Source organism: Streptomyces sp. NPDC087270 (genome assembly GCF_044744625.1).
GTDB lineage: Bacteria > Actinomycetota > Actinomycetes > Streptomycetales > Streptomycetaceae > Actinacidiphila.
Window position 1 is genome coordinate 163413 of sequence record NZ_JBIUYR010000004.1, and the last position, 57056, is coordinate 220468.

The window sequence follows — 57056 nt, forward strand, 5'->3', positions numbered from 1 at the left end:
CGGTCGGCGCTGGTGCCCACCGGTCCGATCGCACGGGGGCCCGAGACGTAGGGGGCGGTGGTCGTCATTCCGGTTGCTCCGTCGGTTCCTGGTCGGGGGCCTTGTCGGACGGGCGGCTTTCCTGGTCAAGCGGTCCGTCGGCAGCGGCGGACGCGCGGGGCAGGAGCGTCAGTACCTTGTTGAGGCGTCCGCGGAACCACACATCCGCCTGCGCGTCGTTGACCCATCGGGCCCCGCTGCCGTCGCGCTGCTCCACGTAGCGGCCTTCGGAGGCAGCCGGGCCGGCGGCGTCGAGCAGACCGCGGCCGAGGTCGCGGATGATCTGGGACACGGTGGCCTGCCACTCGCCTCGGTACACCGCCGGGTCGGAGTGTTCGCCGAGCTTGCGCAGCCACTGGCGGTACGGGCCGTCCAGAGCCGCGTAGCCGAGGTCGTGGGCGGTGTCCGTGGGCGGGCCCGGCTCCGCGCCGACCGCGCGGGCGAGGTTGCCCGCCAGGTAGCCGAGGGCCCGCACCGCGTCGTCGGCGTCGGCGACCGCGTCGACTGCCGTGCGCCCGTACTCGGGTTGCGCGGTGTGCAGGGCGACCACGGGCAGCACGACCTCGTCGTCCACGATCTCGTCGATCACCGACTGCTGCGTGCCGTACGACGCGCCGACGATCCGGGTGCGGAGCAGGCCGAGCTTCGGGAGGTAGCCGCCGTTCGTGAGCCTGGCCAGCCACTCGACCACGCCGGACGGCAGGATGGCCGCGGCCTCCTGCCGCTGTTCGGCGCTCTCACGGGCCTGCCCCTGCGCGGGCAGCAGCGCGGCCAGACCTCGCCACGCCGCCCGGCTCGGGTCGTGCGTGCGCGGCATGTACGCCTGCGGAACGCCTTGCTTCTTCGCCTGCTGCGGGCTGTCGCGCCAGCCGGTCATCGGCTCGCGCAGGTGCTTGTTGAACGGGAGCAGTGTGTCGCCGTACGCCAGGACCACACCCGTGACGGCGCCACCCGAGTGGTGCAGGCGGACGCGGCGGCTCTGCCAGGTGTAGAGGTCGCGCGGGCCGGACGGCCGGGGATCGTCAGGGTCGGGCTCGAACGGTTCCGGGCCGACGATCGGGCGGCGCCACGCGGGACGGTCGTTCTTCTTGACCTGGAGGAAGTCGTTGTCCGCCGCGATGAGGTTGAGCAGCAGTGTCTCGCGCAGCGTGGTGCCCTCGGCGAAGATCCCACCGAGGTTGCCGGTCCAACCGACGCCTTGGGGATAGCCCTTGCCACCCTTGACCCTCGGGTCGCCGACCGCGCCGGATTTGATGCCGGACACGTCGAAGGCGTGGGCATGCACCAGCCAGCGGGCCGCCTCCGCGAACTCCATTCGATCCGGGCCGGGTTGCCGCATGCTGAAGAACGGGTCGCCGTTCGGCACATCGGCGACGATCCGGTTGAGCGGGCCCACCTCATCCTTCTCCGTGTGCAGGTCGGCCACTTGGAGGAACGGGTGGTGCGGGTGCAGCAGGTCGAAACGGTCGCGATGCCGTTCGAGATAGTCGGGCACGTCGGCGAAGGCATCCTCGCCGGCCTCCCACAACTCACCCCACTCCTCGATGTCCTCGGGCCCTTCGAGCGCGTCGTACAGGACGGCCACCAGCAGCCGCAGCAGCGCGAACTCCTGCGTGGGCACGTCGCCGACCAGACGGCGCAGCTCTCCCGCGTGGGCGAAGGCGTCCCGCAGGGACAGCTCGGCTGTCGAGCCGTCGAGACGCTGCACCGGCAGCCAGGGCCGGGCGACAAGGTCGAAGTCGGGCACGCGGTCCACCACTCTTGAGTGACGTGCGCCGGCAGGCGTCACGAGGAGCCCGTCGGACGGGCTGTAGGTGAGGTCGTAGCCTGCCAGCCGGGTCCGACAGTCCTCGTCGAGGACGAGGAACAACTCCCCGGCCAGCCAGGGGCATTCCTTCGCCTGCCACGCCGCGACCTGGAACTTCTCCAGTTCCGCGATGGTCCGGTCGATCACCCACGGCTTGGAGAAGTGCCAGGGAAGGGTGAGGGCGCTGGCGGCCGCCGCTGCTGCGGCCCGCGGCGGCGGCACGGCGTGCTCGGGCAGCTCCAGGCCGCCGCGGTTCCTGTCCAGCCACGGCACGGTCGCCAGGGTGCCGTCGCTGTGGCGTCGGATCACCAGGACCTCGACACTCTCCTCGCTGTCGCGCACCTGGGCCCTGCCGGTACCGCTGTCGTCCGCGTCTCCGACGCCCGCGTCCACCCAGCCGATGACCGGCCTCCCCGGCTTGCGGACCGGGCCGAGACGGAAGACCTCGGCGCGCTCGCGCTTGGTGGCCAGGAGTTGGCGGTACGCGCGGCGGGCTTCGTCCATCTCCGCTGCCCAACTGCTCGGGCCGAGAGGGGCGTTACCGTAAACCGCCTGCACCAGAGGGCTGATGTCGTCGGGCAGCCGCAACGGCTCCGCGTCCAGGTGTGGTTGGAGGGCCGCGAGCGTCCGCAGCAGCAGGTGCTTCCCCTCGTAGACGCCGACGGTTCCCTTCGCGGGGATCGGCGGGTCGCTCGGCGGGTCGATCGTCCACTCCGTGCCCGTCACCAGGCATCGGGCCGTTCGGAGCCGGGGAGGCCGGTCGCGTACGTGGCGATGCAGGCGGCCCATGCGCTGCAACATCAAGTCCACCGGGGCGAGGTCGGTGACGAGAAGGTCGAAGTCGATGTCGAGTGACTGCTCCACGACCTGGCTCGCGACGACGACGTGCGCTCCGGTCGGCCGATTGCCATTCGGGCCGAACCGCTCCAGCAACTCGGAGTCCTTCCGCGCCCGGTCGGCGGCCAGGAAGCGGGAGTGGGCGACAGTGACGTGGTCCTCGCCGAACCGCTCCCTCAGCCGCTCGGCCGCCTCCTGCACCCGGTCGACGGTGTTCCGTACGACCAAGGCGCAGCCGCCATCGGCGAGTTCGGCTGCCAGGCGATCGCCGAGCGCGGCAACGTCGTCTTCCCACGGCTCCAGCCGGACGTCGGTACCGCGCCCGGATGCCGCGGACGGCTGCGCGATCATGGCGCTCCCGTCCCGCGATACGGCCGTCAGCAGCGGATACGCGTCCGTGGGCGCCTCCGCCGTCGGCACGGCCTCACCCACGTACGCCTCGACGAGCGCGCGTCGCCTTCCCGCCGGGAGCGTTGCCGACAGCAGGACGACCGGGACGCGGTAGGCGGCCAGCCACTCCAGGACCCGCTCCAGGTACGTGCTCATGTAGGCGTCGTACGCGTGGACTTCGTCGATGATGACGACCTTGCCCGCGAGTGCCAGGTGCCGCAGGGCGAGGTGACGGCTCTTGAGTCCGGCGAACAGCACCTGGTCGATCGTGCCCACGGCGAACGACGCGAGCAGTCCCTTCTTCCTCCCGCGCAGCCACTGGTGGGCCTGGAGGCCGGACGGCCGTCGCCGGGTCTTCGCACTCGGCCGCGACACCTCGTCGGGGCCGTCGAGGTCGACGGCCGCGATCGTACGGCTGCCGTCGCGTGCCAGACCCGCCCACGTGTCGTTGAGGGCGGCTTTGGCGTGGGCGAGGAAGACCGAGCGCGGGCCTTCGGCCGGCAAGTGGTCCAGCCAGTCGAGCAGTCGCGCGAACATCGCGTCCCCGGTCGCTCGGGTCGGCAACGCCACCATGCAGCCACCCGCGCCCGTACGCGCGGCAAGGATCTCGGCCGCGGCCAGGGCCGCCTCCGTCTTGCCCTCGCCCATCGGCGCCTCGATGATCAGCAGGCCCGCCGGGTTCATCTCCCGGGCGACCCGTACGGCTTCTTCCTGTACGGGGCGGATCGACGCGCCGTCCGGCAGGTCGAAACGGCGGGCGAACAACTCCGCGGCGGGGGCTTCTGGTTCTTCCGGCTCCCACGGAGCCGGCAGGTCCAGTCCGCGCCAGGCTGCTGCCAGCCTCTGTTCCGTGGTGCGCCGGTCACCGCCCTCATCGACCGTCTGATAGGGAAACAGCTCCGCCGAACTGGCGATCCAATCGGCCAGGATGACCAGCGCGGTCAGCGTCACCTGTGCTATTTGCGGCAGTTTCACAGTCTTCCACGCGCTGAGCCGCTTCTTCACGTCCGCGGCCTGCGCGCACGCGTCCAGCAGCTCTAACTGCACGGCCTTCCACGCGGCTTCGCTCGCACCTCTCGTTCTGAGTAATTCCGGGTGCAGCGCCAGGTCGTGAATTCGCTGATGCCCCGGGTGCACCCCATGGTGGCCCCCGACCACGATCGCGAACTGTCCGCTGATCCGGTCGGTCCAGCCGTGCTCTTCAGCGAGCCACTCCTGCATGATCAGTTGCCCGGCCAGCCCGTGTGGCCCCAACTTCCGGTCCTCTCCGAACTGTTTCTGGTCCGGCATCGCCAGTCCGGCATCCCGCATCGCGTTCGCCAGGGACTCCACCTGACATGCGAACGCGGGTGTCGCCTTCCCGACGTCGTGGCTTGCGGCGAGCCACACGGCGAGCCGCCGCCCGTCCTCGATCCCCCCGGGCAACGCCTCGCTGACCAGCACCTTGACGTTCCGCGGCAACCACGCGTCCCACAACCGCCCCGCCACGGCCCCGCTGTCGGCCATGTGCCGCCACAACGGCAGCCATCCATCGGTGGGGCGATCGTGCTTCCCCCACGCCGCCCGCGCCGCGACCGAGAGGCCATCGAACGCCTCATCGAAGGTCGGGCCAGTGCTGTTCACGGCAGTAGTGCACAGCATGGCGCCGCCACCAAGGGCGGCAAGTCGTAATCTGCCCGATGTTGATCTCTTATGAGCGTTTGCTGGAGATGGGATCTACCCGAGGTATGGCCGTGACGAACGGCCCCGCACGGGCGGGGAGCACACGGCCGACACCGCCGGCAACGAGACCTCGAAGGGAGCAGCCCCGCATGCGCGGGGACCACGCCGCGCTCGACCTGTGGAACAGCCCGAATGCGGGAACAGCCCCGCATGCGCGGGGACCACTCGGTCGTGGCGATGTCGAGCAACTCGGCGACGGGAACAGCCCCGCATGCGCGGGGACCACCCAGTTGTAGACGCCTGGCTCGTCACCGTTCAGGGAACAGCCCCGCATGCGCGGGGACCACTCGGCGAGCGTCATCCGCGCCATCGGCGACGCGGGAACAGCCCCGCATGCGCGGGGACCACCTGCACCTGCCGAACGTGCTCACCCTGATGTGGGGAACAGCCCCGCATGCGCGGGGACCACCGGTAGCGGTAGACGGGCAGGGTCACCGGGTCGGGAACAGCCCCGCATGCGCGGGGACCACGGGTAGTCGATACCGGCCGCTCGAAGGGCGTCGGGAACAGCCCCGCATGCGCGGGGACCACGAGCCGATGACGGCTTGTTCGGCGGTGGTGTCGGGAACAGCCCCGCATGCGCGGGGACCACTACGGCCCGCTGCACAAGGTCCGCCCGGGCGGGGGAACAGCCCCGCATGCGCGGGGACCACTATCGCCTGGCCGACTTCGGCATGAACGGCGCGGGAACAGCCCCGCATGCGCGGGGACCACACGAGGCGGCCGGGTTTGGGGCCGGCACGGATGGGAACAGCCCCGCATGCGCGGGGACCACCCGGTACAGGGCCGCGCGCTTGCCCGCGCCCGGGGAACAGCCCCGCATGCGCGGGGACCACTGGTCCGGCGCGCGGGCCGGCGATGTCAGGTGGGGAACAGCCCCGCATGCGCGGGGACCACAGCCCCCGCTTCCGCGACCTGGACGACCAGCGGGGAACAGCCCCGCATGCGCGGGGACCACTGGAACCCGGGCCGCGCGCTGATGGTGTGGACGGGAACAGCCCCGCATGCGCGGGGACCACGCCGGGTCCATGTACCCGCAGGACGCCGAGCGGGGAACAGCCCCGCATGCGCGGGGACCACGACGTCGCCCCGCAGCCGCGCTACCCGTTCGAGGGAACAGCCCCGCATGCGCGGGGACCACGTGGGATTCGTCCCGAAGCTCGGTGACTCGCGGGGAACAGCCCCGCATGCGCGGGGACCACAGGTGAGGGAGCTTGTTGACGATGGTTCCGCGGGGAACAGCCCCGCATGCGCGGGGACCACTTTACGTCTTTTTCGGCCTTGCTCAACGGGCCGGGAACAGCCCCGCATGCGCGGGGACCACATTCCGTGGCCTGCGGTTTTATGGAGCGGGAGACGTGTTTTTACTTACTTCTGCAGATTTGGTCATTTCGGGCAATTCTGCTGGAGTGAGGCCGTCTTGGTGGGCCGGGTGCTGGTGGGCAGCGCCCTTGCTGAGTTAATCACGCGGCCTGTCGGGTGCATCTGCGCGTGGGTTCATGAAGTGGCTTTTGTGTGAGTGCGGTTGGGTGTTCAGGGTGTGCCCGCTGCTTAGGGTGTCGGCGTGCACGGGGGAGCTGGAGGCGCGGACGAGGTTCGCGTTGTCTGGGGGCTCGGCGTGGTCGACCTGTGGCCCGCGCGAGGGGGTATGGACGGTGGTCGGGAGTGTTTGCGCAGGTCGGGGCCATTGCGCCTCGGGCCCCGGTCGTTCTGGCTGCCCGCTGCCGGGGGTTCGCGATGCTTGACGCTATCCTCGACGCGGAAGCTCCCACCCACTCGTTCGCGAGCGGCTGGCGGGCGGGTGTGGATCTGGCCTCCATGGACAACGGCGCGGGTGACCAGTACGCGATCGTGTTCGACCCGGCGGGAGTGTTCCTCTACGGGTTCGACCACGAGTGCGACGTGACGCCGTGGCGGGAAGAGCCTCGCGCGCACTGGCCCGGTCTCCTCGACGGCTTGCCGGCCTCGCTCGCGCACTACGCGACGACTCCGGAGTTCCAGTTCGACGGCTTCTTCGACGCGACGGTCTGCGTGTGGCGTGAGGCGGGTGCGCCTGCCTGGGAGTGCGGGCCGGTCGAGTTCGCGGACGACGAGTCGGACGGGGCGGGCTGGCTGTTCGGCCTGCTCACCGAAGGCAGCCCAGAGGCGTACGTGGGCTATGCGCAGGACTACTACGGGAGGCCGGTCGACCTGGACGCCGTGCGCGCGGTGCTCTCGGGCGACCCACTGGCCCGCCGGACGGTCACCGCGCTTTCTGCCACGGCGAACTTCGAGGCCCTCACCCCGCGGGCCGGCGCGCTGGGCTACCGGGTCCAGGACGAGCCCGGCCGCGGGCTGGAGGATCATGGGCGTGGCAGATCAGTCCGAGGGCCGGTCGGCGGCTGACGTGAGGTCGGCCGTGGTGGGCCGCCTGCACGAGTGGAAAGAGGACAGCATGCCTCTCAGTGGTGAGTACCAGCCGAGCCCGGACGCGTTCGTGCGGGATCAGGTCGCCCTGTACGAGAGTTCCGGGGGCACGGAGGGCACGACCCTGGAGGGGGTGCCGGTGATCGTCCTCACCAGCCTCGGGGCCAAGAGCGGCAAGGTCCGCAAGAACGCGCTCATGCGGGTGGAGCACCAGGGGACGTACGCCGTGGTGGCCTCCCAGGGGGGCGCGCCGAGCCATCCCGCCTGGTACCACAACCTGGTCGCGCACCCGCTGGTCGAGTTGCAGGACGGCGCCGTGCGCCAGGACATGACGGCCCGCGAGGCCACCGGCGAGGAGCGGGAGCTGTGGTGGCCCCGCGCGGTCGAGGTCTGGCCGGCGTACGCCGAGTACCAGACGAAGACGGACCGGGTGATCCCCGTTTTCGTCCTGGAGCCGGCGGCCCGCGCCGACTGACGCCGCTCCGATCCCGCGCTCCCGCCCGCCCCAGGGCGGGAGCCCCGCGTCGAACCGTGAGAAGTCGAACCGTGAGAGCACGGGGTCGCTCGCGTCTGCCCGTCGTCCCTCCGCGGGGGCACCGCGCCGGTCGGACGTGCGCATGCTCAGCCCGCGCGGGAGAATGGCGGGGTAGGGATACGAACAGGGACGGCTGCGGGCCGATGAGGGTGCGGTCGCCCATCGGTGAGGGGTGCCGGGTCACGCCGCGCGGGCATGGTCTCGGACGGCGTGGCCGCGTACTCCCGGAGCCCTCGAAGCCCTCGAAGCCCCTCGTGTCCGCGTACCTGGCGTGCGACGCCCACCGCGCCGATCCCGCGCCTTGTGCGGTCGGCCCGAGCGCCGCCGGCGATGCCTGGAGGTTCGTCATGAACTCACCGAGCACTCACGCTCACGGAGCGGTACGGGTCGGGGCCGGCAGGGGGCCGGCGGGTGGCGGGTCGGCGCGCACTCCGCGGCTGCGATGGCCGGTCGGCTGGGCGGCCACGTTCTTCGTCCTGACCGGCCTGCTCGCCTGGGGCGCGGCGGAAACAGACACGGGTGACACCCAGAACGTGATCGCCGTGCTGTCGACGGCCTGCTTCGTCTTGTTCTGCATGACGCTGGTCCACGTCGTACGGGTGGTGCGGAGGCGTTGACCCGGAGATGGCCCGGGGGCGCTGACCCGGAGGCGCTGACTCCGAGGCACTGATCCGGCGGAGCCGACCTATAGGCTGACGGGCTTCGAACGGGTGCCGGTCGGCCGGAAGGCCCGCGGGGGCGGACTGCCCGGCCGGGGCCAAGGACACGGTGACCGAGCTGTACCGCATGCAGGCCCCCCCGTGCCGTCCAGTTCGCGCCGCCGCGCACCGCTGGAGGAACACCTGGAGGAGCCCCCGGAGGAGCCCCCGGGGGAACAGCCGGGGGAGCAACGGCGCCGACATCCAGCCCTGTTGAGCAACTCGTCTCCATGCGGCGCGATCAGGCGGCGCACTACATGGCGCTGAAACGGTCCCTGGCGGCGACCTGCCCGCAAACCACGGTATCCGCGCCGGGGTTCAGGCCGATGGCTCCCCAGACGCTGCGATTCCGCCTGACCGATGCGGAGTTGGGGGACGAGGCGTTCGTCGAGGAGACCACGACGTGGGACGGCGGGAGCGACACCCCGTCGGCCAGGCCGGACGACGGTACGCGGACGTACACGGTCTACGCCCGCATGGGCAGCGTCGTCGTCATCTACGGAGAGTTCCCGACGGAGCAGGCGGCCGTGGCGGGTGGGGCGAAGGCGGCGGCCCGCGCGCGGACCGGGCTCGTACGTGCCGCCACCGCTGCTCCCGCTGCCGGCACTTCCGCCGCCGGCGCGTCCCCCTCCGGCCAGGCCGGTTGAGTCCTGGGCGACGGCTGGGCGGCGCGGGAGCAGGCGGCCGGGCGGCTCGGGAGCAGGCCGGGCTGGCGACCCGGGGTACCCGGAGGGGATGGCCTGGGCGACGGTGGCTTGTTCACGCGGCATTGACACCCTGCGCGGGCCGTCACCATCATGTGCGCGGCATCCCTGATCGGGTATGTCGCGAAAACCTCCTCAGCGCGCACGATCGCGCAGGCATCTCCGCCTGAGCCGCCCCCACCGGACCGTCAGGAGAGCATTCGTGCCCAACGTCAACCGTCGAAGGTTCCTCCAACTCGCCGGCGGCACCGCTGCCGCGTCCGTGCTCGGCGGCGGCATCGCCAAGGCCGCCGCGATCCAGGCCGCCGCCGGAACCGGGACGTTGCAGGACGTCGAGCACGTCGTCGTCCTCATGCAGGAGAACCGTTCGTTCGACCACTACTTCGGCACCCTGCGGGGCGTCCGCGGCTTCGGCGACCCGCGCCCGGCCACCCTGCCGAGCGGCAGCACCGTCTTCCACCAGGCGGACTCCTCCGGGCACGAGACGCTGCCCTTCCGGCCGGACGCCGACAACCTGGGCCTGCAGTTCATCCAGGACCTCGACCACAGCTGGTACGGCACCCACCAGGCGTGGAACGGCGGCAACTACGACGACTGGATTCCCGCCAAGGGCACCACCACGATGGCGTACCTCACCCGCGAGGACATCCCCTTCCACTACGCCCTCGCCGACGCGTTCACCGTCTGCGACGCGTACCACTGCTCGATGCTCAGCTCCACGGACCCCAACCGCTACTACATGTACACCGGTTACGCGGGCAACGACGGCAGCGGCGGCGGCCCGGTGCTGGGCAACGAGGAGGCCGGCTACGGCTGGACCACCTTCCCGGAGATCCTGGAGAACGCGGGCGTGTCGTGGAAGGTCTACCAGGACACCGGCACCGGCCTGGACAGCGGCGGCGGTTGGGGCTGGACCAGCGACGCCTTCATCGGCAACTACGGCGACAACTCGCTGCTCTACTTCGACCAGTACCGCAACGCCGTGGCCGGCGACCCGCTCTACGACAAGGCCCGCACCGGCACCGATGCCAACGGCGGGGACGGCTACTTCGACCAGCTCAAGGCGGACGTGCTGGCCGGGCGGCTGCCGCAGGTCTCCTGGATCGCCGCCCCCGAGGCGTTCTGCGAGCACCCCAACTGGCCCGCGAACTACGGCGCCTGGTACGTCTCCCAGGTACTCGACGCGCTCACCGCCGACCCCGACGTGTGGAGCCGTACCGCCGTCTTCCTCACCTACGACGAGAACGACGGCTTCTTCGACCACGTGGTCCCGCCCTTCCCGCCCGCCTCCGCCGCCCGCGGCCTGTCCACCGCCGACGTCACCCAGGACCTGTACACCGGCGGCGTGTCCGGGTACGCCGCCGGGCCGTACGGACTCGGGCCGCGGGTACCGATGCTGGTCCTCTCGCCCTGGAGTACCGGCGGTTGGGTCTGCTCCCAGACCTTCGACCACACCTCGATCGTGCAGTTCATCGAGAAGCGGTTCGGCGTGCACAACCCCAACGTCTCGCCCTGGCGCCGCGCGGTCTGCGGCGACCTCACCGCCGCCTTCGACTTCACCCGCAGCGACTCCGCCGCGCCCACGCTCCCCGGCACCGGCGGCTACGCCCCGCCGAACCACGACAACCCCGGTGACTACGTCCCGACCCCGCCGTCCACCGGTACGGTGCCGGCGCAGGAGGCCGGCCTGCGCAACGCCCGCGCGCTGCCGTACGACCTGGCCGCGGACACCGAACCGGTCGACGGGCGGATGCAGTTCACCTTCGGCAACTTCGGCGCGGCGGGTGCGGCCTTCCTCGTCACCTCCGCGGTGCGCTCGGACGGCCCCTGGCCGTACACGGTCGAGGCGGGCAAGACCCTCACCGACACCTGGGCGATGCCCGGCGCCTCCTCGCCGTACGACTTCTCGGTCCACGGGCCGAACGGCTTCCTGCGCCGGATGGCCGGCACGGCGGGCTCGGTCGGCCCCGAGGTGACCGCCCGGAACGACGCCTCCGCCGGCCAGGTCACCCTGGTCTTCAGCAACCCCGGCACCGACCCGGTCACGTTCACCGCGACCGACGCGTACGCGCCCGACGACCACTACACGTACACCGTCGCGGCGGGCGGCTCGCACAGCGTCCCGGGCTGGGGCGTGGCCGCCGGCAACCACTGGTACGACGTCACGGTCACCTCCGGCGCCGACGCCGCGTACGTGCGGCGCTTCGCCGGACACGTGGAGACCGGCGCCGCGAGCACCAGCGACCCGGCCACCGTGACGGCCTGACCGCTCACCTTCTGCCCACCCGTCCGCCGGCCGGGCCCGTCCACCCTGGGTAGGGGGCGGGCGGGCCGGCGGGTGCGGGTACTCATCGGGGGTTGAGTAGCTGAGCCGATGAGGGATGATCTCCGGCCGGGCAGGCTGTTCCCATCGACCATAGGGAGCGGATGATGATGACGACGAAGGACAGCCGGAGCCGGAGCGGCGCGGTCAGGGCAGCGGGGCGGCGCGGGATACGGGCGTCGATGGTCGGGGCGGTGCTGGTGGGCGCCGCGGTCGTGGCGGTGAGTACGGCGTGCGGCGTGGACCTGCGGGATCGCGAGTGCACGTCGAACGAGTATCCGGTCCAGGCGGTCGGGCCGGAGGGCGGCGGCCAGTGCGTCACCAAGGGCAAGGAGCCGCCGGCGGGCACCGTCCGCTACCCGAAGGGGCAGGTGCCGAAGCGCGTCGGCGACAAGTGGGACCTGTACTGGCAGGACCACGGACTCGACGCGAACGGCAAGCTGATCAAGAAGTGACGCCGGGGTCCGCGCCGCGGGGGGTGGCAAGGATCGCACGGCCGCGGTCCGGGGTGATCAGCTGGGCCAGGACGGGGTCGGCGAGCAGGGATATCGGGGCGATGTGGTCCTCGCTCAGCGGGCGCCACAGGGCCAGTGCCGCCCGGAGTTCGGGCCACGCCTCCTCGCACAGGGCCTCGCGGGCCGCTCGGACCTGGGCGGGGCTGGACAGCGGGCCCGGTTCGGGGGTCGGGCCGCCGCGCGTCGCGTAGAGGGTGACGACGATCGGGCCCCTGTCCACCGGCTGCTCGTCGGGGGTGCGGAAGGCGGGGTGTGCGGCGAGGCGGTCGGCGACGGCGTGCACCGCGGCGTCGAACTCGGCCCCGCCGAAGGTGAGTCGGAAGCCCGGCTCGGCGGCTCGGGCTTCGTGGTCGCGGATGAGCGCGCGCACCGGTTCCGACGCCTGCTCCTTGAGGCGTGGCAGGGGCCGCAGGTCGTGCGGGTGGGCGAGCTGGTCGTGCCGGACCAGCAACGGCAGCAACTCCGTGGCGAACAGCGGGCCGAGCAGGAGGTCGTCGCCGCCGGGGACGTGCCACAGCAGGTTCGCGATGACGCCGCGCCAGTCGCCGAGCAGCGCCGTCATCTGCGCGCTCAGCACATCGGCGCGCTCGCTGCCGTACTCGTGCGCCTTGGCGAACAGGGCGAGCGGCTCGTCCACCGCGCCGGCCAGCGCCTGACGACGGGCCTGTTCGACCTGCGCGTCCCAGTGGTCGCGCGTGGCGCCGGGCGGCTTGCGCAGGGCGTGGAAGGACACCCACTGCCGGCGCATGAGGTCGTGGAACGAGTCGTACCGCTCAGGACCCATGCCGGACCAGGACGCGAGCCAGTACGCCGCCCACTCGCCGTCCTCGTCCACGTCGTCCGGGTCGAGCAGCATGACGGCGGCGTCGCCGTCGAGGGACAGCCGCAGCGAACGCGCGAGGACCTTCGCCTCCGCGACCTCGAACGGCTCCTCCTCGTCTTCCTCCTCGTCCTCGTCCTCTTCGTCGTCCTCGTTGTCCTCGGCGCTGTCGGCCGCGAGGTCCTCGTACACCTCGATCCAGGTGCGGTCGTCGGTGTCCCGCAGCCACGCCAGCTCCTCGGTGCCCGCCAGCCGGTAGATGAAGTCGCCGGCGTCACGCCACCCGTTGGTGACGAGCAGGAACTCCCGCAGCGAGGGCGGCAGCCGGCGTCCCAGCCGGGCCTCGGCGGCCGCCACCTCGGCCTCGCCCGCCGGCGCGAAGCCGAGCCAGGTGTCCCGGACGACCTCCTCCGCGAGCGGCAGGTGCTGCTCCGGGTCGTGCGCCGCGACCCACTCCGCGCTCCACTGCTCCAGGAACGGCCGCCACTGCGTACGCTCGCCCATCGCCCCCACCGTTCCTCACCCGTTGTCGTCTGATGCCACCTCACCACAGGGGTACGACAACGGGCGTGGCGGGTCGGCGCGGGCGGGCCGCGTTGTCGTAGGTGCGTGCTACGCATGGGGTCATGGACGTGGAGAACGCATCGCGGGAGGAATTGGACGCGCTTCGGGCGGCGTTCGAAGTCGACGACGGGGGAGCGTCGGCGCTCGGGTGGGAGGGGGTGCGGGCGTTCGAGGCGGAGTGCGGGGTGGTGCTGCCGGAGCCGTACCGGACGTTCGTCGCCGAGGTGGCGGACGGTTCGTCGCTCGGGCCACCGGAGTTCGGGCTGGTGAGCCTCGGCGGTGCGGGCGGCGACGACGGGCGGAGCGGGCAGAACGGTCGGAACGGGCAGAACGGGCGGCGGGAAAGGGAGTTGGGGCGGCCGTTTCCGCTGACGGACGCGTGGGTGTGGGAGGACGATCCGCGGCCCGTGGCGGAGATCGACCCCGTCCTTGAGCGGGTGTTCGACGACGGTTCCGTCGTGCTGGGGACGGACGGGTGCGGCATGTACTGGCACCTGGTGGTCTCGGGGCCGCAGCGGGGACACGTGTGGCTGATCACCGGTGAGGGCGCGGTGCCCTTCGGCGCGGAGTTCGGACACACCGGCGGTGACGCGGGTTTCGCGGGGTGGGTACGGCACTGGGCCGCGGACCGGCCCTGGTTCGACGAGGGTTGAGGGGGCGGGCGGGCCGCTGCCGGGCGGTGGATCGCCCCCGGACAGGGCCTAGGTTGGGGGGTGCACGCGGCCACGCGCGGTGCCGCGGTGGAGGAGGAGCCCCGGTGGTGGACGGATCGATGCCGTACGGCTGCGAGTTGGCGCGGCTGACGGTGGTGCGGCACGGGGAGAGCGCGGCGAACGAGCTGTTCGCGCGGGCCGTGGAGACCGGGGACGCGGACCTGCGGGTGGCGGAGCCCACCGACGCGCAGGTGCCGTTGTCGGCGACCGGGGTGCGGCAGGCGGAGGCGCTCGGGCGGTGGCTGGCCGGGCTGGGAGCGCGGGAGCGGCCGCAGTCGGTGATCTGCTCGCCGTACGCGCGGGCGGTGCGGACGTGGGAGGTGATGGCGTCGGTCGCGGGCGCGGCGGGGGCGTCGTACGGGCCCGCGCTCGTGGACGAGCGGCTGCGGGACCGGGAGATGGGCGTGCTGGAACTGATGACGCCGCCGGCGGTACGCGCGTACGCCCCCGCGGAGGCGGATCGGCGCGAGCGGGTGGGCGAGTGGTTCTACCGGCCGCCGGGCGGCGAGTCGTTGGCGGATGTGGCGTTGCGGGTCAGGGACTTCCTGACGGAGTTGGGGCCCGCGGCGGCCGGACGGCGGGTGCTGCTCGTGGCGCACGACGCGGTGGTGCCGGCGGTCGGCCGCGTGCTCGCGGGGATCGGTGGGGCGCGGGCCGCGACGATGCCGGCGCAGGTGCCGAACGCGTCGCTGAGCTGGTGGGTGCGCGACGGCGTGGGGATGCGGCCGGTGGTGATCGGCGGGACGCCGCACCTCGACGGCTGATCCCGGCGCGGGGTGGTGCGAGCCCGTACCGAGTGCGTCAAGTGCTGCGGAAAAGGGCGGAAGACGGGTTTATCGACAGATCGTCACGCGTGCGAGGGAAACGGATCATGGTGGGGCATTACGGGCGATCGGGTGGGCAAGTTTGCTGATGGCGACGCCGAACAAGCCGGCGGAGCGGTCGGCCGGCCGCTCCCCGAACCTCAGAGAGTCTGTCCCCTGGGAGGGAACACCATGGCAAGCATCCGTACCGTTCGTGTCCTGGCCGCCGTCGCGGCACTGCCCCTTGCGGGAGTGCTGTTCGCCGGCACCGCCGCGGCCGACAACGGTTCAATTGCGGGTGGCCACTCGAACGCGACGGTGGTGAGCAACTCCGGTGGCAACGTGGGCGGCGGCAACTTCGGGAACGTGACGACGACTCAGCAGGCCGCCACAGGAGCCGGCGCCTCGAACGTGAACAACACGGCCAACGTGGCGGGTTCGGCCTTCACGTCCGTCGACCAGAACACGGTGGGCATCCACTTCTCGCCGCTGTGGTGAGCTGCGGACCGGGTGCGCCTGCCGCACCCGTCCGCTGAGGAGGGGCCTGGTCACACGGGACGCGCGGCGGCGCGAGAGTGCCGTCGCGCGTCCCGGACCCTCGGGGAGGGCGGCGACGAGGGCGGGGTGGGGCCATGGGCGCGGCGGACGTGGGGAGCGGTGGGCGGTCACGGTGCGCGGGACGGGCACGACGCGGAGGGGTGAGGAGGAGGTTGGCGAGTGGGGTGAGCTGATGTGAGGTGACGCGAGGTGATGGGGTGGGGCGGTGAGGTGACGTACGGCGGGCGCGGAATCGGGGTCGGCGGTGAGGTGGCGCTGTGCCGGGTCGGGCGGTGGGCGATGAGAGGGGGATCGCCCACGTGGTGGCCTGCTGGTGCGCTGCGGGGGATGCCGGCCCGGGAGGGGCCGCGGGGAGGGCTCGTGGCGGCGTGGCCGAGGGCGGTGCGGCGCTCGCGGTCGAGTGGAGAGGGCGGATAAGGCGGAGGGAGTGGAGGGGCGGTGCTCGCGTGGGGGTGCGAGGGGCGACAACTTGTCCACAGCCTGTGGACAAATATCGGCCGGGGCTGGTTCTCCGGGCCACCGTCGGGTCACTGCCGGGCCCGGGCTCGCTGGTCCGCGCCGACCCGTCTCACTCCGCACGGCCCCGCATCGCCGCCCGCTCTACCCCCGTACAGGGGCGGCAGGGGCGGACGGGCGGGCGGCTTTCGTGGCCTCCCGGCGTGTCTGCGCGGTGCGGCGGCGTGATCATCGTTGACTCAACGAATGACCGAAACCAGTGCTTTTATCCGTTATTTCCTTGCGGGTGCCCTCGCGCTGACCGGGCTGCTGCTCCCGGCGGTGCCCGCGGACGCCGCCATTCCGTCCGACGCTCAGCACAACTTCAGCGGGCAGGCGTTCGACACCTGCCAGGCCCCCGACCTCGCCACCATGGACGCGTGGATCGCCCACTCCGACTACCGGGCGGCGGGGATCTACTTCGGCGGCCGGGCCAGGGCCTGCAAGTCGCAGACCCATCTGACCCCGGACTGGGTCCGGCAGACCACCAAGGCCGGATGGAGCCTGCTGCCGATCTACGTCGGCTCGCAGAGCCCGTGCGTGACGGGCTCCAACAAGAACCCTTACCGGATCGACACCAAGCAGCCCACGTCCCAGGGCACGAGCGAGGCCGCCGACGCGGTGCAGCAGGCGGACGCCCTCGGGCTGGACCCGGGCAGCGCGCTCTACCTCGACATGGAGGCGTACGACATCGGGGACGCTTCGTGCGCGACGGCCACGTTGAAGTACATCCAGGCATGGGACAAGGGCGTGGCGGCGGCCGGATACGTCTCCGGGTTCTACAGCAGCGCCGACTCCGGCATCAAGCACATGGCGAAGTCACGGCTGGCGGGCGTGTCCGACCTGCCGCAGGTGCTCTGGTACGCCCGCTGGGGGGTGACCCCGACGCTGACCGACGAGCCGTCGCTCGGGTCCGACGCGTGGACCCCGCACGCGCGTATCCACCAGTACCACGGCGCCGTCTCCGAGTCGCACGGCGGGAAGAAGCTGAGCATCGACCGCGACCTGGTGGACGCCCCGGTCGCCGTCGTCGGCTGAGCCGTAGCGGACCGCCACCCGCGTGCCGGCCGGGCGTACACGCCCGACGTACCAGCCCCGCGTCCCGGCCCGACCCCTACTCCCGCGAGCCGATCCCCTGCGGGACGGCCACCGCCGGCTCCACCCCCGGGGGGTGGGGACAGCCCCCGGCCTACGACCTGAGGGTGATTCCGTGTCGGCACCTGCGGCCGATCCGCCGACCGTGCCCCGGCTCCTACCTTTGAACCATGACCACGCCAGTGTGCACCAGCGCCAATACGACGCAGTTCACGGCCTACGTCCGGAGCAAGGGCCCGACGCTGCTGCGCACCGCGCGCTCCTTGACCCCCAACCCCTCCGACGCGGAAGACCTGCTGCAGACGGCCCTGACCAAGACCTACCTCGCCTGGGACCGGATCGACGACCACCGCGCGGTCGACGGCTACGTCCGCCGTACCCTCGTCAACACCCGCACGTCGCAGTGGCGCAAGCGCCGGGTGGACGAGTTCAGCACCGACGAACTGCCGGAGCCGGCCACCATCGGGCCCGACCTCATCGAGCAGCAGGCCCAGCGCGACGCGCTGCTGCGGGCGATAGCGCGGCTCCCGCCGCGGCAGCGCGCCATGGTGGTGCTGCGCTACTACGAGGACATGAGCGAGGTGCAGACCGCGGAGGCGCTCGGCGTCTCGGTCGGCACCGTCAAGAGCGCGGTCTCCCGCGCCCTCGGCAAGCTCCGGGACGACGCAGAGCTGGAGCTGTCCGTCGCCTGACCGCACCCGGCGACGGACCGGCGGAATCCCCGCGGGGTAGTGACATACCTAGCGGTATGGACGCAGAATCGCGGGCACACCCCTCGTAGTCGCCCGGAGGCCCGCGTGCTCAGCACTATGCAGGACGTTCCGCTGACCGTCACCCGCATCCTCGTGCACGGCACGCTGGTGCACGGCCGGTCCACGATCACCACCTGGACCGGCGGGGACCAGCCGCAGCGCCGCACGTTCCGGGAGACCGGCGTCCGTGCCGTCCAGCTCGCGGGCGCCCTGCGCGACGAACTCGGCGTCGGCCGCGGCGACCGGGTCGCGACCCTCATGTGGAACAACGCCGAGCACATGGAGGCGTACCTCGCGATCCCCTCCATGGGTGCGGTGCTGCACACCCTCAACCTGCGGCTGCCCGCCGGCCAGCTGAGCTGGATCGTCAACCACGCCGCCGACCGGGTGATCCTCGTCAACGGCACCCTGCTGCCGCTGCTCGCCCCGCTGCTGCCGGCCCTGGAGAGCGTCGAGCACCTGGTCGTCGTCGGCCCCGGCGACCGGTCGCCGCTGGACGGCGTCCGCCCGGCCGTGCACGACTACGAGGAGCTGCTCGCCGGCCGCCCGGCCAGGTACGACTGGCCGGAGCTGGACGAACGCGAGGCCGCGGCCATGTGCTACACCTCCGGGACCACCGGCGACCCCAAGGGCGTGGTCTTCTCCCACCGCTCGGTCTACCTGCACTCCCTCCAGGTCATCTCCGCCGAGTCGATGGGCCTGACCAACCGCGACACCTCGCTGCCGGTCGTGCCGATGTTCCACGTCAACGCCTGGGGCCTGCCGCACGCCGCCTTCATGTCGGGGATCAACCTGCTGATGCCGGACCGCTTCCTCCAGCCCGGCCCGCTCGCCGAGATGATCGAGAGCGAGCGGCCCACCCACGCCGCCGCCGTCCCGACCATCTGGCAGGGCCTGCTCGGCGAGCTGACCGCCAAACCGCGCGACGTCGGTTCGCTCAAGCAGGTCACCATCGGCGGCTCGGCCTGCCCGCCCGCGCTGATGAAGGCGTTCGACGAGCAGCTGGGGGTGCGGCTGGTCCAGGCGTGGGGCATGACCGAGACGTCCCCGCTGGGCACCATCGCCCACCCGCCGGGCGGCCTCACCCCGGAGGAGGAGTGGGAGTACCGCATCACGCAGGGCCGCTTCCCCGCCTCCGTCGAGGCGCGGCTGATCGGCCCGGACGGCTCGCAGATGCCGTGGGACGGGCAGTCCGCGGGCGAGCTGGAGGTGCGCGGCCCGTGGATCGCCGCCGCGTACTACGGCGGCGCCGGCGAGGAACCGCTGCGGCCGGAGGACAAGTTCAGCCCGGACGGCTGGCTGCGCACCGGCGACGTCGGGGTGATCTCCGACGACGGCTTCCTCACCCTCACCGACCGCGCGAAGGACGTCATCAAGTCCGGCGGCGAGTGGATCTCCTCGGTCGACCTGGAGAACCACCTCATGGCGCACCCCGACATCGCCGAGGCGGCCGTGGTCGCCGTCCCCGACGAACGCTGGGGCGAGCGCCCGCTCGCCACCGTCGTGCTGCGCGAGGGCGCCACCGTCGACTACACCGAGCTGCGCGACTTCCTCGCCGAACGGATCGCCCACTGGCAGGTGCCCGAGCGCTGGGCGATCGTGCCGACCGTGCCGAAGACGAGCGTCGGCAAGTTCGACAAGAAGGTGATCCGGAAGTCCTACGCGGACGGCGAGTTGGACGTCACCCGCCTCTAGCGCCGGCCGCGACGAGCGGGACCGCACCGGCCGAACGGTACGGACCCGCGCCGCGGTTGCGGTGCCGCGCCGACCAATGACGGTGCCGCGCCGCGGTTGCGGTACCGCGCCGCGATTACGGTCCCGCGCCGTCGTCACGCACCCGCGCTCACCCTTTCGCCTCCGCCCCGATCCGCGGGAACAGCGGGCGGGCCGGGGGCAGCACCCCGTCAACCGGGGTGACCTGCGCGGCGATCCGGGCCGCCGCCCCCGGCAGGAACGGCTCGACCGCCACCGCCAGGGCCACGCACCCGCGGTGCAGCGCGGCCAGGACCGCGTCGAGCCGTGCGCCCGCCGCCGGGTCACCGCCGCGCTCGGCCTTCGCCGACTCCCAGGGACGGGTGGCCTCCACCGCGCGGTTCGCCTCCTCCACGATCGACCTCACCGCCGCGCCGGCCCGACGGAAGTCGAACGCCTCCAGCGCCGCGTCGATCCGCCCGGGCGCCGCCTCGCACGCGGCGGCCAACTCCTCCGCGCCGGGGGGCTGTTCGTCCGACTCCGGCACCCGGCCGCCACGGTAGGAGTGCACCATGGTGACGATCCGGTTCACCACGTTGCCCAGACCGCCCGCGAGGTCGGCGTCCGCGCGGGCCACCAGACGTTCCCGGGTGTAGTCCGCGTCCCCGATCCGGGGCACGTCGAGCAGCAGCCACCAGCGCACCGCGTCAGTGCCGACCTCCGCCGCCAGTTCCGCCGGGTCCACCGCGGTCCCCGCCGACTTGCTGATCTTGCGGCCGTCGACGGTCAGATAATCGTGCACCAGGACGTCCGTCGGCAGCGGCAGCCCGGCCGACAGCAGCATCGCGGGCCAGTACACGGCGTGGAAGCGCAGCACGCCCTTCCCCACGAGGTGCACCCGCCGCCCGTCGCCCGAGCCCGTACCTGTTTCCGCCCCCGCGGCCGTACCCCCGGCCGCCTCCGCGCCCCACCACCGTTCGAAGTCCGTTGCCCCGCTGCCGTATCCGAGGCTCGTGACGTAGTTGCCGAGGGCGTCCCACCAGACGTAGACGACCTGGTCGGGGTCGCCGGGCACCGGGATGCCCCAGCCGCGGGCGCGGCGCTGCGAGCGGGAGACGGAGAAGTCGTGCAGCCCGGAGTCGATCAGGGCCAGCACCTCGTTGCGGCGCGCGGCGGGCTCGATCCGCAGGGTGCCGTCGGTGATCAGCGCGCGCAGCCGGTCGCCGTAGCGGGAGAGCCGGAAGAACCAGTTCTCCTCGGCGACGAGGTGCGGCCTGGTCAGGTGCTCGGGGCACAGGCCGTCCGCGGTGAGCTCGTCCGGTGTGTAGAACTGCTCGCAGCCGACGCAGTACAGCCCTTCGTAGTGCTTGCGGTACAGGTCGCCGGTCGCGGCGACCCGCTCCCACAGCCGCTCGACGCCGACCCGGTGCCGGGGGTCGCTGCTGGTGCGGATGAAGTCGTCGAAGGAGAGCGCGAGGGGCTCGCGCAGGTCGGCGAAGGCGGTCGCGTTGCGGTCCACCAGCTCCTGCACGGGGACGCCCTCGGCCTCGGCGGCGAGCACGTTCTTCAGCGAGTTGTCGTCGGTGCCGGTCAGGAAGCGGACGTCCCGGCCGGCCTGGCGGGCCCGCCGGGCCAGCACGTCGGCCTGCACCAGCTCCAGCGCGAAGCCGAGGTGCGGACGGGAATTGACGTAAGGGATCGTGGTCGTGACGTAGAAGCGCGACATCGGAACCTCCTGCGATCAGGGCGGCGGGGCTCCGACCCGCGACACGCGAACGAGGCCCCGACTCGGGGCCTCGGATGCGTCACACGTTCGCGTCAGCGGCCCCTGCGGGGCATCATCGCGAAGGCGTGTGCGGTCATGGGCCGACCCTAGCAAAGCGCCTGGAGCGGTCCGAACGAATTACCGCCCCCGGGTATTCCGCACCCGCGCTCGCCCCGTACGCAGGGTCCGGTGCCGCTGACGCCTGACGCCTGACGCCTGACGCCTGACGCCCGACGCCTGACGCCCGACGGCCTGGTGCCTTCCGTCCGGCGGCCCGCCGTCCGCGCTCGCCCCGCTACGTGCCGATCTTCCCCAGCAGGTCCACGATCCTGGACTGCACATCCGTGCTGGTCGACCGCTCCGCGAGGAACAGCACGGTCTCGCCGGACGCCAGCCGCGGCAGCTCGGCCGGGTCGATGTCCGCGGAGGTGTAGACGACCAGCGGCGTGCTGTTGAGCCGGGAGTTGCCGCGCAGCCAGTCCACGATGCCCTGGCGGCGCCGCCGGATCAGCATGAGGTCCATCACCACCAGGTTCGGGTGGATCTGGGCGGCCTTGGTCATCGCGTCGGCCTCGGAGTCGGCGTGGGTGACCTGCATCCCGCGCCGCTCCAGCGTGGCCGAGAACGCCATCGCGATCGGGTCGTGGCCCTCCACCAGCAGCACCCGCGGCGGGTGCTGCTCGCTGTCGCGCGGCGCGAGCGCCTTCAGCAGCACCGCCGGGTCGGCGCCGTACGCGGCCTCGCGGGTCGCCTGGCCGAGGCCGGCCGTCACCAGCACCGGGACCTCGGCGGCGGCCGCGGCCTGGCGCAGCGCCTGGAGCGCGGTCCGGGTGATCGGCCCGGTCAGCGGGTCCACGAACAGCGCGGCGGGCGGCTCGGCGACCTGCGCGTCGACCTCTTCGCGGGATCGTACGATCACCGGACGGTAGCCCCGGTCGGTGAGCGCCTGCCGGGTCGAGACGTCGGGCTCGGGCCACACCAGCAGGCGGCGCGGCTCGTCCAGCGGTTCCTCGTGGCGGTCGTCGGCGGCCTCGCCGGCGGGCACGTCGGTGACGTCCACCGCGCCGTTCGGCCCGTCCAGCAACTCCGGTCCCTCGGCCGCGCCTGCCGCGGGCGCCCCGATCGCGTACGACCGGCCCGGCGGCTGCGGTTGCTGCTCCTCCAGTGGCGGCACGGGCCGCAGCAGCGCGGTGTCGCGCTCGCCGCCGGCCTGGCCGCGGCCGCGCGGGTCCGGCTTGCGCACCGGGAGCTGGCCGCTGTCGGGGTCGGCCTGCGGGTGCTGGCGGGCCTGGTGCTCGCCGCCCGGGCCGGGCTGCTGGTTCGGCACCAACGGCTGCGGGCCGGGAGGCGGTTGGAGCTCCTGCGGTCCTTGCGGGTTCTGCGGCTGGGGTGCGGCGAGCCTGCGCCGGCGCCCGGAACCGCCCGCCGCGACCTGCGCGGGAAGCCCCTGCGGGTGCTGCGCCTGTACGGCCTGGGTGGGCGTCTGCTCGCGCGGGTCGGTGCCGAACGGCACGCCCTGGCCGAGGGTGCGGACGCTTATGGCCCGGCTGTGGGCCTGCTGCGACGGGTCCTGCTGCGGGCCGCCCCGGCTGCCGGGCGTGCCGTCGTGGGCACCTTGCGGGTCCTGGTGCGCGGCGCCCTGGCCACCGGCCTGCGGCCAGGAGGTGGGTCCGGGGCCGGCCGCGGGGTGGCCGGGGTGGTCGTTCGGCGCGGACGGCGGTGCGGGCGCGGGCCGTTCGGGGTCGGGCCAGGTCCGGGGGGCCGGCTGCTGCGGGGGCGCCGCCGGTTCGGGGGCGGGCGCGGGGCGCGGCTCGGCCCGCGCGGCGGGGTCGGTGCCGGGCGCGTCGGGACCCGGCTGCGGCCAGCTCTGGGCGGGCGGGCGCGGGTGACCGTTGTCCGGGGGGTCCTCCCGGTAGGGCATCCCGGGTACGGGCGGCTGCTGCGGCGCGGCTTCGAGGGCGCGGCGACCGCGGCGGCCGGTGCCGGGGGCCGGGTCCTGGCCGCCCTGCGGGTTCGCCGGGTTCAGCTGGTTGCCCGGGTTCGGGGCGCCGTCGCGGCCCGCTCCGCCGTCGGCCGGGGGCAGCGCGTTCGGGATGCGCGGCGCCGGAAGCTGCCGCAGCTCGCCGCCGCCCTCGGGGGACTGCTCCTCCACGGCCGGACGTCCCCTGCGGGCCCTGCGCCCGGTCGGCCGTACGCCCTCCGCCGGGTCGGCGCCCTCGGGTCCGCCCGGTCCGCCCGGACCGCCTGGCCCGATCTGCGGAATCTGCGGCGACGGTGACGGCGGCTGCGGCTGCGACTGCGCCTGCGGTGACCGCGCGCCGGCCTCCGGCTGCGGCTCGGCCGCGGCCTGCGGCTGGTCCTGCTGCCCGGCCTGCGGTTGCTCCTGCCCCTGCGGGTGTTCCGGACGGCCGACGGGCCGTCGCAGCGCACGCCGGCGCCCGGTCGGGGCCTCGGTCTGGTCGGCGGCCGGCGGGATCGACCACGGCGCCAGGACCGTACCGGTGTCGTCGCCGGGGTGGGGCGGCTGCGGGCCCGGCTCGGACCGATCCCCCCGCTCCGCGTCCGTCCCGCCGCCGGGTGCCGCGTGCGAACGGCGGGCAGCACGCCCGCCGGGCACCGGACCGTCGGGCCCCGCTCCCGTCGCCGCTCCCGCGGTCGTACCCGCGCCCGCGCGCGGCGCGTCGCCGTTCCCGCCGGAGTGCGCGCCCCCGCGCGAGGACGCGCCCGTACCCCTGCCGCCGGCGGCTCCGGAACCGCCTTCCGCGGCTGCCGCCCGGGCGGCGCGCACCGTGTCCGGGTCGAGGCCGAGCGGCACTTCGAGGACGTACGCGCTGCCCTGGCCCGGCACTTCGTGGGTCTGCAGCACCCCGCCGTGCCGTTCGATGACGCCGCGCGCCAGCGGCAGGTGCACCGGGTCGCCGCCGGCGCTCGGTCCGCGCACGTCGATGCGTACGACGTCGCCGCGCTGGGCCACCGCGACCACGATGGTGGAGTCCCCGGCGTACGCGATCGCGTTGCCCGCCGAGTCCACCCCCGCCACGTCGGCGACGAGGTGGGCGAGCGCCTGGGCCATCCGCCCAGGGTCCACCGACGCCTCGATCGGCGCCGCGTGCACGGCGAACTGGGCCCGGCCGGGCCCGATCAGCTCGACCGCGCCCTCGACGGCCGCGGCCACCACCTCGTCCAGGCCGATCACCGAGCGGTGCAGCTTGTCGTCGCCGCGGTCCAGCCGCTGGAAGTCCAGCACGTTGTCGATCAGGGTGGTGATCCGGGCGTATCCGGCGGAGAGGTGGTGCAGGATCTGGTTGGCCTCCGGCCACAGCTGCCCGGCCGGGTCGGCGGCGAGCCCGGTCAGCTCGGCGCGCAGTTCGGCCAGCGGTCCACGCAGCGAGGTGTCCAGCAGCGCGCGGAGCTGCCCGGTGCGGGCGGCCAGCGCGTCGTACTGGGTCCGGTCGGTGAACGTCATGACCGCGCCGACCAGTTGGTCGCCGTCGCGGACCGGCGCCGTGGTCAGGTCCACCGGCACCGCCCTGCCGTCCTTGCGCCACAGCACCTGGCCGCGTACCCGGTGCTTGCGGCCCGAGCGCAGCGTGTCGGCGAGCGGGGTCTCCTCGTACGCCAGCGGCGAGCCGTCCGGGCGGGAGTGGTGCACCAGCGGGTGCAGTTCCTTGCCGCCGAGGTCGGTCGCCCGGTGGCCGAGGATCTGCGCGGCCGACGGGTTGACCAGCACGATCTTGCCCTCGGTGTCCACGCCGACCACGCCCTCGGCCGCGGCCCGCAGGATCATCTCGGTCTGCCGCTGCTGGCGGGCGAGTTCGGCCTCGGTGTCCACGGTGCCGGACAGGTCGCGCACCACCAGCATCAGCAGTTCGTCGCCGGTGTAGTGCGGCATGCCGTCGCCGAAGTCCGCGTACGCGGTGCGGCTGTCGTCCAGGTTCGCGCTCGTCACCTGGGCCGGGAACTCCGAGCCGTCGGTGCGGCGCGCCTGCATCCGGGTCGGCTTCGTCCGGGTGTCGTCGGCCGCCGCCTCCTGCGGGCTGCGCATCGACCCGGGGATGCGCTTCGGGTCGAACGACGGCAGCAGGTCCAGCAGTCCGCGCCCGACCAGTGCCGTGCCCGGCGCCTCGAAGGTCTCCAGCGCTATCGCGTTCGCGTTGACCACCGTGCCGTTGGCGTTGACCAGCAGCAGCGCGTCCGGGAGGGCGTCCAGTATCGAGGCGAGGCGAGCAGCGCCTCTGGATGGCCTGCTGCTCACGAGACGCGTCCTCCCTGTTACCGCATGTGCTGTTACACGTGGCGCAGTACCCGGTGTGGCGCGCAGTGTCGGGCGCGGCGTCCGGACGAACTCACCTGAGTCGTACGGCGCTGTCGGCTGACGTCACGGGCGGCCCATCTTGCCGCCGCCCACCGGGCCATGTCACTAGACCGAGTGTACGGGTCGGGGTTGCTCCTGTGGCGTTGGACGGTCATGTGCCGTCACGGGGTGGGGGGTTGGGGGTTGTGTGGTGAAGGTGTGGTGTACGTCACGAAAGCGGGAACGCGGGGGTTCCGTGCCTGGCCGGCGGGGTTCCTCGCGTTCTTCGGGTTCTTCGGGTTCCGCGGGTCTTCGGGTTCCGCGTGATGTGCCGTTCAGCTTCGTACGGGGGCGGCGCCTTGGCGCGAGGCGTCGGCCACCGGGTTGGGCAGCGCCGGGACCATGCGGTTCCAGCGGGCCACCTCGCAGCCGTTCGTCCTGCGGTAGGACTCCCGCACCGCCTGTCCCTGCCAGACGCCGGTCACCCGGGCGGACTGCGGGCCGCCGTAGATCATCGAGCACATCTGGCCGGAGGGTACGGCGGGGACCGGGCCGCCGATCTCGGCGAGGTGAGCGCAGGCGGTGGTCGGGTCGGGGCCGGGTGCGGGCACCGGAGTGGGTGCGGGAGCGGGTGCCGGGGCGGGGTCGGGTGCGGGTGCCGGAGCAGGAGCGGGTGTCGGGGAGCAGCTCAGCCGGTAGCTGCGGGTGTGGCCCGCGCCGTCGTCGTACGCCACGTCCAGGCTCGTGCCGGGCTGTTCCGAGGTCCAGATGGCCGGCACCGAGTGGGGGGACACCGAGGCGATCGGGTCCGGTGGCCGGTGCGACGGCCGGTGCGGCGGGTTCCCCGAGCCGTACGCGACGCCCGTCAGCGCCGCGGTCAGTACGGCCGCGCCGGTCAGCGCCGTGGCGCCCGGGCGGGCGAGGCGGGCCCATCGGGCGGGCCGAGCCGGTCGGGCGGGCCGGAGGGGGGCGAGCGGCGAAGAGTGCATGCCCTTCTCCTACCGCCGGCCCGCTCCTCCCCCCGGCCAACCACCCCTTCGTGGGCGCGTCCAGGGACCCGCCGACCGGCCAATCCCTTTGCTCTGCCCGGTCGCGGCCTTGTACCGTACTCTCGGATTGGTCGCAGCCCTCCCGGCTGTGCCATCATTTCCCCACGCGCCCGCTCACCCGGGCACGTACCAGGAGGCGTCGCCTAGTCCGGTCTATGGCGCCGCACTGCTAATGCGGTTTGGGCTTTACCGTCCATCGAGGGTTCAAATCCCTCCGCCTCCGCCACCTCTCCCGGAGCCCCGCCGTCCCACCACGGCCGGGGCTCCTTCCTTTTCCCGCACCTCCCCCCGGGCTCCCGTCCCCCGGGCGCCCCACCTCTCCCGCGCACCTCCTCCACACCTTCCCCCCACCACCCGCACCCCCCACGGCGCCGCGTTTCCCCAGCTCACCGCCCCTCTCCCTTATCGATTTCACCTCCCGCGCCCCCTCATGTAATGTTGTTCCCGCGACGCCGACCGGCCCCGAAAAGCCGCGAAGCCCCCCGCACTCGTAGCTCAACGGATAGAGCATCTGACTACGGATCAGAAGGTTGCAGGTTCGAATCCTGCCGAGTGCACAGCAGGCCAGAGGCCCCGTGGATCACTCCACGGGGCCTCTGACGTTTGTCTCGACGGCGCGCTTCGACGGCAGCCGCCTCACCAAGCGGGCGCGGGGTTCCATGGCCGGCAACGCGGCATCTGGAGTACGTCCTCCTCGTGACGCTGCCGGGCATGCACGCGGGAAGGGCGTTCGAGTCCCCGACGTGATTCCTCCCGCTGGTGCCATCCCGACCGGGCGAAGCCGAGCAGGCGGACAACCGCTGATCCCGGCGGACGGAAGGCGCCATCCCGTGGCGCCGGATCGAGCGGACCACCCGTTGCCACGCGGGGTCGTGGCTGCGGGCGGGCGGAGTCGCCGACGCTTGTTTTCAAAAGCCTCACAACTCCTCTGCGAGCTCTGACGTTTCAGCTGTTACGGTCATGCGCCTGCCCTTCGCGCGCAGAACGTGGACATGCCGGCGGCCTTCGGCTGCGAAGTCAGCACAGGGAGACCGCGGATGGACTACTGCTACACGTGCCAACGGATACTCAACGGTGTGCTGGTGTGCCCGGGTTGCGGCGCCTACGCGACCGAGGCGGAGTCGACCGCCGCCATGGCCGGTGGACCGCGCGACGGCGCGTACCCGACCGGTCACCTCCGCCGCACCGAGCCGAGCGGTTTCCAGCCCGCGGGGTACTCCGCGGCGCCGGCCCCTCTGCCGGAATACGTGCCCACCGGCTACGCCGACCCGGCCCCGTACACCTCCACCGGGTTCAGCCCGGCCGCGGCAGCGGAGACCGAGGAGGAGCCGGCGGCGGAGTCCGTGCTCGGGCCCGCGTCGATCGCGCCGACGCTGCACCGGGGTCGCGCGGCCCGGCGCCGCCAGATGGCACGGTGGAAGAAGAGCAGGCGCCGTGCGGGCGTTGCCACCGCCTTCGCGCTGTTCAGCGGCGGCGTGACCGTGGCGTCGATGCACGCCCACGGCAAGGGCGGCGCGACCACCGCCTCGTCCGACACGGTGGCGCCGGTGAACCTGCGGACCCAGACCTCGCAGGACGGCGGGCCGTCCTCGGTGTCCCCGCAGCAGGCGGGGACCCCCGCGCACCACGCCACCGCTTCGCAGCAGCGGAACGCCGCCGGCACCCCGTCCCACCCGACCGCGCAGGCCACCCACACGGTGACCGACAACGCCGGCGCGGTGCGCATCTCGGACGGCTCCCCGACCGGGCAGACCTCCGTCCAGCACAGCCGGACCCCGCAGACGTCCACCACCACAGCTCCGACGACCGGCGACTCCGGTACAGGCACGAGCGGTTCGACGGGCACGAGCGGTTCCACGGGCACGACGACCACGGGTGGAAGCACGGGCACGACCGGAGGCGGCACCACCGCCACGTCCCCACCGACCGGCTCCACCCCTTCCACCCCGCCGACCACCACCTCACCGACGACGCCGGCCCCCCAGCAGGGCCTGTGCATCCTGATCCTCTGCATCGGTTGAGCTGATCCGAGGGTTGCAGGTTCGCACCCTGCCGAGTGCACAGCAGGTCAGAGCCCCGCCCGGGTCACCCGGAGCGGGGCTCTTTCGTTCCGTACGGCAGCGAAGTGCGGCAACGGGCCCGGTCGGAGCCGGGGGCCGGCCCGGGAAAGCGGTCGCCCGGGTGCCGGCGCCGTGGAGTGATCCAGGAAGCCCTTGGTGCTCGGGGTGGGGCTCAGACGGGCGGTGTGATGTGGGTGGTGGTGAGGTGCTGGTCGAGGAAGGCGGCTGTCAGGTGGGACTCGGCCTCGACGGCGCAGCGTTCGCGCCGGGTCAGGACATCCATCTCGCGCTCTCCTCAGGCCGCCGCGCGTTCCGTGGTGGGGCGCCGCCGCCGGTCGGGAACGGTGAGTGAGGGCGGCTGGTAGGCGACGTCGACCGGGCCGAGGTCGGTGCCCGGTGGCACGATCTCGTCGATCCGGTCCAGCACCTCGTCGTCCACGACGGTCGAGGCGCCCGCCAGCAGGTCGTCGAGCTGGTCGAGGGTGCGGGGACCGATGATGGCCGAGGTGACGTCGGGGTGGGCGGTGGCGAAGGCCAGGGCCAGGTGGGTCAGGGACAGGCCGGCGTGCTCGGCGAGGGGGATCAGCCGCTCGACGGCGTCGAGCTTGCGGGGGTCGGTCAGGTGCGCGGGCACCCAGCGCATGCGGGCACTGCCGCTCGGCGCGTGGGCTTGGCGATACCGGCCGGTGAGCAGGCCCATGGCCAGCGGGCTCCACACGAGCACGCCCATGCCGAAGTGGCGTGCGACGGGGAGGACTTCGCGTTCGATGCCCCGGTTGAGGACGGAGTAGGTCGGCTGCTCGGTGCGCAGCCGGTGCAGTCCGCGCCGCTCGGAGACCCAGTGGGCCGAAACGATGTCGCTCGCGGGCAGGTTGGAGGAGCCGAACGCGCGGACCTTGCCGGCCCTGACCAGGTCGGTGAGCGCGGACAGCGTCTCCTCGATGTCGGTGCCCGGGTCGGGGTGATGGATCTGGTACAGGTCGATGTAGTCGGTGTCCAGGCGGCGCAGCGAGCCTTCGACCGCCTTGGTGATCCAACGGCGCGAGCTGCCGCCGTTGTTGGGTCCCTCGCCCATGGGGCCGTTGAACTTGGTCGCCAGGACCACGTCCTCGCGACGGCCCTTGAGGGCGCGGCCGACGATCCGCTCGGCCTCGCTGTACCCGTAGACGTCCGCCGTGTCGACGAAGTTGATGCCGCCGTCCAGAGCCCGGTGCACGATGCGGGCGCACGCGTCGTGGTCGGGATTTCCGTTCGGGCCGAACATCATGGTGCCCAGGCAGTAGGCGCTGACCTCGATGCCGGTGCGGCCGAGCGGGCGCATGCGCATGACCGTGTCCACTTTCTGTACGTGCCGATGTACGTGCCGATGTACGTGCCGATGGGGCGACGTGGAGGGCGGCGGGTGTGGCGGTCAGCCGGTGTAGGGCGCGGTGACGTCCAGGACCCAGGTCACGCCGAAGCGGTCGGTGAGCATGCCGTACAGCGGCGCCCACGGCGCGGGCTCCAGCGGGCGCAGCACGGTCGAGCCGTCGGCCAGGCGCTGCCACAGGGCGCTGACCTCGTCGGTGTCCTCACCGCGCACGGACACGAAGAACGGGTTGGCGCCCGGCTCGTACGGCATCGCCGAAGGCACGTCGTAGGCCATGACGTGGAAGCCGTCGTCGGCGGACACCTCGCCCCACATCACCCAGTCCGCCTCGCTCTCGTCCTGGACGTTGCCGGCGTCCTTGTAGGTCACGGCGGCGGTGCGCCCGCCGAAGACGGACCGGTAGAAGTCCAGCGCTTCGCGGGCCGAGCCGCGGAAGTTCAGATGCGTGGTGGTGGTGACGGACATGGGCTGCTCCTCGCCTGGGTGGGTGCCGGGATGTGCGCACGGACAAGCCGCACGGACAAGCGCACGGATGCGCGCCGGCCGGGGCGACCGCGAAGCGGCGGCGTGAGAAGCCCTGCTCCGCGGTTCGGTATCCACCGTCGCACCAGTAGAGGACAGGTGGTGTCCGCTACTGCGGCCATCATGGAGACATGCAGAAGACGTCCTCGCGCCTCCTCACCCTGCTCTCCCTGCTCCAGGCCCGCCGGGAGTGGAGCGGCGCGGACCTGGCCGAGCGGCTGGAGGTGACCGTGCGTACGGTGCGCCGCGACGTCGACCGGCTGCGTGCGCTGGGCTATCCGGTCGCCGCGGCCAAGGGACCCGCCGGCGGATACCGCCTGGAGCCCGGGTCGCACCTGCCGCCGTTGCTCTTCGACGACGAGCAGGTCATCGCGCTGGCGGTCGCCCTTCAGACCACCGCGCACCGCGCGCTCGCGGAGGACGCCGGCCGGGCGCTCGCGACGATCCGGCACGTGCTGCCCCCGCGCCTGCGGCAACGCGTCGACGCGCTCCACGTCACCGTGGCCGGGCCGCCTGGGCCGCCTGGGTCGGCTGGACCGTCTGGACCGGAGACCTCGGCGCCGGCCGAGGACCTGGAGGTGCTCACCGTGCTGAGCGCCGCGATCCAGCGCCATGAGGAACTGCGCCTGGACTACGCCCCGCACCGCGACGCCGCACCGCAGCGGCGCCGGGTGCAGCCGCACCACATCGTGGCCTGGCGCACCCGCTGGTACCTGCTGGCCTGGGACCTCGACCGCGACGACTGGCGGATCTTCCGCACCGACCGCCTGACCCCCCGCGCGCCGACGGGCCCGCGCTTCGCCCCGCGCCAGGTGCCGGGCCACGACGTCTCCACGTTCGTCGCCGGCCGGTTCCGCGGGTCGGACGGCACCGGCGCCGCCTGGCCCTGCCAGGGCGAGGTCGTCATCGACCTCCCCGCCACGAAGGTCGCCCCGTACGCCGACGACGGCACGGTCGAACCCCTCGGCCCCGCGCGGTGCCGGCTCGTCGCCGGGTCCTGGTCCTGGACCGCCCTCGCCGCCGGCCTGGGCCGCTTCGACGCGGACCTGCACGTCGTCGGACCGCCGGCCCTGCGGCGAGCCTGCGCCACGCTCGCCCGGCGCTACGCGGGTGCCGCGGCCCCGTACGCCGAAGGCCCCGCGGACGAGCCCGCGTAAGGAGCCCGACCCGGCCCCGACCCGGCCCCGACCCGGCCCCGACCCGGCCCCGACCCGGCCCCGACCCGGCCCCGACCCGGCCCCGACCCGGCCCCGGGTCAGGCCGGATCAGCCCGGGTCAGTGGGGAATGGCGAGGATGATGTCGGCGGCGCCCTGCCGGAGGAGGTCCGCGGCGGCGCGGGCGCCGAGGGTGGCGGGGGTGTCGGTGGAGCGGGCGGTGAGGTGGGTGTGGACGGAGGTGGAGCCGTCGGCGGAGAAGACCATGCCGCGCAGGGTGAGCGCTCCGTCGGGCGCGGTGGTGCAGTGGCCGGCGATGGGGCTGTTGCAGTGGCCGCGCAGGTCGCGCAGCATGGCGCGTTCGGCGGTGATCTCGGCCGTCGTCCGCTCGTGGTCGAGGCGGGACAGCAGGCCGGCGGTGGGGCCGTCGTCGTGGCGGCACTCCAGGCCGAGGGCGCCCGAGCCGACGGCCGGGAGGATCTCCTGGACGGTGAAGACCTGGCGGCCGCGGTGGGTCAGCTCCAGCCGGGCCAGGCCGGAGGACGCGAGGATCATGGCGTCCGGCCGGCTGCCGGTCTGCTTCCTGCCGTCGAGGGTGTCGATGCGGGTGCCGACGGCGCCTCGTACCCGGACGACGTCGAGGTCCGGGCGGAGCCGGTGGAGTTGGGCCTTGCGGCGTACGGCCGAGGTCGCCACGGTGGCGCCGGCCGGGAGGTCGTCGAGGGTCCGCAGCTCGGAGCCCTCGGGGAAGAGGAGGACGTCGCGGACGTCGTCGCGCGGGAGGTGGGCGGCGAAGACCAGGCCCTCGGGCAGCGGGGTGTCGCCGGGGACGTCCTTCACGCAGTGGACGGCCAGGTCGACCTCGCCGCGCTGGAGCATGACGTCGATCTGCTTGACGAACAGGCCCTTCCCGCCGAGCTTGGACAGGTCGCCGTGCCAGCGGTCCGCCTCGGTGGTGACGGGCACCAACTCGACCTGGAGACCCGGCTGTTCCTTGCGCAGGAGGTCGGCCACGAGGTTGGCCTGGGCCAGCGCCATCGGTGAACTACGGGTGCCGATCCGCAAGGTCCGGTCGGCCGGGAAGGTGTTCATGGGGCCAGTCCTCTCGTTCCGGCTCCTACGGTAGAGGGTCGGCCGGTCGCGCCGGGGCTGCCCCCGGGCACGGTACGTCGCCGAGATCGCCGAACCTGCGGACCTCCGGCGCCAGCACGGCCATCGCCGTGGCCAGCCGGACCGGATCGAGGTCGCTCAGGGTGGTGCCGCGCCCGAGCCGCACGACGCCCCGGAAGGCGGCGGCGTCGCCGGGGTCGACCTGGGTGGCGAGGTAGGCGTCCAGCTCTTCCAGACCGGGAACCGGGGGAAGGGCGGGGACCGGACGGGCGGCGCGGCGGTGCACCGTCAAGCTGCTGGTGCGGCCCCAGAAGTGGTCGTCGCCCGACCAGTCCACCGCCACGACGTCGGCCCAGGGCACGAACTCCGGTGCGCGGAGGGGCAGGAGGCGGTGGAGCGTTATGCCCCGCTTGTCCACCCGGACGGCCTTGCGGCGACTGGAGCAGACCGCCGCGGTCCACAGCGCGAACGGGCTGAACACCAGCTCGATGTGGTCCAGGTCCGGGGGTTCCACGTGCGGGAGGAAGCCCACCCCGATCAGCAGGGCCGTGACCGCGAACCAGCTCGCTCCGGCACGTGTCCAGCCGTGCCGGACGACGTACGCCCCGGTGAAGCCCCCCATGGCCACCACGATGGCACACCTCCGCGCAGCTCGCCGCCGTCGTGCCGGTCCCGGTGCCGGTCCCGGTGCCGTGATCGGGTTGGGGGCGGGCGGCGGTCTCTGGGAGGGTGGGGGCGGCTGGTCGGCGGCTTGGGGGCGGGAGTCGGAGTTGGAACGCATTGGTGGGTACAGCGTGGTGCGGCGGCTCGGCGAGGGCGGCATGGGGGTGGTGTGGCTGGCCAGGTCGCGCGGCGGGCGGCTGGTGGCGGTGAAGGTGGCCCGGTCGGAGCTGGCGGCGGACGCGGTGTTCCGGGAGCGGTTCCGGGCGGAGGTGGCGGCGGCGCGCAGCGTCGGGGGGTTCCACACCGCGCAGGTGGTGGACGCGGACCCGGACGCGGAGGCGCCGTGGCTGGCGACCGCGTACGTACCGGGGCCGACGCTCGCGCGGCTGGTGGCGGAGCAGGGGCCGATGGACGAGGCGCGGCTGCGCGGGCTGGGGGCTGCGCTCGCCGAGGCGTTGCAAGCGATCCACCGCTGCGGGCTGGTGCACCGGGACCTGAAGCCGGCGAACATCGTGATGGCCGAGGACGGGCCGCGGGTGCTGGACTTCGGCATCGCGCGGGCGGTGGAGAACACCCGGCTGACGGTGACGGGCACGGCCTTCGGCACCCCCGGGTTCCTCGCGCCCGAGCAGGCGGAGGGGCGCGAAGTCGGGCCTGCCGCCGATGTGTTCGCGCTCGGCGCGGTACTGGTCGCGGCCGCGGGCGGCTCCGCGTTCGGCGGCGGCACCCCGGTCGCGCTGATGTACCGCTCGGTGCACCACGAGGCCGATCTCAGCGCGGTGCCCGAGCGGTTGCGGCCGATCGTGGCGGCCTGCCTGGACAAGGAGCCGGCGCGCAGGCCGGATACGGACCGGCTGCTGGACTGGCTCGACCCGGTGGACCCCTCGGACCCGGCGGACGTGGCGCCGGGCGTGGCCGTCACGGACGCACGTACGGGTACCGGTACGGGTCCGGCCCCGGTCGCCGCCGTATCCGTCCCGCCGGTTCCCCCGATGCCCGGCTACGCCCCCGCGCCTCCCGTGCCCTCCGCCTCGCTGCCGCCCTCGCCGTACGCCCCGCCCTCGCCGTACGCCCCCGCGGCCGGCTACGGCTATGCCGCACCGCCGCCGTTCCCCGCCGCCGTGCCCACGCCCCTCGCGGCTCCCGGCACCGGGTACGCCGGGCCGCCCGTGGACCAAGTCCCACCCGACGCGCCCGAGTTCCTCGCCATGGACCGTAAGAACGCGGTCGTCGCCGACGCCGACGGCATCTCCCTCGGGGTCAACGGCCGTGTCGCGGAGTTCCCTTGGCCGGCGATCCACACCGCCTGGTGCGAACGGGCCACCGGGCGCGGCCATGTGCTGCTGGTGGCGGTGGCGCTGAACGACGGAAGCATCCACTCCTGCGAGGTCGGTACCCGTGACCCGGCCGAACTCACCGCGTGGCTGGCCCACTTCACGGCGCTGATGGCGTACTACGAGCCGGAGGACTGACCCGGCTGCTGCGGCACCCCGGACGCGTCGCCCGCGGCACCCGGCGCCGCGCCGCCGCCCCCTTCGACCGTACCGACCGTCCCCGTAGGCCCAACCGCGGTGGCCGGAAGGGCAGTCGGAGCCGTCACGGCTTCGACTGCCGCGGCCCCGACTGCCGCTGCCGCCGCGCCCGCCGCCGCCACGCCCGCACCCGCCGCCGCCACCACCGTCGACACCGGTGCGGGCCCGTTCGGTCCGTTCGGTCCGGCCGGCGCCTCCGTCGCGTCCCGCCGCTGGAACGACCTGCGCAGCGCCCCCGGCAGCATCGCCGCGGCCAGCCCCGACGTCGCCATCCCGAGCAGCCCCACGACGACCGCGATCTTCGTCCACAGCGATACCTGCGGCAGCACGAACACCGCGATGTCCAGGCCGAAGGAGGCCGCGCTGACCACGGTGAGCGCGGCGGCGACCCGGTTGAGCCGGGTGTCGAGGGCCTCGGCCCGCTCCGAGGCGGCGGCCAGCAGCGAACTGCTCACGTAGCCGAGGAGTTTGTCGGCGCGCTCCTGCGTGTCGTCGAGGCCGATGGTCTGCCGCGCGGCCAGGTAGCTCGCGCGGTGCGCCTGGGAGGACTCCACACGGTAGCTGTCGAGGTGGTGGAAGTCGGCCCACAGGCCGTCGAGGAAGCGGCGGAAGGCGTGCACGCCGGTGTTGGCGGGGTGCGCGTGCGCCAGGTCGCCGAGCACCCAGCGGCCGGCGATGAGCGCCCCGGCGAGCAGGGACTGCTGCGCGACCGCGATGTCGGTCGGCTCGGTCATCGTCAGCAGCTCGGCCAGCGCGGTGTCCGGGTCGCGGTCCCAGGCGTAGGTGTACGGCAGCAGGATGCGGCAGTCCGGGCCCGAAGAGACCGCGGGCACGCGGGAGTCCGGCTGCCATGGCGGGTCCTGGCCGACGAAGTGCGCGTTGTAGCGGGCCGATCGGCGGTCGATCGGTGAACTCGGGCCGGCCACCGCCAGGTCGGGGCGCAGCGCGATGCTGCGGAGCAGGCCGCTGTTGACGGCGGCGGACAGCACGGCGGACAGGATCGGCGCGTCGGTCTCGCGCAGGACCCGGTTGATGTCGGCGTCCAGGGCGTCGAGTTCGAGCAGGTCCAACGCGCGCAGGTCCTGCTCGTGGCGCAGCGCGTAGACCACCAGGATGGTGCCGGCGGCCAGGACGCGGGCGTGGCAGGCGACGACCTCCACCCCGGGCAGCGCGACGGCCGGTCGGATCATGCCGGTCATGTCCAACTCGACGGTGATGTCGGGGTTGTAGGCGAGGGAGCGCAGGCTGCCGAGGACCGGCTGTAACTCGCCGTGGCCGGGCACGGTGAAGGCGTCGAGCGAGGTGGTCGGGGTGCGGTGGTGCAACGGGTAGGCGCGGCACTGGAGATGGAGTACCCCGGTGCTCACGCGACCGCTCCGGACGGCCCTGCCGCGCCGATCGCTCCCCGCGTGCCCGGGGTGCCCCAGGACACGGCCACGTACTCCGGGATGAGGGCGGACTCGGGCACCACCACCCGGTCCAGGTAACGACGTTGCAGATCCTCCGGGCCCTGGTCGTCCAGGGGCGCGCCCAGCAGCGCGGCCAGCTCGGCGTGCGTGTGGTGGCTCGCCTCCTCCGGGACGGACCTGCTGCGGAACCAGGCGCGCTGCTCGGCCAGCACCACGCTGCCCGAGGCCGCCGCCGGCCAGTAGCTCACCGCGGTGACGGCGGTCGTGCCGAACTCCGCGCCGAGCGTCACCACCGCACGCGCGTCGGCGGGCGGCAGGTAGAAGACGACGCCCTCGACGACGTACGCGACCGGCCGACCGGCCGCGACCGCCCGCACCTGCTCCGCCACCGCGGCGCGGTCCGCGGGCACGGCCAGGTCGGCACCGATGTGCCGCACGTCGCGCACCGGCAGCGTCCCGTCCGCGGTCAGCTCGGCCGCCCGCAGCCGCTTCGCCTCGGCCATGTGCGGCAGGTCCACCTCGACCGCGACCGGGAAGCGCAGCAGCCAGGGGTACGACGAGAAGCCCGCGCCGCACACCACCAGCACCGTGTCCGGGTCGGCCCGCAGCGCCTCGGCGAGAGTGTCCGCGATGAACCGGCCGCGGAGCGAGACCACCAGGTCGTCGTGCGGGTAGACGGCGTCGGCGAACTCCTGCCACAGCGCCTTGACGCCCGGCCGTTCCCCCTCGGGAATCCACGCGGCCGCCGGCCCGTCCTGGGCGAGGTCGGGCCGGCGGGCCCGCGACTCGTTGACGAGATATGCCGTCAGTCCGACTCCACCCTGCATCGTGTGACCTGCCCCCGTTCGTGACGTGACGTCATCATGGCTGTCAGCCAGTCGACTTCGTACCTTCGTACCATCGCGGGGTGGGGCGGCCGCAAGGGGGCGCCGGTACGCCGATACGGCGGTAAGCGGCCGCGCCGGTACGCCCGCGCCGGTACGCCCGCGCCGGTACGCCCGCGCCCTCGTACGTGCGCGGCCCGTCCCCGCCCCTGCCTCGCCCCGTCCACCGGCTGGTGCACCCCTGCCCCGCTTTACTCCACCGTCACCGGATTCTCAGAGTTTTCACAGAAACGGATTAAGGCTCCTCTCATAGCCGGTGCACAGGGTGTCCCGTATGCCTTCCACTTCATCGGCGGCCACCCGCTCCACCCACCCCGCCGCCCCCGCGACCCACACCGCCCCCGCGTCCGCCCCGGCCGGCGACCTCGCCCGCCCGGACGGCTCCCCGGTCCGCGTCCTCGTGGTGGACGACGAGGCCCCGCTCGCCGACCTGCTCTCGATGGCCCTGCGCTACGAGGGCTGGCAGGTCCGTACCGAGGGTGACGGCGCGAGCGCGCTGCGTTCCGCCCGTGAGAACCGCCCCGACGCGGTGGTGCTCGACGTGATGCTCCCGGACATGGACGGGCTCGAAGTGCTCGCCCGGCTGCGCCGCCAGACCCCCGACGTGCCCGTGCTCTTCCTCACCGCGAAGGACGCGGTCGAGGACCGGATCGCCGGGCTCACCGCCGGCGGCGACGACTACGTGACCAAGCCGTTCAGCCTGGAGGAGGTCGTCGCCCGCCTGCGCGGACTGCTGCGCCGCTCCGGCGCCGCCGCCATCCGCAACGAGTCCGTGCTCGCCGTCGGCGACCTCGTCCTGAACGAGGACAGCCACGAGGTCAGCCGCGGCGGCGACAACATCCACCTCACGGCGACCGAGTTCGAGCTGCTCCGCTACCTCATGCGCAACCCGCGCCGGGTGCTGAGCAAGGCGCAGATCCTGGACCGGGTCTGGTCGTACGACTTCGGTGGTCAGGCCAACGTCGTCGAGCTGTACATCTCCTACCTGCGCCGCAAGATCGACGCCGGCCGCTCGCCGATGATCCACACCCGGCGCGGCGCCGGCTACCTCATCAAGCCGGGCGAACCGGTGTGACCCGCCCCGCACCGACCGCACCCCACGCGGACGGCCCGGCCCCGCAGGCCGGACCGGGCCCCGGCGCGGGGCCTGGCACGGGCCCCGGCGCGACCCCCGGCACTGGCTCGACCCCCGGCACCGGCTCGACCCGCGCCCCCGGTGCGACGGCGCCCCCCCGCCCGCGCGGCCGGCCGCACCGCGGGCGCTGGGCGCCGCGCCGCTGGTCCCTGCGCCGTCGCCTGGTCGCCTCCTGCGTCGCGCTGGTCGCGGTGGTCTGCGCGGTGATCGGCGCGGTCACGATATTCGCGCTGCACGACTTCCTGTACGGGCAGCTGGACGCCAAGGTGCACGACACGGCGGTGCGCGCCGACGGCCCGCGCCCCGACCAGGCCACCCCCGGCCAGAGCGCCCCCGGCGACCGGGGCGTGCTGGGGCCGACCGGCCACGGCAGGGCCACCGACATGCCCCGCAGCATCCCCTTCGTCTTCCTCGCCGGCGGTGGCCAGCCGGGCGAGACGGTCGCCGCGACCGTCAGCTCCACCGGCACCGTCACCGAGGCCGCAGTCAGCGCCACCAGCCCCAGCACCGGCCAGCTCGTCGCCGACGACCTCACCGCGAAGCAGGCCGCGGCCTTCGCCGGCGTGCCGCACGACGGCAAGCCGCACAACGTGACCGTCCCCGGCCTCGGGGACTACCGGGTCGAGTCGGCCGCGCCCGCCGACGACGGCAGTACCATCCTGGTCGGCCTGAGCACCGCGGGCACCGAGGACACCCTGTCCACCCTCCTGTGGGTGGAGGTCTCGGTCGCCGCCGCCGGGCTCGTTGCGGCCGGGCTGGCCGGCGCCGCGCTGATGCGGATCGCCCTGCAACCCCTGCGCCGGGTCGCCGCCACGGCCACCCGGGTCGCCGAACTGCCGCTGCACCGCGGTGAGGTGGCCCCGCTGAGCCGGGTGCCGGAGTCGGACACCGACCCGCGCACCGAGTTCGGCCAGGTCGGCGCCGCCCTCAACCGGATGCTCGGGCACGTCGGTTCCGCGCTGCACGCCCGCCAGGAGAGCGAGACCCGGGTCCGGCGCTTCGTCGCCGACGCCAGCCACGAACTGCGCACCCCGCTCGCCTCCATCCGCGGCTACGCCGAGCTGACCCGACGCGGCCAGGAGCCGGTCGGGCCCGACACCCGGCACGCGCTCGGCCGGATCGAGTCCGAGGCGGCCCGGATGACCACGCTCGTCGAGGACCTGCTGCTGCTGGCCCGGCTCGACGCGGGCCGCCCGGTCGACCGGACCGAGACCGACCTGTCCCCGCTGGTGGTGGACGCGGTCAGCGACGCCCGCGCGGCCGGCCGCGACCACGACTGGCGGCTGGAACTGCCCGACGAGCCCGCGACCGTGCACGGCGACGCGCCGCGCCTGCAGCAGGTGCTCACCAACCTCCTCGCCAACGCCCGCACCCACACCCCGCCCGGCACGACCATCACCGCGCGGGTGCTGCGCCGGCCGTCCGACGTCGTGCTCCAGGTCCAGGACGACGGCCCCGGCATCCCGCCCGAACTGCGCCGGCACGTCTTCGAGCGGTTCGCCCGCGGCGACGCCTCCCGCTCCCGCTCGGCGGGCAGCACGGGACTGGGCCTGGCCATCGTGCACTCGGTGGTCGCCGCGCACGGCGGCACCGTGGAGGTCGCGTCCGTCCCGGGCCGTACGGTCTTCACCGTCACGCTGCCCGCCACCGAGGTGCCCGCGAAAGGCGGAGCGCCGGGAGTGGGCGGGCCGGAAGCGGGCAGGCCGGGTTCAGGTGCGCCGGGATCAGCTGTACCCGGTACGGCGGCACGCGGTCCGGCCGTGTCCGCGCCCCCCGCAGCGGCCGCGCGGGGTGCCGTCGGGCCGCCCGCGCGCGCCTCACGGGTGACGCATGGCACGCACATCCCACCCGCACCAACAGACTCATAGGTGCTGCTCAGCCTCGACACATCACCATGACAGGACCGTTGTCGAGGCTCGTGGCATGCGAACCACTCTCGGCAATCTGCCCGCCCGTCGGCACCTGCCGGTCACGGCCGCAGTACATCCGTCCGACGCCGCGACCCACCCGACCACCGGCGCACCACGCGTGCCCCCCGTGCCCGTCGCGCCCGTGCTCGACGTCGTCGTCCCCGTCTACAACGAGGAGGCCGGCCTCGGCCCCGGCGTGCGCCGGCTGCACGCGCACCTCGTCGACACGTTCCCGTACCCGTTCCGGATCACCATCGCCGACAACGCCAGCACCGACCGGACCCCCGCGATCGCCGCGCGGCTCGCCGCCGAACTGCCCGAGGTCGAGTCGTTCCGGCTGGAGCAGAAGGGGCGCGGGCTGGCGCTGCGCACCGTGTGGACCGCCTCGGACGCGCCGGTGCTGGCGTACATGGACGTGGATCTGTCCACCGACCTCAACGCCCTGCTGCCGCTGGTCGCCCCGCTGATCTCCGGCCACTCCGACCTCGCGATCGGCTCGCGCCTCGCGCAGTCCTCGCGGGTGGTGCGCGGCGCCAAGCGGGAGTTCATCTCCCGTGCCTACAACCTGATCCTGCGTGGCTCGCTCGCCGCGCACTTCTCCGACGCGCAGTGCGGCTTCAAGGCGATCCGCGCGGACGTCGCGCAGCGCCTGCTGCCGATGGTGGAGGACGCCGGCTGGTTCTTCGACACGGAGATGCTGGTGCTCGCCGAACGCGCCGGGCTGCGCATCCACGAGGTGCCGGTGGACTGGATCGACGACCCGAACAGCAGCGTGGACCTGGTGCGGACCGCCACCGCCGACCTGCGCGGCGTCTGGCGGGTCGGCCGGGCGCTGGCCACCGGGCGGCTCGCGCTCGACCGGCTGCGCAGGCCGTTCGGGGAGGACCCGCGCGACCGCGAACTGCCGGGCGTGCCGCCCGGGTTGGCCCGCCAGCTGGTCGGGTTCTGCGCGATCGGCGTGCTGAGCACGGTCGTCTACCTCGCGCTGTACTTCCTCTTCCGCGGCGCGATGGACTCCCAACTCGCCAACGCGCTGGCCCTGTTGCTGTCCGCGCTCGGCAACACCGCCGCCAACCGGCGGCTCACCTTCGGGGTGCGCGGCCCGGCCCGGGCGGTCCGCCACCAGGCCCAGGGGCTGGTGGTGTTCGCCATCGGCCTCGCGCTGACCAGCGGTTCGCTCGCCGCCCTGCACACCGCGGCGCCGCACCCCGCGCACCGCACCGAACTCGCCGTCCTGGTCGCGGCGAACCTCGCCGCCACGGTGCTGCGCTTCCTGCTCTTCCGCGCCTGGCTCTTCCCCGACCGCACCGACCAGTACGGCCGCGACGCCGGCACCGCCTCCGAGAGCCGTGCCGTCGTGGCCGCCCCCGGCGACCACGATGGACGAGCCGACCGTGCCGACCGTGCCGACCCTGCCGGCCAGGCGGACTTCGACGACTTCGACGACCGCGACGACCACGACCTGAGGAGCGCCCGATGACCTCCCCGAGCGACGCACACGCGCTGGACGGCGTGGCCGGCCTGCCCGGCCCCGCACCCGGTCCTGTCGCCGCCCCCGGCGGCCCGCCCCACGCCATCGACGGCCCCCCGGCCGACGGTCAGGCCGCCGACAGTTCGGTCACCGCGCGGTCGGCCCGCTCCACCCGGCGCCTGCTGCACCGCACCTGGCGCGGCCGCCCGGAGGACCCGACCTGGGCCCGCCCGGCCTTCCTCGCCCTGCTGGCCGCCACCCTGGTGCTCTACCTCTACGACCTGGGCGCCTCCGGATACGCCAACTCCTTCTACTCCGCCGCCGTCCAGGCGGGCAGCCAGAGCTGGAAGGCGTTCTTCTTCGGCTCCTCCGACGCGGCGAACTCGATCACCGTCGACAAGCCCCCCGCCGCGCTGTGGCCGATGGGCCTGTCGGTACGGCTGTTCGGCCTCGGCTCGTGGCAGATCCTCGTGCCCGAGGCGCTGATGGGCGTGGCCACCGTCGGCGTCCTGTACGCGGCGGTACGGCGGCGGTTCGGGCCCGGCGCGGGCCTGACCGCGGGCGCGGTGCTCGCGCTCACCCCGGTCGCCGCGCTGATGTTCCGCTTCAACAACCCTGACGCGCTGCTGGCGTTGCTCATGGTCACGGCGATCTACCTCGTGCTGCGCGCCATCGAGGACGCCCGTACCAAGTGGCTGCTGCTGGCCGGCGCCGTCTTCGGTTTCGCGTTCCTCACCAAGACCCTCCAGGCGTGGCTGATCCTGCCGCCGCTCGCCGTGGTCTACGCGGTCTGCGCGCCCACCCCGCTGCGCCGCCGCCTGCTCCAACTGCTGTACGCCGGCGGTGCGATGGTGCTCGCGGGCGGCTGGTGGGTGGCGATCGTCGAGCTGTGGCCGAAGTCCTCGCGGCCGTACATCGGCGGCTCCCAGGACAACAGCTTCCTGTCGCTGACCTTCGGGTACAACGGCTTCGGCCGGATCACCGGCGACGAGACCGGCAGTGTCGGCGGCGGCGGGGGAGGCGGCGTCGGCAACGGCGGCGGCATGTGGGGCGCGACCGGGATCGGCCGGCTCTTCAACTCCGAGATGGGCGGGCAGATCTCCTGGCTGCTGCCGGCCGCGTTCGTGATGCTGATCGCGGGGGTGTGGATCACCCGGAAGGCCCGCCGTACCTCGGCGACCCGGGCGGCGTTCCTGGTCTGGGGCGGCGCGCTGCTGATGACCTTCGCGACGTTCAGCTACATGTCCGGCATCTTCCACCAGTACTACAACATCGCGCTCGCGCCGTACATCGCGGCGCTGGTCGGGATGGGCGCCTCCCTGCTGTGGCAGCGGCGTACCCACATCGCGGCCGCCTCGGTCCTGGCGGTCACGGTCGCGGGCACGTCCGTGTGGGCGTACACCCTGCTGCACCGCAGCCCCGACTGGCACCCGTGGCTGCGTACCGCGCTGGTCGTGGCCGGAGCGGTGGCCGCGCTGGCGCTGCTCGCGGGCGCGCTCCCGGGGATGGCCACCGCGCGGGCCGGCGCCCGGCTGACGGTGCTGTCGGCCGTGGTCGGTATCGCCGCGGTCCTGGGCGGACCGGTGGCGTACACCCTCGACACCGTGAGCACCGGGCACCAGGGGTCCATCGTGACCGCGGGGCCCTCCGTGCAGGGCGGCATGGGCGGGTTCCCCGGCGGGGGCGGCGGCCGTGGCGGCATGGGCCGGATGGGCGGCACCCCGCCGACCGGCACGTTCCCCGGCGGCGGTACGGGCGGAACCGGCGGAACCGGCGGCACCGGCGGAACCGGCGGGTTCGGCCAGGGCCAGGCGCCCGGTCAGGGTCAGGCGCCCGGTCAGGGTCAGGGCCAGGGCGGCCAGGGCCAGGCGCCCGGCCAGGGCGGGTCCCAGGGGCAGGCGCCCGGGCAGGGCACGAACGGCTTCCCGGGCGGCACCACCGGTGAGTCCCGCTTCGGCGGCGGGAACGGCCGGGGCGGCGCAGGCGGCATGGGCGGCCTGCTCGACGGCGCCCAGGTCAGCTCCGCCGTGAAGTCCCTGCTGCTGAAGAACGCCGGCGACTACACCTGGGTCGCGGCCGCCATCGGCTCGCAGAACCAGGCGAGCTACCAACTGGCCACCCAGAAGCCGGTGATGTCCATCGGCGGCTTCAACGGCTCCGACCCGTCACCCACCCTCGCCCAGTTCGAGAAGTACGTGGCCCAGGGCCGTATCCACTACTTCATCGGCGGCGGCGGCATGGGCGGCGGCTCGATGGGCGGCAGCAACGCGTCCTCCGCCATCAGCTCGTGGGTCGAGTCCCACTTCACCGCCAAGACCGTGGGCAGCACGACCGTCTACGACCTCACGGCGCCGAAGTAGGACGCCCGCAAGCCCGAGCCCGCGGACCGGTCCAGCCGGTCCGCGGGCTCGCTGGTGTTCGCGCGCGTGTTCGTGCGCGTCCTCGTCCTCGTCCTCAGGCGAGGCGGGCCGGGAAGCCACCGGTCGCGATCGGCCCCCACCGCTCGGGGGTGACGCGGATGATGGACTTGCCCTGCCGGACCATGGCCTCGCGGTACTCCGCCCAGTCGGGGTGCTCGCCGGAGATGTTCCGGAAGTACTCCACCAGGGGTTCCACGGACTCGGGGATGTCCAGTACTTCGGCGCTGCCGTCGACCTGGACCCACGCGTCGCCGAAGGAGTCGGACAGCACGATCACGCTGACTCGCGGGTCGCGCTTGACGTTGCGGGCCTTGGCCCGCTCGGGGTAGGTCGAGATCACGATCCGCCCGGAGTCGTCCACCCCGCAGGTGAGTGGCGAGCCCTGCGGGCGGCCGTCCGCACGGGTGGTGAGCAGGATGGCGTGGTGCCGCGGCCGGATGAACTCCAGCAGTTCGTCGAGGCCGACTTTGGTGGTGGTGGCGATGTTGGGAGCCATGACGGCACCTTACGTCGCCGCGCGGTGCGGTCCGTGAAGGAAGTGCGGGTCCCGGCGGCGGCCTCGGCCGTCCCCTGCTCCGGTCGCCGCCGGAACCCTGACCCGTGTCGTGCGTACCGGACCTCTCCGCTGCGGGTGCGGGCCGTACGACCGGGAGTTGTCGCCCCTGCCGGGGCGCTGTGCTGTGCGCTACCTGCTCGGTTACCCCGCCTGGCCGTCGCCCACCCGCGCCGGGGCCTCGGCGGTCTTCACGGCCTGCTGCAACCCGCTGCGGTCGCGCAGCGCCACCTCCTTGACGAAGACCACCAGCAGGAAGGCGATCAGCGCGAACGGGGCCGCGTACAGGAAGACGTCGCCGACGCCGTGGCCGTAGGCGCCCTCCACCACGCCGCGCACCGGCGCGGGCAGCTTGTCGACGTCGGGGATGCCGCCGGAGCCGTCGGCCCCGGTGGCCTTGATGTGCAGCGCGGCCAGGCCGGTGGAGGTGAAGTGGGTGACCCGGTTGCCGAGCACCGCGCCGAGCGCGGTGACGCCGATCGCGCCGCCCAGCGAGCGGAAGAAGGTGACCAGCGAACTGGCCGAGCCGAGGTCGGCCGCCGTCACCTGGTTCTGCACGGCGAGCACCAGGTTCTGCATCATCATGCCGATGCCCAGGCCCAGCAGCGCCATGTAGAGCGCCACTTCGGGATACGCGGTGTCGTGCCGGATCGTGCCGAGCAGGGCGCAGCCCGCGGTGACCAGCAGGCCGCCGGCGACCAGGAAGACCTTCCAGCGGCCGGTGCGGGTGATGATCCGGCCGCTGACCATCGAGGCCACGAACAGCCCGCCGATCAGCGGGATGGTCATCAGCCCGGACACGGTCGGGGTCTTGCCGCGGGCGAGTTGGAAGTACTGGCTGAGGAACACCGTGCCCGCGAACATCGCCACGCCGACGAAGAGGCTGGCGAAGGAGGTGAGGGTGATCGTCGCGCTGCGGAACAGCCGCAGCGGCACGATCGGCTGGGCGGCCCGGGTCTCGACGAAGATGAAGACCAGGCCGAGCAGCAGCGCGAGCGGCACCATCACATAGGTCTGGGTGGACATCCACGGGTAGTTCTGGCCGCCCAGCGAGACCCACACCATCAGCAGCGACACGGCCGCGGTGATGAAGAAGGCACCCGCCCAGTCGATCCGTACCTGCCGCTTGACCACCGGCAGGTGCAGCGTCTTCTGCAGGACCACCAGCGCGATGACCGCGAACGGCACCCCGACGTAGAAGCACCAGCGCCAGCCCAGCGCGGAGTCGACGATCACCCCGCCGACCAGCGGTCCGCCGACGGTGGCGACCGCGAAGGTGGCGCCGAGGTAGCCGCTGTACCGGCCGCGCTGCCGGGGCGAGATCATCGCCGCCATGATCACCTGGGTGAGCGCGGACAGCCCGCCCGCGCCGATGCCCTGCACCAGCCGGCAGGCGATCAGCATGCCCGGGCTGTTCGACAGCCCCGCGACCATCGACCCGGCCACGTAGATCACCAGCGCGAGCTGGATCAGCAGCTTCTTGCTGAACAGGTCGGAGAGCTTGCCCCAGATCGGCGTGGTCGCGGTGACCGCGAGCAGCGAGGCGGTCACCACCCAGGTGTACGCGCTCTGGCCGCCGCCGATGTCGGAGAGGATGCGCGGCAGGGCGTTGGAGACGATCGTCGACGACAGGATCGCCACGAACAGGCCGATCAGCAGACCGGACAGCGCCTCCATGATCTGGCGGTGCGACATGGGTGCGGACGTCTCGGCGGTCGGGGTGGGTGTCGCCATCGGCTCGGTTCGCCAGCCTTCCTCTTGGTTGCCTGAAGCAACCATAGGAGGAAATGGTTGTATGACACAAGTGCTGTGAGCCGACTGAGAGCAAGGTCACGACAGAGCAATCGCCCGCCCCCGTGGCGGGAGCGGGCGAACGCTGGTGCGGGAAGGGCGCGCGGGAAGGTGTGCGGGAAGAGGAGGCGCGCGGGAAGGGGTGCCTGGAGCGGCCGCCGTCAGAGGGTGGTCAGGACAGCACAGTGGTCAGGACGACGTGGCGGTCAGGACGCCGCGGCGGTCAGCGCCGCCACCTCCGGGTCGGTGAGCTTCAGCTCGGCCACGGCGGTCAGCGCCGGCACCTGCTCGGCCGTACGCGCGCTGGCGATCGGCGCGACCACCGTCGGCTGCGCGGCCAGCCAGGCCAGCGCGACCGTGCCGACCTCGGCGTCGTGGGCGGCGGCGATCTCGTCCAGCGCGGCCAGCACCTTCGGGCCGCTCTCCGTGTCGAGGAAGCCCGCGGCGCGCTCGGCGCGGGCGCTGTAGACCTCGGTGGCGCCCGAGCGGTACTTGCCGGTGAGGAAGCCGGAGGCGAGCCCGTAGTAAGGGGCGGTGGACAGGCCGCGGGCCGCCACCAGGTCGGCCAGCGGGCCCTCGAACTCGTCGCGCTCGACCAGGTTGTACTTGGGCTGGATGATTTCGTACCGCGCCAGGCCCTCGCGCTCGGAGAAGTCCAGCGAGGCGGCCAGCCGCTCGGCCGAGATGTTGGAGGCGCCGATCGCCCGGACCTTGCCCTCCCGCACGAGGGCGTCCAGCGCGGTGATGATCTCCTCGACCGGGACCTCGGGGTCGTCGCGGTGCGTGTAGTAGAGGTCGATGTGGTCGACGCCGAGCCGGCGCAGCGACGCCTCGGCGCCCCGCTTGATGGTGTCGGCCCGCAGCCCCTTGAAGTCCTGGTGGCTGCCGACCTTCGTGGCGATCACCACGTCGTCGCGGCGACCGCGGCGGGCCAGCCACGCACCGATGATGGTCTCCGACTCGCCACCGGAGTTGCCCGGCACCCAGGCCGAGTACACGTCCGCGGTGTCGATGAAGTCGCCGCCTTGCGCGGTGTACGCGTCGAGGACGGCGAAGGACTGCGCCTCGTCGGCCGTCCAGCCGAAGACATTGCCGCCGAGGGACAGGGGGAAGACGTCGAGCGCCGAGTTGCCGATACGTGCCATGTGCTGATGCAACAGCCGGGGGGTGCGGGTTATTCCGCCGACACGCTAGGGTCAGGCGGCATGTCGAACTCCTCGCCCAACCCTGACAACAACTACGACCCGGCCGGCAGCACCCAGATGTTCCGCGCCTTCGTCGACGAGCAGCCGCCCGCCGTACAGGTGCAGCGTGCCCAGGGCCGCAGCCGCGCGGGCCTGATCATCGGTGTGATCGTGGTCCTGGTGGTGATCGTGGGAGTGGTCGCACTCGCCATGAAGTAGCGGCGGGTCCGCCGGACATCCGGCGACCACTCCCCCCTCCTACGCCTCGCATCCTCTGGTCGGCGTTCCTCCTCGCTCCCTGCGCGGACGACCTCGTGCCTCGGTCGGCCACTCCGGGAGCTCGCTCGTCACGCCTCAGCGGTCAGTCCCACCCGCAGCTGAGCCAAAGTCCGGGTCAGCAGCCGGGAGACGTGCATCTGGGAGATCCCGACCTCCTCGCCGATCTGCGACTGCGTCATGTTCGCGAAGAACCGCAGCATGATGATCTGGCGTTCGCGCGGCGGCAGTTGGGCCAGCAGCGGCTTCAGCGACTCGCGGTACTCGACGCCTTCGAGGGCGCTGTCCTCGTATCCCAGCCGGTCGGCCAGGGTGCCCTCGCCGCCGTCGTCCTCGGGCGGCGGGGAGTCCAGCGAGCTGGCGGTGTAGGCGTTGCCGACCGCGAGCCCGTCGACCACGTCCTCCTCGGAGACGCCGAGGCAGCCGGCCAGTTCGGCGACGGTCGGCGAGCGGTCCAGCTTCTGGGACAGCTCGTCGCTCGCCTTGGTCAGCGCCAGCCGCAGCTCCTGCAACCGGCGCGGGACCCGCACCGACCAGGACGTGTCGCGGAAGAACCGCTTCACCTCGCCGACGATGGTGGGCATCGCGAAGGTCGGGAACTCCACCCCGCGCTCGCAGTCGAACCGGTCGATCGCCTTGATCAGGCCGATCGTGCCGACCTGGACGATGTCCTCCATCGGTTCGTTGCGGCTGCGGAACCGGGCGGCGGCGTACCGCACCAACGGGAGGTTCAGCTCGATGAGCGTGTCACGGACGTAGGTGCGGTCCGGACTGTCGACCGGTAGCTCCGCCAGCCGCAGGAAGAGCGAACGGGACAGCGTGCGGGTGTCGATGGCATCGCTGCGCACCGTGTCGTGCACAGCGTCATGCGGTACGTCAGCGTCGGTTGCGTCGGTACGAAGCACCTTGGGACTGCCCAACTGTACGGACATGCCACCCCCTTGAGGTCGCGGACGGGCGTCGCGAGCGACGGTTGTTCCTCCACTGGAATACCGGAGGTCCGGCCGTCACAAACGCGCTATCCGCAGAATGTCACATGTCGGCAACACGCTGTAGCGTCATGTCGACTTATCTGTGCAGGTGGCTTAATCCCGTTGGGTTACGCTTCGAGCTGGTTTGCGGACCGCAGTCGGGCGAAGCTGCGGGAGAGCAGACGGGACACGTGCATCTGCGAAACCCCCAGCTCCGCACTGATCTGCGACTGCGTCAGGTTGCCGAAGTAGCGCAGCAGCAGGATGCGCCGTTCGCGTTCGGGGAGTTGCACCAGCAGATGCCGGACCAGGTCGCGGTGCTCGACGCCGTTGAGCGCCGGGTCCTCGTAGCCGAGCCGGTCCAGCAGCCCGGGGGCGCCGTCGCCCTCCTGGGCGGCCTCCAGCGAGGTGGCGTGATAGGCGCGGCCCGCCTCCAGGCAGGCCAGCACCTCCTCCTCGGACAGCCGAAGCCGCTCGGCGATCTCCGCGGTGGTCGGGGAGCGGCCGTGCAGCACCGTCAGGTCCTCGATGGCGCCGCTGACCTGCACCCACAGCTCGTGCAGCCGGCGCGGGACATGCACGGTGCGCACGTTGTCGCGGAAGTAGCGCTTGATCTCGCCGACCACGGTGGGCATCGCGAAGGTCGGGAACTGCACCCCGCGCTCCGGGTCGAACCGGTCGATCGCGTTGATCAGGCCGATCGTGCCGACCTGGACCACGTCCTCCATGGGCTCGTTACGGCTGCGGAAGCGGGCGGCGGCGTACCGCACCAGCGGCAGGTTCACCTCGATCAGCGCGGCCCGCACCCTGCTGTGCTCGGGCGTGCCCGGCTCCAGGTCGACGATCTGCTCGAAGAGCACCTGGGTCAGCGCCCGCGCGTCGGCCGCGTTGCTGTTCGGCGTCCGCGTCCTGGCACGCGGATACGTCGTCGCTGACGTTGACGCCGTTCGGGCCGACACCGGCACACCACACCCCTTATCGGTCCACTCCAGCCTGCTGCGACTGCAGCATCCGGCGAACATCCGTCAAAACGTCGGGCAAAGCGGTCATAGCATCACAATTCATGTGTGCTTTGTGCAAGCACCGCATATTGCCGTGTTGTACGAACGGGCCGCGCGTGGACCGGCACGGCGAAGCCCCCCACCGTGGACGGCGAGGGGCTGCTGCGAATGGGTGTGCGATCAGATCTCGTAGTCGGCGACGACCCAGGTGGCGAAGCTCGACCATGGCGCGACCGCCGCCTTGTGCGCGGGGTGTTCGAGATAGCGCACCAGCGCGTCGGGGTCCGGGACGGAGGAGTTGATCGCGAAGTCGTAGGCGATCGGCCGGTCCGACACGTTCCAGCCGCACTCCCAGGAGGCCACCTCGGGTATCCGGTCGCCGAGTTCGGCGAACCCGCGAGCGCCCGCGGCCACCCTCTCCTCGTCCCGGCTGACGCCCTCGTTCAGCTTGAACAGCACCAGATGACGGATCATCGCCACTCCTCGCCTTGCCCCACGGCCGTCAGTTGGCCAGGTCGTGCATGAACTGCCCGATGCTCTTGGCAGCGTTCGAAATCCCGACGAACCCTACCTGCACGAGGTCGGCCGCCCGAGCCGGCTGGTCGATGATCGTATAGAGCACGAAGATCACCAGCACGATGGTGGCGATCTTCCTCGCCTGCGCCATGCTCCTTGGCCTCCCCAGCAGCGACTCGGCACCAGCGGTCACACGTGTGCAATCGCCGAATTCTATCCGCCGTACGGAGTAACCAGACGAGCGGACAGCATCATCATCCGCAAAAACGATGATGATTGCGAGGCTTTGACGGCCGAGCGGACGGGAGGGCCCGCGATGGCCGGACCCGCGGGAGCGGGGACCGGGGGAGAACGCGCGGGGCGGGGGCGTGGCGCTCACCAGGGCCGCGCGGCGCGGCGCGGTGACCGGGCCGGGGCTTTTGCCGGAAGGCCGTCAGGTCGGCATGCGAGCCGCGGCGTTGGGCCTGCTGGGCCCCGGCCCCGACGTGGACGACGTGGTGCAGGGCGCGGCTGGGGCGGAGCGGCCACTTCGGGCACCTGGGGGAACACGGCGAACGGGACCGCCTCCACAGGGGAGGCGGTCCCGTTCGTCCAGCTCATGGCGGTAGCGGTGGGATTTGAACCCACGGAGGAGTTGCCCCCTCACACGCTTTCGAGGCGTGCTCCTTAGGCCGCTCGGACACGCTACCGAGAGAGAGCTTAGCCCACGGGGAGCCGTGGTCAGAAATCGTTTGGGCGGAAGAAGCGGGTGAGGAGGTTCGCGCTCGGGGTGGGCAGCACCTCGGCGATCACCTCGGGGCGGTGGTTGAGGCGGCGGTCGCGGACCAGGTCCCACAGGGAACCGGCCGCGCCCGCCTTCGGATCGGGGGCGCCGTAGACCACCCGCTCCAGCCGGGCCAGCACGATGGCGCCCGCGCACATGGTGCACGGCTCCAAGGTCACCACCAGGGTGCAGTCGGTCAGCCGCCACCGGCCCAGCGCGGCCGCCGCGCGGCGGACGGCGAGCACCTCGGCGTGGGCGGTCGGATCGCCGGTCGCCTCGCGCTCGTTGTGCGCACGGGACAGCACCGAGCCGTCGGGGGCCAGCACGACCGCGCCCACCGGTACGTCACCGGTGAGCGGGGCGTGCTCGGCCTCCGCCAGGGCGATCCGCATGGCGGGCGCCCAGGGGTCGCGCAGGACGTCGGGTTCGGCGCCGGTGTCGGTCAGCGGACGGCCTCCAGCACGTCGGCCGCCCCCAGCGCGTCGGCGATCTCGCCCAGGGCCTCGCCGGTCAGGGCGCCGTCCCCGCTCAACGCGAGCAGTTCGGTGGCGCTCATGCCCAGGTCGGCCAGCAGGTCGGTCTCGCCGAGCGGGCCGGTCGGCACATGGTCCTCGGAGGAGCCGACCACGGCGTCCTCGTCGGTGTCGTCGGTGTCGCCGGCCTCGGTGCCGTCGAGGTCGACAAGGTCGTCGAGGTCGTCCGCGTTCTCCGGGTCGCGGCCCAGCACCTCGTCGGTGAGCAGGATCTCTCCGTACGAGCTGCGGGCAGCGGCCGCCGCGTCTGACACATAGATTCTGGGGTCCTCTTCACCGTCGACGCGGATGACGCCGAACCAGGCGTCCTCCTGCTCGATGAAGACCAGAACCGTTTCCTCCTCGTCGCCGGCCGTGCGAGCCAGGTCGCTCAGGTCGGCGAGGGTTTCCACATCGTCGAGATCGGGTTCGCTCGCTTGCCAACCGTCCTCGGTGCGCGCGAGCAGTGCGGCGAAGTACACCGTGACTCTCCCACAGGTCTCAGGCCGTCCGGACCGGGTGGGCCCACTTGCGGTTCATGAGGGTTCATGACGGTCCCACCCACTCGGCATCGTGGCAGAAACAAGGGCGTCGCGAAGGGTCTTCGACACCGCGACGTGCCAGGACTTGGTCACTTCTCGGGAAAAACGCGATCTTGGCGGACCCCCGACCGGCCGCAGCGGTCACCCGACCGCTCCACATGGTGACGTTGAGCACATCGAGCCGGCGGGCGCGGGGCGCCTCGGCGGTCGCCCGCGGACCACCCTCGGGCCACGCGCGGATCACCAGCGGAAGGTGCGCATCCGCATCTGCTGGCGCATCCGCGCCGCCCGGGCCCGCCGGGGCTGGACCCGGTCGCGCAGCTCCTTCGCCTCGTCCAGCTCGCGCAGGAACGCGGCCCGCTTGTGGCGCCGTTCCCGCTCCCGTTCGTGCTGGGCCTGCGGAACGGTCCGCTCACCGCGTGCGCCGCCGCTGCCGCGGCCCGTCGTGTCCGGCATGGGTGCCACCGTCCCCGCGTCTGTGTCGCGATTCCTCGGGAACCTTCCCCCGAAGGTGCGGTTTACCCGTGCCCGCGCACAGAGGGCGAGGGTGAGGAAGGCGGGGCGCCGGGCGGAGGGCGCCGGATACAGTCCTCCCATGCGTCTCCATGTTGTCGACCATCCGCTGGTCGCGCACAAGCTCACCGCGCTGCGCGACGAGCGCACCGACTCGCCCACCTTCCGCCGGCTCGCCGACGAACTCGTCACCCTGCTCGCTTACGAGGCGACCCGTGACGTGCGCACCGAACAGGTCGACATCGTCACTCCGGTCGCGCCCACCACCGGGGTGCGGCTGTCCCACCCCCGGCCCCTGGTGGTGCCGATCCTGCGCGCGGGGCTCGGCATGCTCGACGGCATGGTCCGGCTGCTGCCCACCGCGGAGGTCGGCTTCCTCGGCATGGTCCGCGATGAGGACACCCTCCAGGCCCAGACGTACGCCACCCGCCTGCCCGAGGACCTGTCCGGCCGTCAGGCGTACGTGGTCGACCCGATGCTGGCCACCGGCGGCACCCTGGTCGCCGCGATACGGCTGCTGATCGAGCGCGGGGCCGACGACGTCACCGCCCTCTGCCTGCTCGCCGCCCCCGAGGGCGTCGAACTGATGGAGCGTGAACTCGCGGGCAAGCCCGTCACCGTGGTCACCGCCGCGGTCGACGAGCGGCTCAACGACCAAGGGTTCATCGTCCCCGGCCTCGGCGACGCGGGCGACCGCCTCTACGGCACGATCGGTTAGCCGCCGCGGCCGAGCGGACCCTCCCGGGTGCCCCTGTCCTGCCGGTTCAGGGACCACCTGCCGGTTCAGGGATCACCTGCCGGTTCAGGGACCACCTGCCGGTAAGGGGCTGGTCGCGCCGTGCCGTCGTGGTGCCGATCTGCTCCCGGCCGCAGGCCGGTGGCGCGCCCCTGGATCTTGCCCGGGTGCTCCCGGGGCAGGCCCGGGTGGAAGCAGCACATACTCAGGGGCGCGGGGAACTCCCCCAGAGGGCATGCCTCCAGCGACCAGCCCCGGACCGCGAGGTCCCGCGAACGGCAGGACGGGGCAGCCGGGTGGATCTGCTCAGTTCTTGGGGCTGCACGTCGGCTTGGGCGCCGGCGGATTCGCCGCGACAACCCGCGCCTCCGCCGCCTGCGTGGGCGTCGCCAGCTTCGCGAAGGCGTTGCCGATGAGCACGTCGACCGTCGCCCCCTTCCGCTTGGGGTCGATCTTCACGGCGGAGCCGACCATCTGTGTACCCGCCTCGCGGGCGGCGGCCTCCCCGGCCGGCCCGGAGATGATCAGCGCGGACTGCGTGATCTTCGCGTTGTACTCGTCGGGCGCGTTGCCGAACTTCGCCACCTTGAAGCCGCGGCCGGCGAGCTGGTCCGCGGTGGACTTCGCGAGCCCGCCGCGCGTGGTCGCGTTGAGGACGTTCATCGTCACCTGCGTCGGCTTCGGCAGGGCGATCGGCTTGCCGGTGGCCACCGGAGCGGGTGCGGGCGAGCAGGACGGATGGCTGGGCGCGGCGTTCGCCTTGGCGTCCTTGCTGTCGCCGCTGAAGACATGGAAGAGCTGCAGGGCCCCCCAGCTGAAGAGGCCGAGTACGACAACCGCGGCGATCAGGGCGGCCACGAATCGGCCGCGCCGCCTGGGCGGACGCATACGCGGATACGAGTTACCCGTTACCCGGTACTTCCCGCCCATCCCGGAGGGGGTCAGCATGCTCATGAGCGCAGCGTAAGCGGATTGTCAGTCCATCTCCAGGACCCGGGCGTGCAGCACTTGCCGCTGCTGGAGCGCCGCGCGCACGGCGCGGTGCAGCCCGTCCTCCAGATAGAGGTCGCCCTGCCACTTCACGACGTGTGCGAACAGGTCCCCGTAGAAGGTGGAGTCCTCCGCCAGGAGTGTCTCCAGGTCGAGCTGTCCCTTGGTGGTCACCAACTGGTCCAGTCGCACGGGACGCGGGGCGACGTCCGCCCACTCGCGCGTGCTGACCCGGCCGTGGTCCGGGTACGGCTTCCCGTTTCCGATGCGCTTGAAGATCACACGGAAAGCCTACCGGCCCGGCTTGTCCGGGCGCAGCCACGCCGCAGGGATGGCACGGGACCGAAAGGCCCATAGCCGTACGAAAGGTCGCCGGACCTGGTTCCGCCGACCGGGTGAGGGCTGCCGCGCCCGCGGGCGCGGCAGCCATTTATTTTTCGAGTAAAACACTTGGTAAGCTTGTTGGATGAACGGCGCTACCCCCACCCCCCGCTCGCACCGGCCGCGCAGGCTCCCCACCGCCGGTGTACTGCGCCTGGGCAGGACGTCGGACATCTGGTTCAAGCCCGCCACCAGCGCGGTGATCGCCTCGGCGATCCCCAACATCATCCTGCTCTGCCTGGGCCGGCTGGATCTGGCGATGTACACCATGGCCGGCTCGCTCTGCGCCACCTACGCGCACAACCGGCCGTATGCCGGCCGCGCCAGGACGCTGATCGGCGTCGTCCTCGGCATGGTCGGCGGCCTCGCGGTCGCCCTCGTCGTCGCCTCGCTCACCGGCAGCGTCATGGTGCTGATCACCGTCGGCGCGCTGCTCGCCGCGCTGCAGAAGCTGCTCTGCGATGCCACCAGGATCGGGCCGCCCGCCCATGTGATCTTCGCGTTCATCAGTTCGGCGGCCCTGTTCGCGCCCCAGACCCTCGGCCAGGTCCCCGGCCACATCGCCCTCGCGCTGGCATCGGCGGCCCTCGCCTACCTGGTGAGCATGGCCCCCGGGCTGGTCCGGCCGCAGGGCCCCGAGCGCCGCGCGGTACGCGGCGCGCTCCGGGCGGCGGCACGGTACGCGGGACTCCCGGCCGGCGACCCGCAGGCGGGGCCGGCCCGCGCGAACGCGGCCGCCGCCATCCAGACCGGCTGGCAGAACCTGATGATCAGCGGTCGGCGCACCGAGGACCGGCGGGCCCTGGAACGCCTGCTGATCCGCGCCGAGGTCGCGCTTTCCGCTCCCACCCCCGACGACCCCGCCCTCCTCAGCGGCTGGGCCGCGCGGCTGCGCGGCACCGGCCCCGTCCCGCGCCCGGCCGGTCCGGTCGACGACACCGAACTCCTCGGCATCGAGACCGAGCTCGCCGCCGCCGCGCCCTCCCTCTGGCAGCGGCTGCGGCCGGGCGGTGTGCTCTTCCCGGTCGCCGTCCGCACCTTCCTCGGCTGCGCGCTGGCCGGCTACGTCTCCTTCGGCCTCGGCGTCGGACGCCCCTACTGGGCCATCGTCACCGCCGCCGCCGTCTCCCAGGCGAACGTCACCCAGTCCTGGCGCCGCAGCATCCAGCGGGTCGTCGGCAACCTGATCGGGGTCCTGGTCTTCGCCGCCGTGGTCCCGCTCACCCACACCGGCGCGACCGCCCTGGTGCTGGTCGCCCTGGCGTTCAACTTCGGCGCCGAGGCCCTCATGCCCCGCAACTACTGGCTGGGCAGCATCTGCGTGACGCCGATGGCGCTGCTGGTCGTCGAGTTCGCCGGGCGCCGGCCGGTCGGTGAGCTCCTCACCGACCGGGTCCTCGACACCCTGGTCGGCGCCGTCGTCGGGGTGCTGGTCAGCATGGCGGTGGTCACCCGCCGCCCCGGCCACCAGCTGCGGACGGCGCTGGCCGGCGCCCGTACCGCGCAGCGGCAGGCACGGTCCGCACTCGCCGCCCCGGCGCGAGGGACCCTGGAGGCCGATGGACGGCGGCTGGCCTTCGCCCTGATCGAGCTGCGCCAGGCCAGGGACATCGCGGCCGGCGAGTGGTGGCAGTCCCCGCTGCCCGAGCAGGAGGTGCTGGACGTGGAGCGGGACGGACACCGTACGCTCGCCGAGACGGTACGCGCGCAGGGGCTGGTGCAGGGGCTGGAGGCCGGCGGCACCGCGACCGGTACCGGAGGGAGTGCGGCGGCATGACGGCAGCGAGCGAGGGTGGGCCGGCCGACGACACCGTGGCCGTGGTGGTCCGCCAGTGGCAGACCGTCCGCCCCGACCTGGACACCGCCCCGATGGAGGTCATCGGCCGGATCAACCGCTGCGCCGCGCTCCTCCAGCAGGCCGAGGACGCCCCGCTGCGCCGGGTCGGCCTGACCCGGGCCGAGTTCGACCTGCTCAGCACCCTGCGGCGGACCGGGCGCGAACTGACCCCCGGCGAGCTGGCCCGGGAGACCTTCTCCTCGGGCGCGGCCGTGACCAAGCGGCTGAAGCTGCTCGGCGAGCGCGGCTGGGTGGAGCGCCGCAGCGACACCAG

The 57056-nt window shown here is 73.0% G+C and carries 45 protein-coding genes, 3 tRNA genes, 1 pseudogene and 1 CRISPR repeat array (2 of these 50 cut by a window edge); of the genes and pseudogenes, 24 read left to right on the forward strand and 25 right to left on the reverse strand.

The genetic code is table 11. From position 1 onward, the window contains the following. Nucleotides 1-68 carry the beginning of a type I-E CRISPR-associated protein Cse2/CasB gene (casB, locus tag ACIPAE_RS09800; RefSeq protein WP_402444108.1) on the reverse strand. 646 nt of this gene lie to the left of the window's left edge, so only the first 68 of its 714 coding nucleotides appear in the window; its start codon is at nt 66-68; the stop codon falls past the left edge of the window. Further along, complete coding sequence (gene casA, locus ACIPAE_RS09805; RefSeq protein WP_402444110.1) at nt 65-4714, reverse strand: type I-E CRISPR-associated protein Cse1/CasA; 4650 nt, start codon at nt 4712-4714, stop codon at nt 65-67. The genes casB and casA overlap by 4 nt, the downstream gene beginning before the upstream one ends. Before the next feature lie 95 nt (nt 4715-4809). Further along, a CRISPR array of direct repeats spans nt 4810-6119; the repeat unit is 29 nt; unit sequence GGGAACAGCCCCGCATGCGCGGGGACCAC. Nucleotides 6120-6532: 413 nt separating this feature from the next. On the opposite strand from casA, the gene ACIPAE_RS09810 reads away from it, so the two are divergent. The 6 genes from ACIPAE_RS09810 (at nt 6533) to ACIPAE_RS09835 (ending at nt 11916) form a co-directional block, all read left to right on the forward strand. Beyond that, nucleotides 6533-7180: a hypothetical protein gene (locus ACIPAE_RS09810; RefSeq protein ID WP_402444111.1), complete on the forward strand. Its 648-nt coding sequence runs from the start codon at nt 6533-6535 to the stop codon at nt 7178-7180. 49 nt (nt 7181-7229) lie between these two features. Further along, nucleotides 7230-7676, forward strand: coding sequence for a nitroreductase family deazaflavin-dependent oxidoreductase (locus ACIPAE_RS09815; protein ID WP_329367170.1), 447 nt, complete (start codon nt 7230-7232; stop codon nt 7674-7676). Between the two features lie 407 nt (nt 7677-8083). After that, nucleotides 8084-8353 (forward strand): hypothetical protein, encoded by a 270-nt coding sequence (locus ACIPAE_RS09820; RefSeq protein WP_329367173.1) that lies wholly within the window; start codon nt 8084-8086, stop codon nt 8351-8353. A 407-nt stretch (nt 8354-8760) separates the two neighbouring features. Further along, nucleotides 8761-9081, forward strand: coding sequence for a hypothetical protein (locus ACIPAE_RS09825; protein ID WP_402444114.1), 321 nt, complete (start codon nt 8761-8763; stop codon nt 9079-9081). A gap of 259 nt (nt 9082-9340) precedes the next feature. Further along, complete coding sequence (locus ACIPAE_RS09830) at nt 9341-11404, forward strand: phosphocholine-specific phospholipase C (protein WP_402444116.1); 2064 nt, start codon at nt 9341-9343, stop codon at nt 11402-11404. A 161-nt stretch (nt 11405-11565) separates the two neighbouring features. Continuing rightward, nucleotides 11566-11916, forward strand: coding sequence for an SCO0607 family lipoprotein (locus ACIPAE_RS09835; RefSeq protein WP_402444118.1), 351 nt, complete (start codon nt 11566-11568; stop codon nt 11914-11916). Here ACIPAE_RS09835 and ACIPAE_RS09840 read toward each other — a convergent pair. Then, complete coding sequence (locus ACIPAE_RS09840; RefSeq protein ID WP_402444120.1) at nt 11906-13300, reverse strand: SMI1/KNR4 family protein; 1395 nt, start codon at nt 13298-13300, stop codon at nt 11906-11908. The two genes, ACIPAE_RS09835 and ACIPAE_RS09840, sit on opposite strands and share 11 nt — an antisense overlap. A 122-nt stretch (nt 13301-13422) precedes the next feature. On the opposite strand from ACIPAE_RS09840, the gene ACIPAE_RS09845 reads away from it, so the two are divergent. The 6 genes from ACIPAE_RS09845 to ACIPAE_RS09870 all read left to right on the forward strand — a co-directional run bounded on the left by ACIPAE_RS09845 (nt 13423) and on the right by ACIPAE_RS09870 (nt 19471). Then, nucleotides 13423-14013 (forward strand): SMI1/KNR4 family protein, encoded by a 591-nt coding sequence (locus ACIPAE_RS09845; RefSeq protein WP_329367180.1) that lies wholly within the window; start codon nt 13423-13425, stop codon nt 14011-14013. 119 nt (nt 14014-14132) lie between these two features. Then, nucleotides 14133-14837, forward strand: a complete 705-nt coding sequence (locus ACIPAE_RS09850; RefSeq protein WP_402444491.1) for a histidine phosphatase family protein — start codon at nt 14133-14135, stop codon at nt 14835-14837. A 231-nt stretch (nt 14838-15068) separates the two neighbouring features. Further along, a complete protein-coding gene (locus ACIPAE_RS09855) occupies nt 15069-15374 on the forward strand; it encodes a hypothetical protein (protein WP_329367181.1) in 306 nt (101 codons plus the stop codon). Nucleotides 15375-16136: 762 nt separating this feature from the next. Further along, complete coding sequence (locus ACIPAE_RS09860) at nt 16137-16967, forward strand: glycoside hydrolase domain-containing protein (RefSeq protein WP_402444123.1); 831 nt, start codon at nt 16137-16139, stop codon at nt 16965-16967. Nucleotides 16968-17194: 227 nt separating this feature from the next. Beyond that, complete coding sequence (locus ACIPAE_RS09865) at nt 17195-17716, forward strand: SigE family RNA polymerase sigma factor (RefSeq protein WP_328466419.1); 522 nt, start codon at nt 17195-17197, stop codon at nt 17714-17716. Between the two features lie 105 nt (nt 17717-17821). Next, nucleotides 17822-19471 carry a long-chain fatty acid--CoA ligase gene (locus ACIPAE_RS09870; protein WP_402444125.1) on the forward strand — a complete coding sequence of 550 codons (1650 nt, stop codon included), beginning with the start codon at nt 17822-17824 and terminating at the stop codon, nt 19469-19471. Nucleotides 19472-19619: 148 nt separating this feature from the next. Here the strand turns inward: ACIPAE_RS09870 and metG are convergent, their stop codons facing one another. From metG to ACIPAE_RS09885, 3 genes are all read right to left on the reverse strand, one after another. Further along, nucleotides 19620-21194 (reverse strand): methionine--tRNA ligase, encoded by a 1575-nt coding sequence (gene metG, locus ACIPAE_RS09875; protein ID WP_402444126.1) that lies wholly within the window; start codon nt 21192-21194, stop codon nt 19620-19622. A gap of 334 nt (nt 21195-21528) precedes the next feature. Further along, nucleotides 21529-25488 (reverse strand): PAS domain-containing protein, encoded by a 3960-nt coding sequence (locus ACIPAE_RS09880; protein WP_402444128.1) that lies wholly within the window; start codon nt 25486-25488, stop codon nt 21529-21531. Between the two features lie 374 nt (nt 25489-25862). Next, nucleotides 25863-26516 (reverse strand): SSI family serine proteinase inhibitor, encoded by a 654-nt coding sequence (locus ACIPAE_RS09885; RefSeq protein ID WP_402444130.1) that lies wholly within the window; start codon nt 26514-26516, stop codon nt 25863-25865. A 192-nt stretch (nt 26517-26708) separates the two neighbouring features. Between ACIPAE_RS09885 and ACIPAE_RS09890 the strand changes: the two genes are divergently transcribed. The 3 genes from ACIPAE_RS09890 to ACIPAE_RS09900 all read left to right on the forward strand — a co-directional run bounded on the left by ACIPAE_RS09890 (nt 26709) and on the right by ACIPAE_RS09900 (nt 28597). Further along, nucleotides 26709-26802, forward strand: a tRNA-Ser gene (locus ACIPAE_RS09890). A gap of 258 nt (nt 26803-27060) precedes the next feature. Next, nucleotides 27061-27133, forward strand: a tRNA-Arg gene (locus tag ACIPAE_RS09895). Nucleotides 27134-27613: 480 nt separating this feature from the next. Further along, complete coding sequence (locus tag ACIPAE_RS09900; RefSeq protein ID WP_402444132.1) at nt 27614-28597, forward strand: hypothetical protein; 984 nt, start codon at nt 27614-27616, stop codon at nt 28595-28597. 334 nt (nt 28598-28931) lie between these two features. Here the strand turns inward: ACIPAE_RS09900 and ACIPAE_RS09905 are convergent, their stop codons facing one another. Further along, the gene (locus tag ACIPAE_RS09905; RefSeq protein ID WP_402444134.1) at nt 28932-29963 is read right to left on the reverse strand and encodes an aldo/keto reductase; all 1032 of its coding nucleotides are present in this window, start codon (nt 29961-29963) and stop codon (nt 28932-28934) included. 84 nt (nt 29964-30047) lie between these two features. Beyond that, nucleotides 30048-30470: a VOC family protein gene (locus tag ACIPAE_RS09910; protein WP_328466411.1), complete on the reverse strand. Its 423-nt coding sequence runs from the start codon at nt 30468-30470 to the stop codon at nt 30048-30050. A 188-nt stretch (nt 30471-30658) separates the two neighbouring features. Here ACIPAE_RS09910 and ACIPAE_RS09915 point away from each other — a divergent pair, with 188 nt between their 5' ends. Next, nucleotides 30659-31684, forward strand: a complete 1026-nt coding sequence (locus ACIPAE_RS09915) for a helix-turn-helix transcriptional regulator (protein WP_402444136.1) — start codon at nt 30659-30661, stop codon at nt 31682-31684. Nucleotides 31685-31802: 118 nt separating this feature from the next. Here the strand turns inward: ACIPAE_RS09915 and hemC are convergent, their stop codons facing one another. Together hemC and ACIPAE_RS09925 are read right to left on the reverse strand one after the other, a co-directional pair. Then, nucleotides 31803-32774 carry a hydroxymethylbilane synthase gene (hemC, locus tag ACIPAE_RS09920; protein WP_402444138.1) on the reverse strand — a complete coding sequence of 324 codons (972 nt, stop codon included), beginning with the start codon at nt 32772-32774 and terminating at the stop codon, nt 31803-31805. Nucleotides 32775-32799: 25 nt separating this feature from the next. Then, complete coding sequence (locus ACIPAE_RS09925; RefSeq protein WP_402444140.1) at nt 32800-33423, reverse strand: hypothetical protein; 624 nt, start codon at nt 33421-33423, stop codon at nt 32800-32802. A 139-nt stretch (nt 33424-33562) separates the two neighbouring features. Here ACIPAE_RS09925 and ACIPAE_RS09930 point away from each other — a divergent pair, with 139 nt between their 5' ends. Next, nucleotides 33563-34927: a serine/threonine-protein kinase gene (locus ACIPAE_RS09930; protein ID WP_402444142.1), complete on the forward strand. Its 1365-nt coding sequence runs from the start codon at nt 33563-33565 to the stop codon at nt 34925-34927. Here the strand turns inward: ACIPAE_RS09930 and ACIPAE_RS09935 are convergent. After that, entirely contained in the window at nt 34909-36354 is a 1446-nt protein-coding gene (locus ACIPAE_RS09935; protein WP_402444143.1) for a hypothetical protein, read from the reverse strand. The genes ACIPAE_RS09930 and ACIPAE_RS09935 overlap by 19 nt on opposite strands. Continuing rightward, a complete protein-coding gene (locus tag ACIPAE_RS09940; protein ID WP_329367211.1) occupies nt 36351-37223 on the reverse strand; it encodes a class I SAM-dependent methyltransferase in 873 nt (290 codons plus the stop codon). Before ACIPAE_RS09940 ends, ACIPAE_RS09935 begins: the two co-directional genes overlap by 4 nt. A gap of 331 nt (nt 37224-37554) precedes the next feature. Between ACIPAE_RS09940 and ACIPAE_RS09945 the strand changes: the two genes are divergently transcribed. From ACIPAE_RS09945 to ACIPAE_RS09955, 3 genes and pseudogenes are all read left to right on the forward strand, one after another. Continuing rightward, nucleotides 37555-38355, forward strand: coding sequence for a response regulator transcription factor (locus tag ACIPAE_RS09945; protein WP_329367213.1), 801 nt, complete (start codon nt 37555-37557; stop codon nt 38353-38355). Between the two features lie 209 nt (nt 38356-38564). Continuing rightward, nucleotides 38565-40283 (forward strand): sensor histidine kinase, encoded by a 1719-nt coding sequence (locus ACIPAE_RS09950; protein ID WP_402444492.1) that lies wholly within the window; start codon nt 38565-38567, stop codon nt 40281-40283. Between the two features lie 76 nt (nt 40284-40359). Then, nucleotides 40360-44156 (forward strand): annotated as a pseudogene (locus ACIPAE_RS09955) (glycosyltransferase family 39 protein); the annotation flags it as partial. A gap of 94 nt (nt 44157-44250) precedes the next feature. Here ACIPAE_RS09955 and ACIPAE_RS09960 read toward each other — a convergent pair. The 3 genes from ACIPAE_RS09960 to ACIPAE_RS09970 all read right to left on the reverse strand — a co-directional run bounded on the left by ACIPAE_RS09960 (nt 44251) and on the right by ACIPAE_RS09970 (nt 47705). Then, nucleotides 44251-44712: a PPOX class F420-dependent oxidoreductase gene (locus ACIPAE_RS09960; RefSeq protein WP_329367218.1), complete on the reverse strand. Its 462-nt coding sequence runs from the start codon at nt 44710-44712 to the stop codon at nt 44251-44253. A 201-nt stretch (nt 44713-44913) separates the two neighbouring features. Next, a complete protein-coding gene (locus tag ACIPAE_RS09965; RefSeq protein ID WP_402444146.1) occupies nt 44914-46503 on the reverse strand; it encodes an MDR family MFS transporter in 1590 nt (529 codons plus the stop codon). Nucleotides 46504-46766: 263 nt separating this feature from the next. Beyond that, nucleotides 46767-47705: an aldo/keto reductase gene (locus tag ACIPAE_RS09970; RefSeq protein WP_402444148.1), complete on the reverse strand. Its 939-nt coding sequence runs from the start codon at nt 47703-47705 to the stop codon at nt 46767-46769. Between the two features lie 60 nt (nt 47706-47765). Here ACIPAE_RS09970 and ACIPAE_RS09975 point away from each other — a divergent pair, with 60 nt between their 5' ends. Then, nucleotides 47766-47963, forward strand: coding sequence for a hypothetical protein (locus tag ACIPAE_RS09975; RefSeq protein WP_328466387.1), 198 nt, complete (start codon nt 47766-47768; stop codon nt 47961-47963). 128 nt (nt 47964-48091) lie between these two features. On the opposite strand, the gene ACIPAE_RS09980 is transcribed toward ACIPAE_RS09975, so the two are convergent. The 8 genes from ACIPAE_RS09980 to ACIPAE_RS10015 all read right to left on the reverse strand — a co-directional run bounded on the left by ACIPAE_RS09980 (nt 48092) and on the right by ACIPAE_RS10015 (nt 52781). Beyond that, a complete protein-coding gene (locus ACIPAE_RS09980; RefSeq protein ID WP_328466385.1) occupies nt 48092-48952 on the reverse strand; it encodes an RNA polymerase sigma factor SigF in 861 nt (286 codons plus the stop codon). A 167-nt stretch (nt 48953-49119) separates the two neighbouring features. Then, on the reverse strand, nt 49120-49956 hold the full coding sequence (locus ACIPAE_RS09985) for an RNA polymerase sigma factor SigF (RefSeq protein ID WP_366413045.1): 837 nt from the start codon (nt 49954-49956) through the stop codon (nt 49120-49122). Nucleotides 49957-50172: 216 nt separating this feature from the next. Next, on the reverse strand, nt 50173-50466 hold the full coding sequence (locus ACIPAE_RS09990) for a Dabb family protein (RefSeq protein WP_329367225.1): 294 nt from the start codon (nt 50464-50466) through the stop codon (nt 50173-50175). A 28-nt stretch (nt 50467-50494) separates the two neighbouring features. Then, complete coding sequence (locus tag ACIPAE_RS09995; protein ID WP_329367226.1) at nt 50495-50659, reverse strand: hypothetical protein; 165 nt, start codon at nt 50657-50659, stop codon at nt 50495-50497. A 448-nt stretch (nt 50660-51107) separates the two neighbouring features. Further along, a tRNA-Ser gene (locus ACIPAE_RS10000) sits at nt 51108-51197 on the reverse strand. A gap of 31 nt (nt 51198-51228) precedes the next feature. Further along, nucleotides 51229-51663, reverse strand: coding sequence for a nucleoside deaminase (locus tag ACIPAE_RS10005; protein ID WP_329367227.1), 435 nt, complete (start codon nt 51661-51663; stop codon nt 51229-51231). Between the two features lie 50 nt (nt 51664-51713). After that, the gene (locus tag ACIPAE_RS10010) at nt 51714-52265 is read right to left on the reverse strand and encodes a hypothetical protein (RefSeq protein WP_402444151.1); all 552 of its coding nucleotides are present in this window, start codon (nt 52263-52265) and stop codon (nt 51714-51716) included. Nucleotides 52266-52565: 300 nt separating this feature from the next. Next, nucleotides 52566-52781, reverse strand: a complete 216-nt coding sequence (locus ACIPAE_RS10015) for a hypothetical protein (protein WP_328466375.1) — start codon at nt 52779-52781, stop codon at nt 52566-52568. A gap of 139 nt (nt 52782-52920) precedes the next feature. Between ACIPAE_RS10015 and upp the strand changes: the two genes are divergently transcribed. Continuing rightward, complete coding sequence (gene upp / locus ACIPAE_RS10020; protein ID WP_366413042.1) at nt 52921-53556, forward strand: uracil phosphoribosyltransferase; 636 nt, start codon at nt 52921-52923, stop codon at nt 53554-53556. 324 nt (nt 53557-53880) lie between these two features. On the opposite strand, the gene ACIPAE_RS10025 is transcribed toward upp, so the two are convergent. Together ACIPAE_RS10025 and ACIPAE_RS10030 are read right to left on the reverse strand one after the other, a co-directional pair. Beyond that, complete coding sequence (locus ACIPAE_RS10025) at nt 53881-54528, reverse strand: LytR C-terminal domain-containing protein (RefSeq protein ID WP_329367234.1); 648 nt, start codon at nt 54526-54528, stop codon at nt 53881-53883. A gap of 21 nt (nt 54529-54549) precedes the next feature. Then, on the reverse strand, nt 54550-54846 hold the full coding sequence (locus tag ACIPAE_RS10030) for a type II toxin-antitoxin system VapB family antitoxin (protein WP_328466369.1): 297 nt from the start codon (nt 54844-54846) through the stop codon (nt 54550-54552). Between the two features lie 184 nt (nt 54847-55030). Between ACIPAE_RS10030 and ACIPAE_RS10035 the strand changes: the two genes are divergently transcribed. Both ACIPAE_RS10035 and ACIPAE_RS10040 read left to right on the forward strand, forming a co-directional pair. After that, the gene (locus ACIPAE_RS10035; RefSeq protein ID WP_402444153.1) at nt 55031-56722 is read left to right on the forward strand and encodes an FUSC family protein; all 1692 of its coding nucleotides are present in this window, start codon (nt 55031-55033) and stop codon (nt 56720-56722) included. After that, nucleotides 56719-57056, forward strand: the 5' portion of a protein-coding gene (locus tag ACIPAE_RS10040) for a MarR family transcriptional regulator (RefSeq protein ID WP_329367239.1). It continues 193 nt past the right edge of the window; the window shows 338 of its 531 coding nt (coding positions 1-338); its start codon is at nt 56719-56721; its stop codon lies beyond the right edge, outside the window. The genes ACIPAE_RS10035 and ACIPAE_RS10040 overlap by 4 nt, the downstream gene beginning before the upstream one ends.

Coding starts and splice junctions, on each gene's coding strand:
- casA (WP_402444110.1), bottom strand. CDS start 4,714: ATGCTGTGCACTACTGCCGTGAACAGCACTGGCCCGACCTTCGATGAG.
- ACIPAE_RS09810 (WP_402444111.1), top strand. CDS start 6,533: ATGCTTGACGCTATCCTCGACGCGGAAGCTCCCACCCACTCGTTCGCG.
- ACIPAE_RS09815 (WP_329367170.1), top strand. CDS start 7,230: ATGCCTCTCAGTGGTGAGTACCAGCCGAGCCCGGACGCGTTCGTGCGG.
- ACIPAE_RS09820 (WP_329367173.1), top strand. CDS start 8,084: ATGAACTCACCGAGCACTCACGCTCACGGAGCGGTACGGGTCGGGGCC.
- ACIPAE_RS09825 (WP_402444114.1), top strand. CDS start 8,761: ATGGCTCCCCAGACGCTGCGATTCCGCCTGACCGATGCGGAGTTGGGG.
- ACIPAE_RS09835 (WP_402444118.1), top strand. CDS start 11,566: ATGATGATGACGACGAAGGACAGCCGGAGCCGGAGCGGCGCGGTCAGG.
- ACIPAE_RS09840 (WP_402444120.1), bottom strand. CDS start 13,300: ATGGGCGAGCGTACGCAGTGGCGGCCGTTCCTGGAGCAGTGGAGCGCG.
- ACIPAE_RS09845 (WP_329367180.1), top strand. CDS start 13,423: ATGGACGTGGAGAACGCATCGCGGGAGGAATTGGACGCGCTTCGGGCG.
- ACIPAE_RS09850 (WP_402444491.1), top strand. CDS start 14,133: ATGCCGTACGGCTGCGAGTTGGCGCGGCTGACGGTGGTGCGGCACGGG.
- ACIPAE_RS09855 (WP_329367181.1), top strand. CDS start 15,069: ATGGCAAGCATCCGTACCGTTCGTGTCCTGGCCGCCGTCGCGGCACTG.
- ACIPAE_RS09860 (WP_402444123.1), top strand. CDS start 16,137: ATGACCGAAACCAGTGCTTTTATCCGTTATTTCCTTGCGGGTGCCCTC.
- ACIPAE_RS09865 (WP_328466419.1), top strand. CDS start 17,195: ATGACCACGCCAGTGTGCACCAGCGCCAATACGACGCAGTTCACGGCC.
- metG (WP_402444126.1), bottom strand. CDS start 21,194: ATGTCGCGCTTCTACGTCACGACCACGATCCCTTACGTCAATTCCCGT.
- ACIPAE_RS09885 (WP_402444130.1), bottom strand. CDS start 26,516: ATGCACTCTTCGCCGCTCGCCCCCCTCCGGCCCGCCCGACCGGCTCGG.
- ACIPAE_RS09900 (WP_402444132.1), top strand. CDS start 27,614: ATGGACTACTGCTACACGTGCCAACGGATACTCAACGGTGTGCTGGTG.
- ACIPAE_RS09905 (WP_402444134.1), bottom strand. CDS start 29,963: ATGCGCATGCGCCCGCTCGGCCGCACCGGCATCGAGGTCAGCGCCTAC.
- ACIPAE_RS09910 (WP_328466411.1), bottom strand. CDS start 30,470: ATGTCCGTCACCACCACCACGCATCTGAACTTCCGCGGCTCGGCCCGC.
- ACIPAE_RS09915 (WP_402444136.1), top strand. CDS start 30,659: ATGCAGAAGACGTCCTCGCGCCTCCTCACCCTGCTCTCCCTGCTCCAG.
- hemC (WP_402444138.1), bottom strand. CDS start 32,774: ATGAACACCTTCCCGGCCGACCGGACCTTGCGGATCGGCACCCGTAGT.
- ACIPAE_RS09940 (WP_329367211.1), bottom strand. CDS start 37,223: ATGCAGGGTGGAGTCGGACTGACGGCATATCTCGTCAACGAGTCGCGG.
- ACIPAE_RS09945 (WP_329367213.1), top strand. CDS start 37,555: ATGCCTTCCACTTCATCGGCGGCCACCCGCTCCACCCACCCCGCCGCC.
- ACIPAE_RS09960 (WP_329367218.1), bottom strand. CDS start 44,712: ATGGCTCCCAACATCGCCACCACCACCAAAGTCGGCCTCGACGAACTG.
- ACIPAE_RS09965 (WP_402444146.1), bottom strand. CDS start 46,503: ATGGCGACACCCACCCCGACCGCCGAGACGTCCGCACCCATGTCGCAC.
- ACIPAE_RS09970 (WP_402444148.1), bottom strand. CDS start 47,705: ATGGCACGTATCGGCAACTCGGCGCTCGACGTCTTCCCCCTGTCCCTC.
- ACIPAE_RS09975 (WP_328466387.1), top strand. CDS start 47,766: ATGTCGAACTCCTCGCCCAACCCTGACAACAACTACGACCCGGCCGGC.
- ACIPAE_RS09980 (WP_328466385.1), bottom strand. CDS start 48,952: ATGTCCGTACAGTTGGGCAGTCCCAAGGTGCTTCGTACCGACGCAACC.
- ACIPAE_RS09990 (WP_329367225.1), bottom strand. CDS start 50,466: ATGATCCGTCATCTGGTGCTGTTCAAGCTGAACGAGGGCGTCAGCCGG.
- ACIPAE_RS09995 (WP_329367226.1), bottom strand. CDS start 50,659: ATGGCGCAGGCGAGGAAGATCGCCACCATCGTGCTGGTGATCTTCGTG.
- ACIPAE_RS10005 (WP_329367227.1), bottom strand. CDS start 51,663: ATGCGGATCGCCCTGGCGGAGGCCGAGCACGCCCCGCTCACCGGTGAC.
- ACIPAE_RS10015 (WP_328466375.1), bottom strand. CDS start 52,781: ATGCCGGACACGACGGGCCGCGGCAGCGGCGGCGCACGCGGTGAGCGG.
- upp (WP_366413042.1), top strand. CDS start 52,921: ATGCGTCTCCATGTTGTCGACCATCCGCTGGTCGCGCACAAGCTCACC.
- ACIPAE_RS10025 (WP_329367234.1), bottom strand. CDS start 54,528: ATGAGCATGCTGACCCCCTCCGGGATGGGCGGGAAGTACCGGGTAACG.
- ACIPAE_RS10035 (WP_402444153.1), top strand. CDS start 55,031: ATGAACGGCGCTACCCCCACCCCCCGCTCGCACCGGCCGCGCAGGCTC.